The sequence below is a fragment of the Ornithinimicrobium sp. CNJ-824 genome (assembly GCF_001942405.1).
Taxonomy (GTDB): Bacteria; Actinomycetota; Actinomycetes; order Actinomycetales; family Dermatophilaceae; genus Ornithinicoccus; species Ornithinicoccus kibberensis.
The window spans coordinates 1-56,423 of the sequence record NZ_MKKA01000022.1; the positions used below are offsets into that span (position 1 = coordinate 1).

Below are 56,423 nucleotides of genomic sequence, written 5' to 3' on the forward strand. Positions count from 1 at the left end.
CTGAGGAAGGCACGAAGCCAGTCAGAGCATGGGTCACGCCCGTGGCCCACCAGCCACAGCCCATCACCATCAGGCTGCGAAGGGAATCCTCACAGTCAGAGCAGGGACAGCCCGGCCACCCGTCGCTCCAGGTCGAGCAGGGCCTGCTTGCGCTCCACGCCGCCGCCGTAGCCGGTGATGGCCCCCGCGCTGCCGACCACCCGGTGGCAGGGCACGACGACGGAGACGGGGTTGCGCCCGTTGGCCAGCCCGACGGCCCGGGCGGCCCCCGGCTGCCCGATGCGGGCGGCGAGCTCGCCGTAGGACCACGTGCTCCCGTAGGGGATGAGCCGGAGGGCGGCCCACACGCGCTGCTGGAACGGGGTGCCCGGGGCCCGCACGGGCAGGTCGAACTCCGTGCGTCGCCCCGCCAGGTAGTCGGAGACCTGCCGGGCGGCCTCCTGCAGGACGGGGTCCGCCTCCTGCAGGTCGACGGTCGGACCGAGGTCGGCCGGGGCGTGCCGGTGCTGCTCGAAGTAGACGCCGGTGAGGTGCCGCCCGTCGCCGACGAGGCGGAGCCGGCCGAGCGGACCGTCGAGATGGACGTGGGTGGGGGTCGGGGTCGTCGTCGGGCTCATGGTCGCTCCAGCGGGTTCAGGGTGCGGTCGGAGGGAAGGGGGTTCGTGGCGCGCAGCAGCTGGAGGGCGTACCCCCGCCAGGGCCGCCAGGCGCGGGCCCGGTCGGTCAGCGCGGACGGGGTGTCCCCCAGGCCGGCGGCGGCCGCCCGGCGCAGCACGTCGAGGTCGCCGGCGGGGAAGGCGTCCGGGTCGCCGAGCGCGCGCAGCGCGACCGTCTCCACCGTCCAGGGTCCCACGCCGGGGACGGCGGCCAGCGTCGCGCGGGCCTCCTCCCAGGAGGCTCCCGGCCCCAGGTCGATGCTCCCGTCGGCCAGGGCCGCGGCCAGCGCCAGCAGGGTGCGCCGACGGGCCTGCGGCATGCCGGGGAGATCCTCCGGGGACGCCGCGGCGACCTCGGCGGGCCGGGGGAAACGGTGGGTCGGCCCGCCTGGCTCCCGCAGCGGGACGGGCAGCTCCGCGCCCAGCGTGCGGACCAGCTCGGCGGCCATCCCGTTCGCCCGCGCCGTCGAGACCTGCTGCCCGAGGACCACGCGCAGCGCCGTCTCGTCGGGGTCGACCGTCCCGAGCGGACGGACCCCGGGAGCCGCGGCCACCCGGTGGCGCAGGGCCGGGTCGCGGGCCAGGTGCTCGTCGACGGCGTGGGGGTCGGCGTCCAGGTCGAGCAGCCGGCGGAGCCGGCCGGTCGCCGCCGCCAGGTCCCGCACGTCCGTGAGCCGCAGCCGCACCCGGACGTGCCGGGCCCCCGGGGAGGGCACCTCCACCCGGACCAGCGCAGGACCGTGCGGCAGGTCCAGTGCGCGCTCCCAGCCGTCGTCGCGCCACACCTCCAGGCCCGGGACCGCCCGGGTGCGCAGCTGGTCCGCGAGGCTCCCCGGATGCAGCGGGGCCCGGAACGGCAGCCGCACCTCGACCTGGGCGGCGGACCCGGCGGGGCGCTCCGGTGCGGGGCCGGCGGACGCGGGCCGGCCTGCGGCGGCCCGTCGCAGCGCGGTCGGGGTGGTGGCGTAGACCGCCCGGACGGTGTCGTTGAACGCCCGGAGGCTGCCGAACCCGGCCGCGTGGGCCACGTCGGAGACGGACAGGTCCGTGGACTCCAGCAGGGTGCGGGCCGTCTGGGCCCGCCGGGCCCGGGCGAGGGCGAGCGGCCCGGCCCCCAGCTCGGCCGTGACCAGGCGCTCCAGCTGCCGGGTGGAGTAGCCCAGCCGGTCGGCCAGGCCGCGCACCCCCTCGCGGTCGACGACGCCGTCGGCGACCAGCCGCACCGCCCGGGCGACGAGGTCGGCCCGTGGCCGCCAGCGGGGGGGACCCCGGGGTGCTGTCGGGCAGGCACCGGCGGCAGGCCCGGAAGCCGGCCCGCTGCGCCGCCGCGGCCGAGGGGTAGAAGGAGAGGTTGGCCACCTTGGGGGTGATCGCCGGGCAGCTGGGTCGGCAGTAGATCCCGGTGCTGGTGACCGCCGTGACGAACCACCCGTCGAAACGGGGGTCCTTGCTGCGGACGGCGGTCACGCACCGGTCGTGGTCGAGCTGCACCCCTCCATGCTGCGGTCCAGGCCGTGGTCCGGTCCAGCAGGAAAACGACATTGCGCTCGAGCACGGGCCAGGACCGACCCAGGACCCGACCGATCCGACTCAGCCGCCCGCCGCGGCGCGCCGTCGCCGCTCGGAGATCCGCCCCAGCTCGTAGGCGGCGGTCGTGGCCACCGCCAGGACCACGAACGGCAGCACGAAGAGCGTCATCACCGTGGTGAAGCCGGACAGGGCGTCGTGGGAGGTCGCCTGGAGCACCACGTAGCCGACGTAGGCGCCGTAGAGCGCGACGAACAGGCCGCCCTCCCAGCGGGCGACGACGAACCCGGTGAAGGCCACCGGCAGGAGCACCAGGCTGGTCGCCAGCATGACGGGCAGGTCGAGGGCCAGGACGGCGGCCGGGACGTCCAGCCCGCGGGCCAGGAGCGCGGGCAGGCCCAGGACCAGGCCGAGGTTGGCGATGCAGCTGCCCACGACGTTGCCCAGCGCCAGGTCGCGCTCCCCCCGCAGCGCCGCGACGGCGGACGCGGCCAGCTCGGGCAGCGAGGTGCCGACCGCCACCACCGTGAGGCCGACGACGAGACCGCTGACGCCCAGGGCGGTCGCCACGGCCGTGGCCCCCGAGACCAGCTGGCCCGCCCCGACCACCAGCAGGACCACCCCGCCGAGGACCAGCAGCACGGCCGCCCACAGGGGCAGGACGCCGTCGTCCGGCCCCGCCGTCTCGTCCTCGCCCCGCCCCTCCTCGGTGCCCGGGGCGGGGGCCGGCCCGTCGCCGGGGTCGCGCCGGGCGATCCACACGCTGGCCACGAGGTGCGCGACGAAGATCGTCAGCAGCACCACGCCGTCCCCCACGCCGATGCGGCCGTCGAGGGACAGCAGCAGGGCGAGCACGCCCAGCGCCAGCATGACGGGCACGTCGACCCGCACGATCCGTCGCCGGGCCGTCAGCGGCAGGATGAGCGCCGAGACCCCGAGGATGAGCAGCACGTTGGCGATGTTGGAGCCGACGACGTTGCCCAGCGCCAGCTCGGTCTCCCCCCGCAGCGCGGCCCCGGTGGTGACCGCCAGCTCGGGCGCCGACGTGGCGACCGAGACCACCGTGAGACCCACCACGAGCGGGGTCAGCCCGGAGCGGACGGCGAGCGCCGAGGCACCACGCACCAGCAGCTCGCCCCCGCCCACGAGCAGCACCAGGCCCAGCACGATCCGAGCGACGTCGAGGAGGTCCACGTGCGGCACAGTAGTGGGGTGCACCCGACCGGCAGCCCCGCCACGGCGCGCCCGGTCCGCCGAGACCCTGGGCCGAGGCGTGGGCGGAGGCCCTCTACGGCGACGACGGCTTCTACCGCTCGCACGCGCCCGCGGAGCACTTCCACACCTCCGCGCAGGGCATCCCCGGCGCCGGCGCCGTGCTGGCCGAGGCCGTCGTGCGACTGTGCCGGCGGCACGGCCTGCACGAGGTGGTCGACGTCGGTGCCGGTCGCGGCGAGCTGCTGGCCGAGGTGCACCGTCTCGCGCCGGACCTGCGGCTGCACGGGGTCGACGTCGTCGGGCGCCCGTCCGGTCTGCCCGTGGACCGGTGGACCCGTTCCCCGGGGGGCGGCTCCCTGCCCGCCGACCTTCGGGACCTGCGGTCTGCCCTCGTGCTGGCCCACGAGTGGCTCGACGTCGTCCCCTGCCCCGTGCTCGCCCGCGACGACGCCGGGGTATGGCGCGAGCTCGCCGTGCACGAGGACGGCATCGAGGTCCTCGGCCCGGTCGCCTCGCCCCCGGACCTGGCCTGGGCGCGTCGGTGGCTGGGCCGGCAGGTGCACCGGGCCGAGGTGGGCCGCCCCCGCGACCGGGCCGCCGCCGACCTCGTCTCCCGGGTCGACCAGGGGCTGGTCCTGCTCGTCGACTACGGGCACACCCGCGCGGACCGGCCGCCCGGGGGGACCCTGACGGGCTACCGCGACGGGCGGCAGGTCGACCCCGTCCCGGACGGCTGCTGCGACCTGACCGCCCACGTGGCCTGGGACAGCGTCGTGGACCACCTGGGCCCGGCCGCGACGTCGACCTCCCAGCGCGCCGCCCTGCTGGGGCTGCTGGAGGACGACGGCGCGGCGGCCGACGGCGCGGCCGGCACCGGCGGGGCGCTCCTGCCCCCCGTGCCGCACGCGCTCGCCCGGGCCGACCCCGCGGCATACCTGGCCCGGCTGGCCCGCCGCGCCGCCCTGGGCGCGCTCACCGCCCCCGGCGGCCTCGGCGACTTCGGCTGGGTGCTCGTGCCCGTCGGACCGTCCGCCGCGGGCCGCGGCCGCCCCGACGAGGACCCCCCGGCGGGCTAGGGTGGCCCAGGTGAGCACCCGCGACCTGGACGTCTCCCTCGGCGCCGCCGGCGTCGGCGGGGTGAGCACCACCGAGATGGTGCTCAACATCGGCCCGCAGCACCCGGCCACGCACGGCGTCCTGCGGCTGCGGCTGACCGTGGACGGGGAGCGGATCATCGCCGCCGAGCCGGTGATCGGCTACATGCACCGGGGGGCCGAGAAGCTCTTCGAGGTCCGCGACTACCGGCAGATCCTCGTCCTGGCCAACCGGCACGACTGGCTGTCGGCGTTCAACAACGAGGTCGGCGTGGCCCTGACCGTCGAGCACCTGCTGGGGATGGAGGTGCCCGAACGGGCGACCTGGACCCGGACGCTGCTCTCCGAGCTGGGCCGTGTCCTGAACCACCTCATGTTCCTGGGGTCCTACCCGCTGGAGCTGGGCGCGATCACCCCGATGTTCTACTCCTTCCGGGAGCGGGAGGAGCTGCAGGCCGTCATGGAGGAGTACTCCGGCGGCCGGATGCACTACATGGCCAACCGTGTGGGCGGGCTGCTGCACGACCTGCCCGAGGGCTGGCTGGACCGGGTCGACGCCGCCGTCGAGCAGGTCCGGGAGCGGATGCCCGAGCTGGAGTCGATGCTGCTGGGCAACGAGATCGTCCTGGCCCGCACGCGCGGGGTGGGCGTGCTGGAGATGGCCGACGTCCTGGCCTACGGCGTGTCCGGGCCGATCGCCCGCGCCTCCGGCCTGGACGTGGACCTGCGGCGGGACGAGCCCTACCTGGCCTACGCCGAGCTCTTCCGCGAGGGCGGCCCGGGTCGGGTGGTGACCCGGGAGGAGGGGGACTGCTACGCCCGGCTGGAGGTGCTCGCCGAGCAGGTGCACGTCTCGCTGGACCTGGCCCGGGCGTGCACGGAACGGCTGCGCGAGCTGGGTCCGGGCCCCTACGACACCCGGCTGCCAAGGTGCTCAAGGTGCCCGAGGGGGCGCACTACCTGGCGACCGAGAACCCGCTGGGCTTCAACGGCTACCACCTCGTCAGCCGCGGCGACAAGGCCCCCCACCGGCTCAAGCTGCGCTCGGCGTCGTTCAACAACGTCCAGGTGCTGCGCGAGATGCTGCCCGGCACCGTCGTGGCCGACATGGTGGCCATCCTCGGGTCGATGTTCTTCGTCGTGGGCGACGTCGACCGGTAGACGGCCCCCGACGTCAGCCCTGCACGAGCCAGCCGACGAGGCCGGCCTGGCCCAGGTGGTACGTGACCATGACCACCGTCGGGCCCCACCGGTGCTCCGTGAGGAACCGGTTCCAGGCCAGCGTGGCGTCCGAGACGTAGAAGAGCACGGCCCCCGCCACGGCCCACGGGTGCGCCGTCCCGAACGCGGTGACCACCATGGCCGAGATCACGACCAGGTAGGCGACGACCGGGCCCAGGAGCGAGGCGTGCTCGCCCCGGCGGAGGCGGGCGAGCCGGGGGACGGCGGCGACGGCGGCCGCCGCCACGAGCGCGAGGCCGACCAGCATCCATCCGGGGGAGGTCGGTGCCAGCAGCAGGCCCACCACGTACGCCACGTGGGCGGCCAGGAATGACACCAGGCCGGGAACGAACCAGCGCCGGGAGCCCAGGAGGAACACGTCCCCCGCCAGGGACAGCACCAGCCCGACCACCATCCAGGACCGGACCGCCGGGTCGACGGGCTCGAGGGTGACGGTCACGCCGATCAGCGCCACCAGCGCCGACGGCTTGGTCACCGGCCGCCAGGCCCGGCGTCCCGTCCCGACGACGGTCCAGTCGGTCACGGCGAGGACCGCGAAGACGACGGCGAGGCCCCAGGCGACGGGGGTCAACGGGAGCCGGGCCCGGTCCGCCTCAACACGCTCACCGCGAACGTCGCGTCCTCGTCCCAGGGGCGCAGGTCCCAGGTCGCGAACCGGTGCTGGAGGGTGAGCCCGGCCGACGGGAGCGCCGCGTCGAGGTCGGCGGGCGTGAACCCCCGGGAGACCCGGCAGCCCACGAGCACGAAGCCGCCGGGCCGCACGGCGGCCGCGACCCGGCCCAGGGCGGCGGCCCGGTGCTCCACCGGCAGGAAGTCCAGGACGTTGCCGGCGAGCAGCGCGCCGTCGAAGGGCCGCTCCTGCCCCTCGGCGGCCAGGTCCAGGGTGGCCAGGTCGGCGACCAGCCAGGTCGCGTCGGGGTGGTCCTCGCGGGCGGCTGAGACCAGGACGGGGTCGATGTCCACCCCGACGACCTCGTGGCCGAGCCGGGCCAGGTGGCCACCGTGCCGGCCCGGGCCGCAGCCGGCGTCGAGCAGGCGGGCACCCCGGGGGGCCAGGACGTCGACGAGCCGGGACTCGCCCTCCACGTCGTCGCCGCGGGCCCCCATGACGCGGAACCGCTCCACGTACCACCGCGAGTGCTCCGGGTCGGCCAGCCCGGGCCACAGCGAGGTGCGCCCGGTGACGGAGGCCGGTTCGACGGGGGTGTTGCCGTGCTCGCTCACCCGGCCACTGTAGGCCGGTTCAGCCGTAGGCCAGGTCGGCGTCGGGGATCTCGTCGCCGTCGTCGTCGTCCCCCTCGCCCGGCGGGATCCGGCACCAGGCCTGGCCGACGTAGCCCACCACCGAGAGCAGCAGCGCGGCCCCGGCGTGGACCAGCCCCCAGACCAGCTGGGCGCGCTCCCCCGGCACGTCGGCGTTCGGCAGGTGCACGACCGCGTTGGCCAGGTACCACCCCACGAGGGCGGCACCGCCGAGGGCGGCCGCCTGCGCGCCCACGAGGGTCCCCCGCCCCCGCTGCGGGCTCGGCCGGGCGGTCCCCCTGCCGCGGAGGTAGCGCCGGATCTGCCAGCTGAGGACGAGCACCAGGAGGGTCACCGCGACGAGCGGCACCAGCCCCAGCCAGGAGATCACCGGGTACCCGGCGCCGAGGGAGCGCAGCAGCTGCAGCACGAGCCAGCCGGCCATCCCGGTCAGCACCCCCACGAGGACACCGGTGGCGGGGCGGACCCCCTCGGCCGGGTTCATCGCGACGTCCCCTCCTCCAGCGGGTGCAGCTCCTGGTCCACCAGGGAGGGTATGAGGTCGCGCACCGCGCGCACGTCCCGCCCCGTCCGCAGGTGGGCGTCGGGGTCCAGGTCCAGCCAGGGCCGGAGCACGAAGGCCCGCTCGGAGGCCCGCGGGTGCGGCAGGGTCAGGTCGGTGGTCGCGGAGCGGACGTCGGTGCCGGCCAGCGGGTCGCCGTACTGCACCAGGTCCAGGTCCAGGGTCCGGGCGCCCCAGCGGACCTGGCGGATCCGACCGTGCTCCTCCTCGAGCCGGTGGAGCCGGGCCAGGAGGGTGGCCGGGGCCAGGCTGGTGCGGGCGAGGACCACCCCGTTGACGTAGTCCGGCTGCCCGGCGACGGTGGGCCCGCCGAGGGGGGCGCTGGTGTAGAGCGGGGAGAGCCGGACCGCGCGCAGGCCGCGGACGCGGTGCAGGGCGCGTGCCGCGGCCCGGACGGTGCGGGCGGGGTCGTTGCCGTCGTCGGTGGGCAGGTTGGCGCCGACGGCGATGACGACGGGCACGTCCCGACGGCGGCGGACGACGACGGCGACGTCGTCGAAGGGCACGCCGACGGGGGCCTGCGGCTTGTGCACGGTCACCTCGACGGTCTCGACCGCGGGGCGGGCCAGGACCACGGCGGCGATCTCCTCGGCCACGGACTCGATGAGGTCCCGGGCCGGTCCCTCGACCACCGCGACGACGTCGGCGGCGACCTCGCCGTAGTGCACCGTCCGGGACAGGTCGTCGGTGGTGCCGGCCGGCGCCAGGTCCAGGCCGAGCACCACGTCGACGACGAAGTCCTGGCCGTCCCGGCGCTCGTGCTCGAACACGCCGTGGTGGCCGCGCGCCCGCACGCCGGTGAGCCGGACCTGGTCGCCCCGGGCGAGGTCAGCCACGGTGCCGCTCCGTCATCTCGTGCACGGCCAGCGCGTCCCGGGTAGAGGTGACGTCGTGCACCCGCACCGCCCAGCAGCCTGCCCGGGCGGCCAGCAGGCTGGTCGCCGCGGTGGCCACGTCCCGGTCGGCCGGCTCGCTCGCCGGGGCGTCCTCGTCGAGCGGTGCGCCCGGCCGGGCGGGCAGCCGCCCGAGGAAGCGCTTGCGGGAGGCCCCGAGCAGGACGGGGTGTCCCAGGTCGAGCACGCGGTCGAGGTGGGCCAGCAGGGTCCAGTTGTGCGCCGCGTCCTTGGAGAACCCCAGACCCGGGTCGAGCACGATCTGCGCGGGGTCGACCCCCTGGCCCGTCAGGGCGGCGGCCCGGTCGGCGAGCTCGGCGCAGACCTCCGCGACGACGTCGTCGTAGTGCGGCCGGGCGTGCGGGTCGCTGAGCAGCCCCCGCCAGTGCATGACCACGAACGGGGCGCCGCCGGCGGCCACCACGCCGGGCATACGCTCGTCCGCCAGCCCGCCGGAGACGTCGTTGACGACCGCGGCGCCGGCCTCCAGGGCGGCACGGGCCACCGAGGCCCGCATCGTGTCGACCGAGACCACGTGCCCCAGGGAGGCCAGCTCGGCGACGACCGGCAGGACCCGGTCCATCTCCTCCGCCTCGTCGGGACGCGTGCTCCCCGGGCGGGTCGACTCGCCCCCCACGTCCAGCAGGTCGGCACCCTCCGCGGCGAGGCGACGGCCGTGCTCGACCGCCGCGCGGGCGTCGGGCAGGCGGCCGCCGTCGCTGAAGGAGTCGGGGGTGACGTTGACGATGCCCATGATCCGGGTCGGGCCCGGTCGGACCAGGTCGGCGACGGGGGGCACCACGGTCACGTGCTCCGGCCGGTCATCAGACTCATCGCCTCGGCCCGGGTGGCGGGGTCGCGCAGCATGCCGCGCACCGCCGAGGTCGTCGTCCGCGCGCCCGGACGACGCACGCCCCGCATGGACATGCACAGGTGCTCGGCCTCGACCACGACCATCACCCCGCCGGGGTCGAGGTGGTCGACGAGCGCCTCGGCGATCTGGGTGGTCAGCCGCTCCTGCACCTGGGGCCGGCGGGCGTAGACGTCGACCAGCCGGGCGAGCTTGGACAGCCCGACGACGCGCCCGTCCCGGCCCGGGACGTAGCCGATGTGGGCCACCCCGTGGAAGGGGACCAGGTGGTGCTCGCACACGCTGTAGAGGGCGATGTCCCGCACGATGATCATCTCGTCGTGCTCCACGTCGAACCGGGTCCCGAGGACCTCGGAGGCGTCCTGGCGCAGCCCGGAGAAGACCTCGGCGTAGGACCGGGCGACCCGGGCCGGGGTGTCCCGCAGGCCGTCCCGGTCGGGGTCCTCGCCGACGGCGAGGAGGATCTCGCGCACGGCCGCCGCGATCCGGTCGTGGTCGACCTCCTGCACGACCGGCCCGCCGGGGGCGTCGGCCTCGTCCGTCAGGACCGGCCGGGACGCGTCGCCGCCCGGGTCCGTGCCCGGGTCAGTGCCCGGGCCCGCCTGCTGGGCCGGGTCACCGGTTCCCGGGGTCGACATACCCGCCCTCCGGGACCTCGACGACCTTGTGCGGCGGGTGCTCCTGCCCGTCCTCGGCCGCCGGCCCGTGGCCGTTGGCCATGGCGTGCTTCTCCGCCTCGGTGAGCACCGGCCCCTCGGTGTGCACGTGCCGGCTGTCGGAGGAGAGCCACACGGGCCGTTCGGGGCGCCTGCGCACGTCCTTGAAGATCTCGGCGATCGCCGCGGCGTTGAGCGTCTCCTTCTCCAGCAGCTCCAGGACGAGGGCGTCCAGGACGTCCCGGTTGTCGTTGAGCGCGTGCCAGGCCTCGTCGTGCGCGGCCTCGATGAGCCGGCGGACCTCCTGGTCGACGACGCCGGCCAGGTCCTCGGAGTAGTCCCGCTCGTGGCCCATGTCGCGGCCGAGGAAGACCTCGCCGCCGGCGGAGCCGAGCTTGACCGCCCCGACCCGCTCGCTCATCCCGAACTGGGTGACCATCTTGCGGGCCAGGCCGGTGGCCTTCTCGATGTCGTTGGCGGCCCCGGTGGTGGGGTCGTGGAAGACCAGCTCCTCGGCGACCCGGCCGCCCAGGGCGTAGGCGAGCTGGTCGAGCAGCTCGTTGCGGGTCGTGGAGTACTTGTCGTCCGCCGGGAGCACCATCGTGTAGCCCAGGGCGCGGCCGCGCGGCAGGATCGTCACCTTGCTCACCGGGTCGGTGTGGTTCATCGCCGCGGCCACCAGGGCGTGCCCACCCTCGTGGTAGGCGGTGATCTTCTTCTCCTTGGCGCTCATCACCCGGGTCCGCTTCTGCGGGCCGGCCATGACCCGGTCGATCGCCTCGTCGAGGTCGTGGTCGTTGATGACCTTCTCGTTCTTGCGGGCGGCCAGCAGCGCGGCCTCGTTGAGCACGTTGGCCAGGTCGGCGCCGGAGAACCCGGGGGTCCGGCGGGCGATCGCCATGAGGTCCACGTCGGCGAGCGGCTTGCTCTTGCCGTGCACCTGGAGGATGTGCAGCCGGCCGAGCATGTCGGGGGCCTCGACGGCGATCTGCCGGTCGAAGCGGCCCGGGCGCAGCAGCGCGGGGTCGAGGATGTCGGGCCGGTTGGTGGCCGCGATGAGGATGACGTTGGTCTTGACGTCGAAGCCGTCCATCTCCACCAGCAGCTGGTTCAGCGTCTGCTCGCGCTCGTCGTGCCCGCCGCCCATGCCGGCGCCGCGGTGCCGGCCGACGGCGTCGATCTCGTCGACGAAGATGATCGCTGGGGCGTTCTCCTTGGCCTGCTCGAACAGGTCACGCACGCGGGAGGCGCCGACGCCGACGAACATCTCGACGAAGTCCGACCCGCTGATGGAGTAGAACGGCACGCCGGCCTCCCCGGCGACCGCCCGGGCCAGCAGGGTCTTGCCGGTGCCGGGAGGGCCGTAGAGCAGCACGCCCTTGGGGATCTTGGCCCCGACCTCGAGGAACTTGCGGGGCTCGGAGAGGAACTCCTTGATCTCGTGCAGCTCCTCGACCGCCTCGTCCGCGCCGGCCACGTCGGCGAAGGTGACCTTGGGCATGTCCTTGGTGGCCAGCTTGGCCTTGGACTTGCCGAACTGCATGACGCCCCGGCCGCCGCCCTGCATCCGCGTCATCAGCCACAGGAACAGACCCAGGATGAGCAGCAGCGGCAGGAAGTTGACCAGCATCGAGACGAACACGTTCGGCCGGGCCGGGTCGTCGGTCCAGGTCTCGCTCGGCGGGTTCTCGTCCAGCGCGGCGATGATCTGCTCGCCCCGCGCCTCCACGTAGTAGGCCTGCACCTGCCCGGTCTCACGCACGTCGGGGCTGGAGAAGGTCTCCCCCTCCTTGAGCGTCAGGTCCACCCGGTCGGGGGTGACGACGGCCTCGGCGACCTTCTCGTCCCGGATGAGCTCCAGGGCGTCGACGGTGTCGATGCGGGTGAACGCGCTGGGGGACAGCAGGGAGAACCACAGGATGCCCATGCCCAGGAACAGGAAGATCCAGATCCACGGACTGGGCTTGGGTCGGGGTCGCGGCTTGGCGGTGCTCATGTGGTCGCGTCGGGGTCGGCGCGGGTCGGACGCGCTGGCCCCGGTCCTCCTGATCGTTCGATGTCGGCACGGGTCTCCTGCCGACAACGTGCGGCAGGGGGCCAGTGTTCCATCACCCGGGGGGCCGCGCCCCCTGGCACCCCCCGGTCAGCTGTAGACGTGCGGCGCCAGGGTGCCGATGACGCGCAGGTTGCGGTACTTCTCCGCGTAGTCCAGCCCGTAGCCCACGACGAAGGCGTTGGGGATCTCGAAGCCGACGTAGCGCACGTCGATGGAGACCTTGGCCGCCTCGGGCTTGCGCAGCAGCGTGCAGATCTCCACCGACGCGGGGCGGCGCGACTCGAGGTTCGTGCGGATCCAGCTCAGCGTCAGCCCGGAGTCGATGATGTCCTCGACGATGAGCACGTGCCGGCCGCTGATGTCGGTGTCCAGGTCCTTGAGGATGCGCACCACCCCGCTGGACTTGGTCCCCGAGCCGTAGCTGCTGACCGCCATCCAGTCCATCTCCGCCGACCCCGGCAGGGCCCGGGCGAAGTCGGCCATCACCATGACCGCCCCCTTGAGGACGCCGACGAGGAGCACGTCCTTGTCGGCGTAGTCCTGCCACACCTGCGACGCGAGCTCGGCCAGCCGCTGCTGGATCTGCTCCTCGGTGAACATCACGTCCTCCAGGTCGGCACCCATGTGCTCGGCATCCACGGGCCTGCTCCTTCGTGTCGGGGGTCGTCGTCCCGGGTCGAACGTCCCGGGGTCGGGGTGCAGCGTTCGTGGCCATTCAACTACGGACGGCCCAGGTGCAGCAGGCCGCCCTCCCGCCGGGCCCGCACCGAGCCGGGCAGGTGGACCGGCCCCTGCCCGTGCCAGTCCGTGACCAGGGTGTCGACGGCGCGCAGGTGCTCGCCGGTGAGGTCGGTGCCCGGGCTGCCCTCGGCCAGGGCGACGCGGCGCCAGAGCCGGCGACGCACGGCGGGGGGCAGGGCCCGCACGGCGCGCACCTCCCACGGGGGCGGTCCCAGGTCCTCGTACGCCCTGGCGCTCACCTCCTCGAGGGCGTCGGCGTCGTCGCGCAGCAGCTCGGCCGACCGCGCCAGGCCGGCCACGAGCCCCGGGCCGAGCTCGTCCTCGAGCAGGACCATCGCCAGACGGGCACGCACCCGGGCGAAGCGGGGATCGGCGTTGTGCGGGTCGGTCCAGGGCGTCAGCCCCAGGGAGCCGCAGGCCTGCACGGTCTGGGCCCGGCCGACCCCCAGGAACGGTCGGACCAGCCGCACCTCCGGGTCCGCCCCGAGGGCGCGGACGGGGCGCATGCCGGCCAGCGACCGGGCCCCCGAGCCGCGGGCCAGGCCCAGCAGCACCTGCTCGGCCTGGTCGTCCCGGGTGTGCCCGGTGAGGACCGCCACCGCCCCGAGCCGGCGGGCCGCCGCCAGGAGCGCGGCATACCGGGCCCGCCGCGCCGCCCCCTCGGGCCCCGGCCCCGGACCCGACGCCGGGGTGGCGGCCCCGTCGACCCGGACGACCTCCACCGGGCTCAGGCCCAGCGCCCGGCACGCCTCGGCGGCCTCGGCGGCGACCCGCCGGGAGCCGTCCTGGAGCCCGTGGTCGACGACGGCGGCACCGGCCGTGAGCCCCGCCCGGGACGCCTCGAACGCGGTGGCCGCGGCGAGCGCGAGGGAGTCGGCCCCGCCCGAGCAGGCGACGAGCACCGGCCCGGCCGTCGGCAGGGACGCCAGCGTCCGGCGCACGGCCACGCGGGTGGCGGCGACGGCGGGGTGCGGCCCGGGCACGGGAGCGACCGACGGGTCAGCCGTGGACCCGGGCGACCCAGGTGTGCGGCTCGGCGATCTCGGTGGGCCGCGGCAGGGTCTGCGGCGAGGTCCACACGGCGTTGAAGCCGTCCACGCCGACCTGGTCCGTCACGGCCCGGACGAAGACGGCGCCGTCGTGGTACTGACGCATCTTGGCCTCCATCCCCAGCAGCCGCCGCAGCAGCTTGTCGACGCCGCCGGCCCCCTTGCGCCGCTCGGTGAACCGGGACCGGATGGTGGCCACCGTGGGGATCACGCTGGGGCCCACCTCGTCCATGACGACGTCGGCGTGCCCCTCGAGCAGGGACATCACCGCGGTCACCTCGGCGAGCCGTTCACGCTGCTCGGGGCTGGCCAGCACCTGGGTGATGTCGGTGTCGCCGCGCAGCACGCCCGGGACCTGGGACACGATCTCCCCCAGCCGCTGGGCGAGCTGGTCCGGCTCGGGCATCATCCGGGCACCCACGGAGCGGGCCTGCTCGATGAGGTGCTCCCGCAGCCAGGGCACCGCGGTGAACTGCACCCGGTGGGTCTCCTCGTGCATCGCCACCCACAGGCGGAAGTCCCCGGCGTCCACGTCCAGCTCGCGCTCGGCGGCCAGGATGTTGGGGGCCACGAACATCAGCCGGGGCGTGCCCTGCGGCGCGAGGTCGTACTGGCCCAGCACCTTGGTGGAGATCCACGACAGCATCCCGGCGACCTCCGTGCCGGTGACCGCCGAGCCGATCCGCTGGGCGGTGGGGCCGACCTCGGCCAGCTCCTTGCCGCGCGTCCGGGCCCGGGCCCGGTCGGCCACCCGCTTCCTGGACACGACCTCGTCGAGGACGGGGGCCAGCATGGCTCCCATCGACGCGGCGTTGGCGGCGATCCACCCCGGACGGTCGACGACGAGGGCGGGCGGGGTCCCCGGGGGCGTGCGCAGCCGTGCCGTGGTCGCCACCGGCTCGACCGCGCGTGCGCCCGCGGACCGGAGCTCGGCGACGAGCTGCTCGATCTCGGCGCGGCCCGCGCGGGGCCCCGGGGGCACGAGCCGGCGCGCGGCGGCCGCGGCGAGGTCCCAGTCGACCAGGTCGTGGCCGGCGAGGCCCTCGGCGTCGTCGTCCGGGGTGGCCGGCGGCGGGGCGCCCCCGGGCTCGGTGCCGGTCTGGCCGTGGGGGTCGGGGCTGGTGGTCATGGCCCGACGGTATGCGGTGCGGACGGTCCGCGCGAACGCCCGCGCCCTCAGGAGCAGCCGCAGCGGGCCAGCTCGGCCACCATCTCGTCGAGCACGGACCGGGCCTCCAGGACCGCGCCGTCCCGGCCGATCCGGTCGGCGCCCAGGGCGTAGACGAGGAGGCGGCCGTCCGCGGTGACGACCGTCCCGGCCAGCGACGTCACCCCGGGCAGCGACCCGGTCTTGGCCCGGGCGGTGCCGATGGCCGGGCCGTGCACCGGCAGGTGGAAGCGGGTCGCCAACGTCCCGGTGTAGCCGGCGATCGGCAGCCCTCCGGCCGCCAGCACCTCCTGCAGGTCGGGATGGCTCCCGTCGGCCCCCATGACGAGCAGGTCGGCGACGACCCGGGCCGGCAGGCGGGTCCCGTCCGACAACCCGCTCGTGTCGGCGAGCTCCACGCCGGTGAGGTCCACGCCGTAGGTCGACACGAGGGTCTCCTGGACCCACGCCGTGACGTCCTGCTGGTCGCCGGACCGGCCCGCGGCCACCGCGGCCTGCCGGGACAGCTGCTCCACCATGGCGTTGTCGCTGGTCGCCAGGGCGAGGGCGAGCACGTCCCGCACCGGGGCCGACCGCACCACGCCCAGCTCCTCGGCCACGCCCGCACCCTGCGTGGCGGCGCCCGCGTCCCCGGCCGAGGTCGTGCCGCCCGGGTCGGGGTCCGTGCCGTCGGCCGTGGCCTCCCCCGGGGGCACCTCGACCTCGGGCACGTCCGGCAGCTCGGCCAGGTCCTCGGGGTCGCTGATCTCGGCACCGTCCTCGGCGAGGATCGCGACGCCCTCCTGCACGAGGGCGGCGGCGAAGGCCCGGACCGCCTCCTGCGCCGGGTCGTCCGGGGACGGGTAGAACGGCAGGGCGCGGTCCTCCTCCAGGCCCAGCTGGACGATCCGGCCGGTGTAGCCCTCCGAGACCCACAGGTCGGTCCAGGAGCCCAGGACGTCCGGCCCGGCGGCGTGGCCCAGGTCCACCTGCAGCCGCACCGGACCGCCCGGCCCGTCCTCCGCCAGGGCCTCGGCGACCTGGGCCGCCAGGTCGCCGAGCCCGGCGTGCCCGGCCACGGCGTCGGGGTCCCCCTCCCCCCGGGCGAGGAGCATGTCGCCACCGGCGACCAGCACGAGGTCCTGCGGCCCGGCGCCCCGCACCGCCCGCGTCGCGAAGGTGTCCCCGACGTCCAGCCCGGTGACCACCGCGGCGGCGGCCAGGATCTTCGTGGTGGAGGCGGGCGTGAGCAGGCGGTCGGCGTTGCGGTCGAGCAGGTGCTCCCCGGTCAGCGCGTCCCGCACGGCGACCGCGCGCCGGTTGGCCGGGCCCAGCCACCGGCTGTCCAGCTCGTCCTCCAGCGCCTCCTCCACCTGGGCCGGGTCGGGCACCGGGCCGTCGGCGACCTGCCCCAGCGGGGAGGTCGTCGTGGTGATGAGCGGCCGCACCTGGGCCGGGCTGGTGGGAGCGGGCGCCGAGGTGGCCCCCGCCGGGTCCGGCGAGGTCGTCGTGACGGCGTCCTCGGGCGCGGAGGTCGCGCCCCCGTCGTCCGGGGCGCCGAGCGCGGGGGCCCCGGCGAGCAGCGCACCCAGGGTCAGGGCCGAGGCGACGGTGCGGACGTGGGAGCGGTGCACCGTTTCCTGCCCTCCGTGGTCGGCGCTCCCCCGGATAGGGAACACTGTGGGCTAGAGCCTAAGCCGAACCCACCAGAAGAGAGCAGCGCACATGCACTTCGACGTGACGATCGAGATCCCGCAGGGCAGCCGCAACAAGTACGAGGTCGACCACGCGACCGGCCGTATCCGGCTGGACCGGATGCTGTTCACCGCGACCCGCTACCCCGCCGACTACGGCTACATCGAGGAGACGCTGGGGGAGGACGGCGACCCCCTGGACGCCCTCGTCCTGCTCGACGAGCCGACCTGGCCGGGATGCCTGGTCGCGGCACGACCGATCGGCATGTTCCACATGCGCGACGAGGCCGGCGGCGACGACAAGATCATCTGCGTGCCGGCCGACGACCCGCGCAAGAGCAACATCCGCGAGCTGGAGCACATCAGCGAGCACACCCGCCTGGAGATCCAGCACTTCTTCGAGGTCTACAAGGACCTGGAGCCGGGCAAGTCCGTGGAGGGCGCCCACTGGGCAGGCCGCGAGGAGGCCGAGCGCTGCTACGAGGAGGCCGTGCAGCGGGCCAAGGACGCCGGCCTGTCCACGGCGCGCTGGCCGATGCCCTCCCACGACTGACCTCTCCGGCGGCTGCCACCGACGACGCGCGGCAGCACCCCGGACGCAGCAGCACCCCGGGCCGTGGAACGGGCCGGGGTGCTGCTGGGACGAGCCGCCTAAGGGAATCGAACCCTTGACCTATTCATTACGAGGGACTTTCAACCCTGTATGGCGTGGCTCACCGGAAGTGGTATCCGTTGGCTGACCTGCGACGATGCGTCGAGAGAGGTCGATGGGTGTTGGTGGGTCGTGGGGGCAGTTGTGCACTGGATGTGCACAGAGGCTGCTCAGAGGTCGCGCTCCAGCGGTAGCGAGAAGAGACGTCGAAGAGGGCCGGCTCCCGGGACACGAACCGGGGCCGACCCCCTCCAGCTCACAACCTGAGGAGACCGAACTGTCATGAGCCGCACCAACGAGAAGATCATCCCACCGACGTCCGACAGCGCGTGCCCGTCGTGGTGCGAGTCGGAGCGTCACGAGCCGGGGCAGAGGCCACAGAGTCACTGGAGGGTCCTGGTGCGCCAGGTCCTGCCGGCCGGGGACCACGAGGAGGTGTTCAGCGTGTGGCTGGGCTCCTCCGAGACAGAGCCGGAGCCGTCCGTCGCGCTGCGGGTCGGCGGGGGCGTCCCGCGGGCCGTCGAGCTGGAGTCGCTGCTCCAGCTGCGGCAGGAGCTGGACGTCGCAATCGAGGCCGTGACCGCGGCTCGCACTGCGACGTGCACGGACTGCGGGAAGGCCTTCGCACCGTTCGAGGACGAGGAGGGCGAGGGCCGGGACGAGGGCGCGTGCCTGCGGTGCCGCCTGGAGCGCCAGAGAGCACGCCGGCCGCGCCTGGTGCGCTCGGCCGCGAGCGCCCCCGGTAGGACAGTAGCGGGTCAGGCTGCGTCGGGGTCGGCCGTGGCCTTGCGGCGTCGAGGGGAGAGGTCCACCCCGCCCCAGACGTAGTGGTCCTCCCCGCTGGAGAGGGCAGCGGCTGAGCACGCTGTCAGCGCGGGGCAGAACGCGCACACCTCGGCGGCCTCGGCGCGTTCCCGCGGGTCGTCGGAGGTGTGCCGCGGGTCGTCGGTGCAGGGGAGCGTGCCGCCGGCGTCCTCGACCTCGGCGCGGATGATCCAGAACGTCTCCCACTCGACGGTGGGGCTCAGGCCTTCCAGCGCTCGGTGCACGAGTAGAGCGTATCGAGAATGGTTCTCACGTTCGCGAGGCTCGGCCGGGGGAGTTCCTGGGTTGTGTGCCCCGTCCTGGGCGCAGGTGGGCCTTTGGTGCTCGCGTCGGCCCCGGCAGAAAGGGCCCGTGGCCGGCGCTGGGCCTCACCTTCGATTCGTCACCCGGAGGAGAGAGGGGGACGTGACGTTGACGCTCAGGACGGGGCAGGTTCGGGGGGGCGGCTGCTCAGGGGTAGAGCTCGTTGCTGATGCCGGCCGTCATCTCCCAGTGCCGCATCCGGTCGCGGTAGTCGGCGTTGCTGCTGTCGTGGCCGTGCTCCATCTCGGCCTCTGCTGAGCGCATCTCGTCCGCGGGGGTGAATCGCTCGAAGAGAGCCAGGGCGGCGCGGCTGTCTGCCCGGGCCGCTGCGTGCCGGACGTGCCAGGGGAGCTCACGCAGACGGGACGGGTCGATCCCCGACGCGGTGAACACCGGCAGGTCTCCGGTCGCGAAGAGGGTCGGGGCCGGCTGGGCGGCGAGCATGTGCCGTGCAAGCTCGGGCTTGGACTGCTTGATCTCGTCCAGGAGCGGGTTCAGCGCCGTTGTGGAGACGGTGACCGTCTCACCGTTGGATGCGCGGTAGGTGACCTTCTCGCCGGAGGCACGGGCGGAGGTGGCCCTGGGGGGCACCTGGGGCGAGGGCGCGCTCTGCCGCGGGGGTGCTGCGGCGCGGACGTCGTCGGCCGTGACGCGGCCGCCCGCTCCGGATCCGGTGATGGTGGCGAGGTCTACACCGAGACGGGCCGCGAGCGCGTTCACGAGGGGCGTGTGGTGCTGGATGGTCATGGGGAGACTTTCTGTGCGAGGTGGTCACGACGGGCGCGGACGTCGTCGGCGGGGATGAGCCAGGCGCGGCCGCTGTTCCGGGCGTGGGGAGGGACCCACGGGCGATGAGGTCGCAGACGTTGCGGGGCGTGCAGCCCAGCTCGTCCGCGGCCGCCGTGGTGGTCATCCACTCCATGAGGTCAGAGCCTGCCCCGTCCGTGCGGGTCGGAACTTCCGATCTTCCGCGAGGTTCCGTGAGCAGTCGTCGTGCCAGGGCCAGGAGGTTCCGCACGACGCGCGGGGGGCCGTGGGTCACGCGGACGTCCGCCGCGGTGCGGTGCTCGGCGTAGGTCGCGCACCGGGCGATGTAGTCCAGGCCGTGAGGATCGAGCGAGGAGAGGACCGCGAGCGCTCGCAGGTAGGGGTCGCTCGAGCGGGGATCGACGGGCGGCGCGGGAGGGGTCGGGACGTGGAGGCGGTGCCGGGTCAGCGCAGCGGCGGGGATGACCCATCGGCCGGCCTCCTTGCGTGCGGGGAGGGACCCGCGGGCGATGCGGGCGCAGACGTTGCGGGGAGAGCAGCCCAGCCGGGAGGCGGCCTCGCGCGTGCTCAGGTGCTCCTCCTCGGTCGTGATCGGGTCCGGCCGGGGCCCGTCGTCCTCCTGGAGGTCGTGGACGGCCGCGGCGTAGGCCTCCGTCAGGACGTCGCGGGCGAGCTGGACGGCCGGGGCCTGAGCGGTGATCCCGTCCAGGCGGGCGAGCTCGTCCTCCGCGTAGGCGACGAGGTTCGCGAGGTGCACGACAGCCTGCGGGGAGCCGAGAGCGAGGCGGAGCGTGCCGGCGCGGAGGGCGATTTCGTCTCCTGATGTTGCCAGATGTTGCCTTGCTCGGCTCATCGGCTCTGGAGGGTGTCCTCGCAGGCCAGGGGGCACGCCTGGGTGCCGCGTAACTCCGCGCGGGGCCTCCCGGAATGCGGCTGGGACCTCGGGGAGGGAGAGAAGAGGACTGGCGGGCTCTGACGAGGCCACCCCCTCCGATGATTCGAGGGGGTGCCCCTCCCCCGTCGCGCCTGGTGCGGCGCGACGGGGGACAGGGCGGGTCGGGTCGTGCTCACGGTCGTCTCAGCGAGAACCGGGCGAGGGCGGCGTCGAGCTCGGCCACGCGGGCCTGGGCGCGGGCGATGTGCTCGTGTGCCTCCCGGGCCTCCTCGCCGGCCGTGGCGGCCGCCTGCTGGTGCTCACGGGCGTCCTGCTCCAGGTCCTCGGCCTCTACGACGAGGGCGGCGGCGGCCGCGCCCGGCAGGGTGCGTGCGGCCGCGCGCAGACGGTGGGCCTCGTGCACCGTCTCGTGGTAGTCGGACAGGGCCCGTGATCGGCGCACGTCAGCTGCTCGTGCGCTGCGGGAGAGGGCGTGCAGCGAGGCGGTCTCGGCAGCCCGCTCGCGTTCCAGGACGTCAACCGTGCTGCCGCTCATGGGTGCACCGCCAGACGGGGCGTTCGGCAGAGCGCCGGGGGTGGCATCCATCCCGCGGCGACCCGCTCGAAGACCTCGGGGAACGTCTGGGCGGCGACGTGCACGGACACCCCGTAGTGGTCGGCTGCGGCATAGGTCTCTCTGGGCCAGAATCGGGCCGGGTCGGGTGAAAGACCTGTGATGATCGGGCCGACGATGAGGACGCGGGCGGCGCGCCACATGCCCCTGCCCTCGCGGATGAGCTCCAAGCCGGTGCCCTCGAAGTGTGCCTCCAGCTCCTCCTGACGCTCGGCCACGTCATCGACGCGGCGCACGCCACCCGCGCCCCGCACGCGCACGAGGGCCGGCGCGGGCCAGTCCCAGTGCGCGAGGACGTGGTCCGGGACGTTCCACGGCGGGTTGTGCACGCGCCGGGGATTCTCAGCCAGGAGCCTGTCGCGGACAGGGACCTTGCGCGCCGGCTCGCAGATCGCGGGGACGGCCGGGCGCAGGGCGTCGAGGTTGTCCGCGATGCGCCACCCGCAGTAGCAACCGAGCGCGGGCGGGTCGTGCTGCTCACCTGAGGGAGTGCCGTGGATCGGGCTGACGCAGACAGCCTGCTCGTCCTGCTCGACGGGAGACAGGTCCCCGACGAACGGCGCGCACAACCGGCCACGGTGCAAGTAGTAGAGCCTCCACCCGGTCAGCTCGTCGCGGTAGTCCTCGGTCACGGGGCGGTCCTCGGTCGCTCGTGGTCGGGGGCCTGGGACGCGACGAGGGCGGCGAGGGTGTCCAGCTCGTCCGCCTCCGCGATGAGGGTCTCCTCCCCAGCCTGGACGAGGGCGTTCACGGCCGGGATCACGTTCGCTCCGGTCATGATGTGCCGTCGTCCCTCGCCGGCCGTGCGGCGCAGCTCGTCGGCATACCCGCTCAGCGCCTCGATGACGGTCTCGATCGAGTCGGACGGGAAGAGGATCGGGACGTCCGGGACGTCGCTCGTGCTGGGGCGGTTGGGCATGGTCTCGTCCAGGTGTTCAGAACTGAACACCTGGCGGTCGACGTGCTGGTGCTGGCAACGGGTCATCGGCGGGTCTTCTCCTCGGTCGTGGTGGCGGTCTCTGCGGCTGTCCGGGCGCTCGTCAGCTCGTCCGCGATGCGTCGGAAGTCCATCGCGCGGGCGAGGCGCTGGGCCAGGTGCAGGGCGCGGGTCCTGGGGTCACGTGCTCCGCCGCTGGTGTCGCGCCCGGACGTGACGATGTCGGAGGCGTCGAGCATGGCCGTGGAGGCGATCGCGTCGGCCGCCTCGCGCAGCTGTTCGACCACGAGGCCGACGTCGTCGCCGGCGAGGTCGAGACGGACGGTCGCGGGTGTCGTGGCCGTGGCGCTGCTGGTGGTGGTGGTCGGGGAGGTGGTGCTGGTCGTGCTCATCGTGAGTGCCTCCTCAGGCGGGTCGTCGGTGCTGGGCTGGTCGGGGCCGGCTGCGAGCGCCGGTCGTATTCGTGGGGCGGCGTAGATGCCTGCGGCTCGTGCCTGGGCTCGTGCGCGTTGCTCTGCGAGGCGTGCGACAGTCTCGGGCCGGCAGACAGGGCAGGGCGAGGGCTGGGACGCGGGTCCGGTCCATCCGCGGTCACAGTCGTGGCGGTCCTGGACGTCGGCGGGGACGAGGTCTCCGTCGCGGTCGCGGACGAGGTCATCGAGGCGGGGTGTCATGACGCGGCCGCCCGTTGCGCCCGGAACTGTGCCCGGCAGAGCGCGCACCGGGGCTCGTGGGACTTGGGGTGCAGCTCTGCTCCCCCGGGGTCCCCGTGCTCGCACGTGTCGTCGCGCAGCGAGCGCGGACGGGTCGTGCCGGGGTGGGGGGTTTGGGGGGTGGGTTCTGTTGTTGTTCTAGTAGTTGGTTTGGGTGACGGTCTCGTCACCCCTCCGCGGACGGTCTCGTCACCCCTGCTGGTCGTGCTCGTCACCCGTGACGGTCTCGTCAGGGGTGACGGTCTCGTCACCCCATCGGCCGGCATGGCGAGGTCCCAGACGACAGGTCGTTTCCCCTCGGGGACGTGGTGCACGGCGGCCTGGTCTCCCCTGCGGATCACGTCGTGCTCCTGGAGCCACTTCAGCGAGCGTCGGACGGATCGCTTGTCGATGCCCAGGCGGTCGCTGATCGTCTGGGCGGAGGGCCAGGCTCCTCGTCCCTCGGGGTCGGCGTGGCTGGCGAGGATGACGAGCACGAGGCGGTGCGAGGCGTCCATCGTGCCGCTCTGCTCGGCGTGGGTTGCCCAGCTGATCGCCGCGTGGCTCACGGGTTGGCCTCTCTCGCGGTCCTGGTGGTCGGTGACGTGGAGCGAGCCGGGTGGGTGTTGGTGCGGGCTCGCACGTCGCGGCTCAGGCGCTCGCGGCCTGGCGCACCGGGCGGCTGTCGTCGGCGGCGAACTGCGCATCGATCCAGTCCAGAACGTCCCGACGCCTATAGGTGATTCGGCCTGCAATGACGGCTGACCGGGGACCCTCCCCCTTGCTCCGGAGCCAACGCAGCGTCGCGGGCGGCCTCTGCAGCAGCTCTGCGACCTGGGGAAGCGTCATCAGGTCGGTGTCTTCGCTCATCCTCCACACCTCCGTGTGATCTCGTTTCGGGTGGATCGGTCCCGATCTTGTTGTGATCCCAGTACAGTCCTACACCAGTTGCGGGGGGATGGTCAACCGTTCTATTGTCGATGACGTGCCGAGAACCGTTGAGACAACCGGGCTCCGATGGGAGCCGGCGTTCGTGGAGGTCATGCGACGGGAGCGTGATCGCGCGCGGCTGTCGCAGAGCGAGCTCGCGCGGCGACTCGCAGAGCGAGGCCTCGCCTGGCATCAGCAGACGGTGCAGCGCGTTGAGGCCGGGGATCGCCCCGTGCGGCTGAACGAGGCTGTTGAGGTCTCGATCGTGCTGGGCTTCGACCTGCGGAAGGTGCTCCTCAATCCCAGCGACCGTGAGCGTCTGCTCTCCGCGCTGCGGGAGTCGCTGAAGGATCAGCGGGAGCGCTTCGATGACATCGCGAACTGCACCGCGAGCCTCCTCATGCAGCAGTCCGTGGCCGGGACCCACCTGGAGCAGGCGCTGGAGGAGGGCCTGGACGAGTGGCAGGACAGCGAGCGTGCCGTCGTGGAGGAGGTGCTGGACGCCGTCCGGGAGTACGCACCGGAGCGGGCCGTCGTCATGGGCCGGGCGTGGGACCGGGAGAGGCGCGGGCGTCCGGACGAGGAGGTCCAGGAGCTGTGGGACGACTGGGAGGTCGAGCTGGAGACGGTGCAGGCGCTGCGTCAGGCGCGGGCGGTCCTGCAGGGCGAGGAGCACGAGGACGGGGAGCCGTTCACGGGCGGGCGGTGGATGTCGCTGTTCCACGCGGTCGAGGCGCTCTCGCTCGTGCTGGCGAGGGAGTCGGAGCGGGCCGGGGAGGACCTGGCGACGAACGCCTCCCCGGAGGTGGCCGTCGCTCAGGCGCGGCGACTGTGGGCGGACCGGAGCGGGAAGGGGCGGGACAGTGGCGAGCATCGCGACGCGGGGTGAGGGCCGCGAGCGCCGGTACGTGGCGCGGTGGCGGGACGACCGGGGCCGTCAGCGGGCGAAGACGTTCCCGCGGCGTGCGGACGCGCAACGGTTCCTGGACCGGGTCGGGTCGCCGCTCAGCAAGGGGTCTACCTGGACCCGCACGCGGGCAAGCTGCGGTTCGAGGAATGGGCCCCGAAGTGGGAGGCGACGCTGGAGGGCTACCTGAAGCCGTCCACGAGGGCGACGTACGCGAGCCTGCAGCGCAAGCACGTGCTCCCTCGCTGGGGGTCGGTGCCGCTGAACCGGATCGGTCACGAGGACGTCGCGGCGTGGGTCTCCGAACTGTCGGTGTCCGGGCTGTCGCCGGCGACGGTGCGCTACGTGCACCGGGTGCTGTCCCTGCAGTTGGCGCTCGCGGTGAAGGCGGGGAGGATCGCGTCCAACCCTGCGGAGGGCGTGCGGCTGCCCCGGGCGTCCAGGTCGAGCGAGAAGAGGTTCCTCTCCCACGAGGAGGTGCGGGCCCTGGCGGAGGCGTGCGACGACTACGCCGGCGTCATCTACGTGCTGGCCTACTGCGGGCTGCGGTGGGGCGAGCTGGCGGCGCTGAGGGTGGGGCGGGTCGATCCGTTGCGGCGTCGGCTCGTGGTCGCGGAGTCGGTGACCGAGGTCCGCGGCGCGCTCGTGTGGGGCTCCCCGAAGAGTCATCAGCAGCGGTCGGTGCCGTTCCCCGCGTTCGTCGGTGAGCACCTGGTGGCCGCGAGCGCCGGGAAGGGGACCGAGGAGCTGGTGTTCACGGCTCGTCGGGGCGGGGTGCTGCGGAACCTGAACTTCCGGCGTGACGTCTTCGACCTGGCGGCCGTGGAGGCCGGCCTGGCGGGGCTGACGCCTCACGAGCTGCGGCACACCGCGGCGTCGCTGGCGGTCAGCGCCGGGGCGAACGTCAAGGCGGTGCAACGGATGCTCGGGCACGCGTCCGCGGCGATGACGCTCGATGTCTACTCGGGGCTCTTCGATGACGACTTGGACGGGGTGGCCGACCGGCTGGACTCCGCGCGGAGTGTGCACCCGTTGTGCACTGGAGGGGAGGTGGTGCCCCTGAAGCAGATCACCCCAGGCCGTTGACCTGGGGTGATGCTGGAGCCGCCTGGGGGAATCGAACCCCCGACCTATTCATTACGAGTGAATCGCTCTGGCCGACTGAGCTAAGGCGGCACGGCTGCGTGCGCAGCCCGAGCGAGAATACCCGACGACGCCGGACCCGCCCAAACCGTGCTCAGCAGCTGAGGCCGTCCTCCGGCACGGTCCCCTCGAGCAGGTAGGCGTCCACCGCGCCGTCGACGCAGTCGTTGGACCGGCCGTAGGCGGTGTGCCCGTCGCCGTCGTAGGTGACCAGCACCCCGGAGTCGAGGACGTCGGCCAGGTCCACGGCCCACTCGTAGGGGGTGGCCGGGTCGCGCGTGGTGCCCAGCACGAGGATCGGCGCCGCGCCGGTCGCGGAGTAGTCCTCGACGGTCTCCGAGGCCTGTGCGGGCCAGACCCCGCAGGCTCCCTCCCCGGCGAGGTAGCGGCCCCAGGTCGGGGAGACCTCCTCGAACTGCGCCCGCACCGCCTCGCTGTCCAGCTCCTCGGTCTCCTCGCCCGGCCGGTCCAGGCAGTTGACGGCGTAGATGGACTGCATGCCGTTGCCCTCGTAGACGCCGTCGGCGCCGCGGCTGGCGTAGGTGTTGGCCAGGAACATCAGCAGGGTCCCGTCGCCCTGCTGGGCCCGCTGGAGGGCCTGGGTGAGGATCGGCCAGAAGTCCTCGGCGTACATGGCCACGACGATCCCGAGCATGCCCCAGCCCTCGGTCAGCTCGGTCACCTCGTCGCCGCTGACCGGCAGGGGGTTCTCGTCGAGGTCGTCGAGGAAGGCCGGGATGGCCGCCATGGCGGTCTCCACGTCCTGCCCGAGCGGGCAGTCCCCACCGGCGACGCAGTCCTCGACGTAGGCGCGGGTGGCCCGTTCGAACCCGGCCGCCTGGCCCAGCCCCATCTCCACCGCCGAGAGGGTGGGGTCGATGGCACCGTCGAGGACGAACCGCCCGACCCGGTCCGGGAACAGGGTCGCGTAGGTGGCCCCGAGGAAGGTGCCGTAGGAGGCCCCCAGGTAGGTGAGGCGCTCCTCCCCCAGGGCCGCCCGCAGGACGTCCAGGTCGCGGGCCGCCTCCACCGTGGAGACGTGCTCGAGGAGGTCTCCCGCGTTGGCCTCGCACGCGGCGGCGAACTCCTCCTGGAGCGTCTCCAGCTCGGCCTCCTCGGCGGGGTCGTCGGGCGAGGGGTCGGAGCCGAGGAACTCGTCCAGCGCGTCGTCGTCGAGGCAGGTGACCGGGGCCGACCGACCGACCCCCCGGGGGTCGAAGCCGACGACGTCGTAGGCCCGGGCCACCTCGGGGGAGACGACGGCCCCGGCCATCATGGCGTAGTCCACGCCGGACGCGCCGGGCCCGCCGGGGTTGACGACCAGGGAGCCCTGGGCCTGCCCGGTCGCCACCGACCGCAGGAGGGCCAGCTCGATCGTGTCCGCGTCCGGCTCGGCGTAGTCGACCGGCACCGTCAACGTCGCGCACTCGAAGCTGCTCTCGCACGCGGACCAGTCCAGCTCCTGGCCGTAGAACTCGGCCAGCCCGGCGGGAGCACCGCCCGCCGACGACCCGGCCGTGCCGGTCGCGGCGTCGTCGTCCGGCGACCCGCTGCCCCCCTCGACGGGGGCCTGGGCGTCGGTGGTCCCGGACCCGTGGTCCTGCTCCACCGGGGCGGGGTCCTGCCCCGGGTCGGTGCCGGGCGTGCACCCGGCCAGGACCGTCAGCGCGGCCACGACGACGGCGGTCCCCAGCCGCGCGGTCCGTCCGCGGCCGGCCGGGTCGGGGGTGGCGCGGCGGGGGCCGGAGGTGCGAGGTGCTGCCACGGGGAGAGGTCCTTTGCGTGCGTCGGCCCGCTGGAGGGTGCCGGTGGTGGGTGTCGGGGCGGTCGGGAAGGGCCGTGGTCCCGGTCGTCGGACGCGCGGCCGTGGTCCGGCCGGGCTCATGACCGGCGCCCGGCCCGCTCGGGCAGGACGAGGGCGACCATCATCGCCTCCAGCACCAGCAGCGGGGCCCCGTTGGCCACGAGGCGTCCACGGGCCAGGCCGATCGTCTCCAGGGCGGCGAGCAGCTCCTCCGCGGAGAGGGAACGAGCGAGCCGCTCGATCTGCTCCGGCTCGGTGGCGTTGACCAGCTCGACGGGCGACCCGGTCGCCAGCATGAGCGCGTCCCGGTAGACGGAGGCCAGGTCGGTGAGCGCGGAGTCGATGCTGTCGTGCTGCTGGCGTCGGGTCTCGCGCTTCTGCCGGACCTCCAGGTCGCGCAGGTGGCTGCGGACCGCGGGCGGCTGCGCACGGGCGGCCGGGTCGGCGCCCAGCTGGGTCAGCAGGGCGCGACGCTCGGCCTCGGCCCGCTCGGCGGAGATGGTCTCGGCACCCTCGCCCGCCTCCTCGACGAGGTCCTGGGCGGCCCTCAGCGCCGCCCCCACGCCGGTGAGGGAGGTCGGGATCCCGACCACCTCGCGCCGCCGGGCCCGGGCGTGCTCGTCGGTGGCCAGCCGGCGGGCGATGCCGATGTGGCTCTGGGCGGCCCGGGCCGCGTAGTGGGCCATCGCGGGGTCGATGCCGTCGCGCCGCACGAGCAGGTCCGCGACGGCGTCGACCGGAGGCGTGCCGAGCTGCAGGTGCCGGCAGCGGGACCGAACCGTGACGATGAGGTCGTCGGCGGTCGGGGCGCACAGCACCCACACCGTGCGCGGCGGCGGTTCCTCCAGCGACTTCAGCAGGGCGTCGGCGGCCTGCTCGTTGAGCCGGTCGGCGTCCTCCACCACGAGCACCCGCCAGCGGCCGGTGCTGGGGCGGGTGGCCGCGGTGAGCGCCAGCTCCCGGGCACGGTCGACCCGGATGAAGGTCTCGGTGGTCGAGACGAACGAGACGTCGGGGTGGCTGCCGGCCAGCACCGTGCGGCAGGCGTGGCACTCCCCGCAGCCCGGGTCCGCGACCCGTTCGCACTGCAGGGCCGCGGCGAACGCCCGCGCGGCCACGCTGCGACCCGACCCCGGGGGACCGGTCACCAGCCAGGCGTGGGTCATGGCGGCGGGCACGGACGCGGCCCTGCGCAGCACCGCGACCGCGCGCTCCTGGCCGACCACCTGGTCGAAGACGCTCACGGCGCACCCGCCGGCCCGGGGAGCAGTGCCCGGACCCGCCGGCGCACCTGCTCGGCCAGCTCCTCGACGGGGCCGCCGGCGTCGAGCACCAGGTAGCGGTCCGGCTCCCGGGCCGCGAGCGCCAGGAACCCCTGCCGCACCCGGTCGTGGAACGTGTCGTCCTCGCGCTCGAGCCGGTCGTGCACGGTGCCGCGGCGGTCCCGCCCCTGCCCGGGGTCGACGTCGAGGAGCACGGTGAGGTCGGGCACCAGGTCCTCGACGGCCCACAGGGACAGGCCACGCACCTCGTCGTGGCCGAGCTCGCGGGCGGCACCCTGGTAGGCGACCGAGGAGTCGAGGTAGCGATCGGTCACCACCACCGACCCCCGGCCCAGCGCGGGGCGCACGACCGTGGCCACGTGCTGGGCCCGGTCGGCGGCGAAGATCAGCGCCTCGGCCCGGGGCGCGACGGACCCGTCCTCGCCGTGCAGCACCAGCTCCCGCAGGAACGGCCGAGGGGCGTGCCCCCCGGCTCACGGGTGCGCACGACCTCGTGGCCACGGTCGGACAGCCACCGGGCGAGCAGGTCGGCCTGGGTGGACTTGCCCGCGCCGTCACCGCCCTCGAAGGCGACGAACAGTCCGGGAGCGGTCACGGCGGCAGCCTACGTGAGGCGACCGACGCCCCATACCCGGTCGTCCACACCGGACCGCCCGCGGCGCCCGTGCGGTCAGGCGCGGGCGGCGTTGGCCACGACCGCGTCGCGGACGTACTGCGCCAGCCCGGGCGCGATGTCCTCGTAGGTCTTCGTGAACCGCGGGTCGGCGACGTACATCTCGCGATGCCCGCGTGCATCTGCCGAGGACAGTCGTAGAACCAGGTGCAGATCTGCTGGCGCGCGGCCTCGGCGGTGTCCATCGCCTCCGCGGAGGCGGCCGGCACGCCGTCCCGCATGAGCCGGACGTAGCGCGCGTTGATCTCGTCGCCCTCGTCCTTGATCTGCTCCCACTGCTCCTTGGTGTAGGACCTCGCCCGCTGCTGGGACTGCGCCCATGCCGCGGTGTCCCCCCAGCGCTGCTCGGCCTCCCGCGCGTAGCTCTCGTCGAAGTTGTCGCCGAAGAGCTCGCGCTGCTCCTCGCGGGTGATCTTGTACTCACTCATCTCTGCCTCCAGGGCCTTGTCGATGGCGCTGACGAGTCCTGCGAGCTCGTCCAGCCTGTCCGTGACCGCCGCGCGCTGCCGCCGCAGGTGCGCTGCGACGTCGGCCCCGTCGGCGAGCAGCTGCCCGATCTCCTCGAGCGGGAAGCCGAGCCGCCGGTAGACGACGACGTGCTGCAGCCGCCGCAGGTCCTCCTCGGTGTAGAGGCGGTAGCCCGCGGGGCTGCGCCCCGACGGCACCACGAGGCCGACCTCGTCGTAGTGGTGCAGGGTGCGCACCGTCACGCCGAGGCTCTCGGCCACCTGCCCCACGGTCAGCACGTCGTCGGTCATCTGCGGGTATGCGGTCACGTCACCGACTCTGCGGCCTCACGCCGCGTGAGGGTCAAGCCCGTTCTTCCCGCTCCCCCTCCGGACCGCCCTCGTCGTCGGGGCGCGTCATCGTGCCGCGGCCGCGCAGCGACTCGAAGATCAGCGAGGTCTCGGCGTGCAGCACGCCGGGGCGGTTGGTCAGGTGGTCCAGGACGAAGTCGCGCAGGGCGTCGGCCGACTCGGTCGCCACGTGCACGTAGTAGTCGATGGCTCCCGACACGTGGTAGGCACCCAGCACCCCGGGCAGCTGCGGGACCTCCTCGGTGAACTGCTCGAAGTGGCTGCGCCGGTGCCCGCCGAAGCGGACGGCGATCATCGCCTCGACGGGACGGCCGACCGCGACCGGGTCGACGTCGGCGTGGATGCCCCGGACCACGCCCCGCTCGCGCAGGGAGCGCACCCGCACCAGGCAGGTGGACTCGGCGATGCCGACCTCGCGGGCGAGCATCGCGTTGGACATCCGCCCGTCCTGCTCCAGCAGGCGCACCAGCGCCAGGTCGGTCTCGTCCAGTGGCTTGACGCGGTCCGGCGGGTTCTTCGGCACACGGTCAGCGTATGCGGACGCGGTCGCCACGGCATACCCGCACCTGCACCGCTGATCCTTCGTCAGTGTTGACGAGTTTGCTCAGGATCTGCACTCTTGTCCTATGCGCACCGAAGCCCTGGGTCTTGACAGCCGCGCCGTCCACGCCGGACGGGCCGACCTGACCGGTCTGGGGGTGCACGTCCCCCCGATCGACCTCTCCAGCACCTACCCGCTGCCCGACGTCGAGGCCGGGGGCGAGGCCTACGAGCAGATGGCCTCCGGCCAGGCCCGCGGCGAGCGGCAGACACCCGTCTACCAGCGGCTGTGGAGCCCGACGGTGGCCCGCTTCGAGGAGGCGCTGGCCGCGCTGGAGGGAGCCGAGGCCGGGGTGGCCTTCGCGTCCGGGATGGCCGCGCTCAGCGCCACCCTGCTCGCCTGCGTGTCCGCCGGCACCCCCCACGTGGTGGCGGTCCGCCCGCTCTACGGCGGCAGCGACCACCTGCTGGCCACCGGGCTGCTGGGCACCCGGGTGACCTGGGCCGACGCCGACCACGTCGCGGACGCGATCGAGGAGGACACCGGGCTGGTCGTCGTCGAGACGCCGGCGAACCCGACCCTGGACCTCGTGGACCTGCGCGCCCTGTGCGGGCAGGCGGGGGACGTGCCGGTGCTGGTCGACAACACCTTCGCCACGCCGGTGCTGCAGCGGCCGCTCGAGCACGGCGCGAGCCTGGTGCTGCACTCGGTGACCAAGTTCCTCGCCGGGCACGGCGACGTCCTCGGCGGGGTGGTCGCCACCTCCGAGGCGTGGGCCGGCCGCATCCGGCCGGTGCGGGCCGTCACCGGCGCCATCATGCACCCGCTGTCGGGCTACCTGGCCCACCGCGGGCTGCAGACCCTGCCGGTGCGGGTCCGGGCCCAGCAGGAGGGCGCGCAGGTGGTGGCCGGCTGGCTGACCGGGCACACCGACGTCGCCCGCGTCTACTACCCCGGGACCGAAGGGGCCGACCCGACCGGGCTCGTGGGCACGCAGATGACCGGGCCGGGCGCGGTGCTGGCCTTCGACCTGGGCAGCTACGACCGGGCGCGCCGGGTGGCGGAGAGCGTGCGGATGATCACCCACGCGGTCTCGCTGGGCGGGGTGGACAGCCTCGTCCAGCACCCGGCGGCGTTGACCCACCGTCCGGTGGCGGAGGAGGCCCGGCCGGGCGCGGGCATCCTGCGCCTGTCGGTCGGGCTCGAGGCGCCGGAGGACGTCGTCGCCGACCTGGAGCAGGCCCTGCAGGCCTGAGCCGGGCGGCGCCTGCGGCGCTAGGGCTCCTCGCAGGGGGCGGTCCAGGGGACGCCGGGCAGCCGGTCGGCCCACTCCTGCTCCGTGAGCCGCACACCGGTCGTCCGGCAGATCCAGGACCGGGCCCGGTCGACGTCGGTGTCCCAGATGCGCACCTCGCCCAGGTTGCCGCCGGCGTAGAGCACCTCGTCGCCGGCGCCCCAGCCGACGGCGAAGAGGCGGGTCTCGGCCGCCCCCAGGGCCAGCGGGTCGGCCCACCCGTCGTCGGTCCGGTCCCAGACCCACAGCCGGCCGTCCTGGGAGGCCGCGGCGAGGCGAGTCCCGTCGGAGCTGTACTGCACGTTGTAGACCTCCGACCCCGGGCCGGTGAGGGTGTCGACGAGCACGGGCGACGCGGGCTCCCGCACGTCCCAGACGGTCACCTCGCGGCCGGCGCCCACGGCGACCAGGTGCTCGTCGGCGGGGTCGAGGTCGAGGCCGAGGACCGCCCCGGGCGTGGAGAGGTCGCCGAGCGGCTCGCCGGTCCGGGTGCTCCACAGCCTGGTCCTGCCCACCTGACCGACCACGGCCACGTCGTGCACCGACTGCGCGACGGCATACACCAGCCCCTCGGTGTCCGCCCGTCCGGCCAGCGTGACCGTGGCCCGCTCCTCGTCCACGGCGTACCAGGAGACCCAGCCGTTGTCGCCACCGGCGACCAGGGTCGACCCGGCCGAGTCGAAGGCGACCATCTCCACGATCTTGCGGTCGGCCTCCTCCACCCGGCCCCCGGTGAGGTCGTCGTCGAGCACGGTGCGCGGGTCGGCGGGGTCGCGCACGTCGTAGGCCAGCACGCGGTCGGCGATCGTGCCGCCGACCATCACGGTGCCGGCGGGCCCCAGGTCGGCTGCGCCGCTGAAGGCCTCTCCCTCGGGCGCGCGGACCGCCGAGACCTGCTCGGGCCGGCGCGGGTCGCTCGCGGTGTCGTAGAGCACCAACCTGCCGTCGCCCGCCCCGGCCGCCACCAGCAGCAGCTCCCCGTCGGCGGCCGCGCGGGTGGTGAAGACGCCGTCGCCGTGACGCACCGGGACCGGGCCCGTGGTGTCCCACAGGAACCACTCGTCGTTCTCGGGGGCCACGAACCACCGACCGTCGTCGAGGGCCACGACGGCGACGTTGGGGGCCGCGGTCGCGACCGAGGCGGCCGGCACGTCCCAGGTGGCGGCGTCCCAGCCCGACGGACCACGGCGCCACAGGAGCACCTCCCCCGCCGACCCGACGGCCACCACCTGCTCGCCGCCCGGGGAGAACTCGACGTCGTTAACGTAGCTGGCGAAGGCGCGGGCCTCCCCCTCAGGCGCGAACCCCTGGTCCCCCACGGCGAAGAGCCGCAGCGTCTTGTCCCGGCCCACGACGGCCGCCGTCGCCCCGTCCGGCGACAGCTCGACCCGGTGCTGGAGCCGGCCGTCGGGGTCGACGAGGGTGTCGTCGACGCGCTCCCAGCCACCGGGCTCCACCCGCCACAGGACCGCGGTGCCGTCGTCGCCGAGGGTGACCGCACGGCGCGCGTCGGGACCGAGGTCCAGGTCCACGACCGGTCGCCCGTGGTCGGCCACGACCTCGGCGTCCCCCCACCCGTCGGCCGGGGCTCCGGCGGCGGGGCCGGTCCAGGAGAGGACCTGCCCGCCGGCCCCCGCCACCAGCAGCTGCCGACCGTCGGCCGCCCGCATGTCGAGGGCCACCGCGTAGCCCCCGTCCCCGCCGTCCGGCAGCGCCAGCACCCCGCCGTCCCTGGGGCGGGCGGTGTCGGAGACGTCGACGAGCCGTAGTCCGTGGGGTCCGGCGGTGGCCACGACCGTGCCGCCGTCGGGACTGACCACCAGGTCGGCGACCCCCGTGGTGGGGCTGGTCTGCTCGGCCAGGACGTTGACCGGGTCCGACGGGTCGCCCAGCCCCTCGTCGGTCAGCTCCGCGGTGCGCACGCTCCCGTCGGCCGCGCCCAGGGCGATCCAGCTGCCGTCCGGGGCGACGTCGCCCCGGTTGACGCCCGCCCCGTCGAGGTGCCGCGTCAGGTGCGGGCCGGCGGCGGCGTCGAGCACCGCGACCACGGCCTCCCTGGTCGGCTGCAGCGCGTGGGCCGAGACGGCGAACTGGGCCGCGGTGGCCGGATGCTCCTCCCGCAGGGACACCGCGAGGTTGGCCACCTGCCGCGACCGGGCCTCGTCCCGCTGCACCTGCACCTGCTGGCGGGAGGAGACGGCGGCCACGGACAGCCCGGCCGTCGCGACCGCCAGCACGGTGGTCGCCGCCAGAAGGCGCCGCGTGCGCCGGTGGGTGCGCTCCCGGCCGGCGGCGACGTCCCGCTGGCGCCGGGCCGACGCCTCGACGAAGTCGACCTCCTCGGTGGTGGCGTCCTCACGGTGCTCCGCCAGCCAGTCCTCGGCCAGGGCCAGCTGGCTGCCGGTGAGGAGCAGCGCCGGGTCGCGGCCGGCCTCCAGCCAGTCGACGCGCCGGGCCGCCACCCGGTCACGGACCTGCAGCGCACCGCCCCGGTCGCGGATCCACCCGTCGAGGAGGGGCCAGTCGACCAGCAGGACCTCGTGGCTCAGGGAGGCGCTGTCGCCCTCCAGCACCACGAGCCGCCGGTCGGACAGGTGCTCGAGCACGTCCTGCGCGCGTGGTCCCAGGGCGAGCAGCTCGTCCCGGGCGGCCCACCGGCGCGACGGCGCCTGTCCCTGCTGAACACCGACCAGGCGCAGCAGCAACCGCCGGGCGGTGCGGCGGTCCTCGTCCGGCAGGGCCTCGACGACGGCGTCGGCCCACCGCACCAGGGATCCGCGGAACCCGCCGACCTGCTCATAGTGGTCGCGGGTGAGCTCACGCCGGTCGCTCTCGGCCCACATCGCCCGGAGCAGGTGGGAGAGGTGGGGCAGCACCTGCTGGGCGTGCCCGTGGCCGAGCGCCTCCGCGAGGATCAGGTCGACCAGGCCGTCCTGCAGGCCCAGGCCGACGAGCTGCGCGGGCCCGGTGATCACCCCGTGGAGCTCGGCCCGCCCCGGCGGCCCGACCAGTACCTGCCGCTCGCGCAGGGCCCGCAGCAGGAGGGGGTGCTCGGCCGCGGTGCCGTAGTGGTCGGCACGCAGTCCCACGACGACCGCCCGCCGGCCGGGCGCCGCCGTCCCGTCCTCCCCCGGGGCGGGCCCGTCGACGTCACCGAGCCGCAGCCAACGCCCCAGGAGGTCGAGGAAGCGTTGCTGGACCGCCCGGTCGTGCCCGAGGGTGAACAGCTCCTCCAGCTGGTCGACGACCAGGACGTAGGCCCGGTCGCAGCGCGCGGGGGACGGGACGGTGTCCACGAGCAGGTCCACGGGCAGGGCGCCGGGAGTGATCCGTCGCACGTCGACGTCCTCGCCCAGCTCGCCCAGGCCGGCGCCCAGCAACGACGACTTGCCGGCACCGGAGGGGCCCACCACGGCGACCGTCGCCAGGTCGGCGAGCGCGGCGAGCACGGTCTCCCGCAGCTCGGCCCTGTCCTCCTCCCGCCCGAAGAAGAGGTCGGCGTCCTCGGCCCCGTAGCTCTCCAGACCCAACCACGGGGCCCGCCGCGCCGGCGGCGGGGCCGGACGGGTGCGCATCTCCCAGAGCCGCTGCTCCCAGGCGGGCACCTCCCTGTCCGGGACGCCGCAGGCCCGGAGGATCCCGCGGAGCACCTCGGGGCGGTTCCACGGCGGCAGCGTCGGCCGGCGAAGTAGTCGCCCAGGGTGCTGGCCGGGATCCCGCTGCGGGCAGCCACCTGCCGGACGGAGAGCCGGGCCTGGTGGCGCAGCGCGGTGAGGGCAGCGCCGAACTCCTCCGCGGTGAGCGGCGCAGCGGCCATCCCCACCTTCCCCTCGTCGGCGTCATGGTGGACAAGGACCATTCTGACGCACCCGGACCGTCCGGACCGGACCGACCCGGCGTCCGGGGTCGTCCGGACAGCGCAAAGACGGCTGCGGAGGGGCCGGCGTCCCGGCACGATCGGTGCCGGGAGCAGCATCCGTCCACGGGTGGCCCTGCTCCGACCGGCCGGCCCGGGGAGGACGAGAGATGACCCGACCACGTGATGCTGCCGAGCTGCTGTGCTCCGTGCTGGCCCTGCCGCGCTACCGACGTCGCTGGGTGCGGCACGTGCGGCGGATGGCGCCCAGCGCCTCGGTCCACCACGCGGCCGTCGCCGAGGTCATCGTCCGCCACCTCGTGGAGTCCGGCGAGCTCGACGGGAACGCTCCGCGGCCGGCACGGACCTACAAGGACCTCGTCGGGCGGGCCCTGACCGGTCGCACGCTCAGCTGCGCCACGCTCCAGCTGTTCGTGGACGCCTTCGAGATCGAGGACGAGCTCGCGGACCGTCTGTGGAGCACCCTCCTGGGCGACCGGGTGCGTTCGGGCTGACCGTGCGCCCGGCCCCGGCGCGTGGGACGTGCCCGGGGCAGGTAGGTTCGTGCCGTGAGAGCTCGCCCCTCCGGCCCCTACGACGAGGTCGCCCAGGCCAGTGCGGCCGTCGTCATCGAGTGCTACTCGACCTCCTTCGGCTGGGCCACCCGCCTGCTGGCGGAGCCGGTGCGCACGCACGTGCGGTGCATCTACGCCCTCGTCCGGGTCGCCGACGAGCTCGTGGACGACGTCGACCTCGCCTGGGACCGGGGCCGGCGCGCCGCCCTCCTCGACGCCCTGGAGGAGGACACCCGACGCGCCCTGCGGATCGGGGGAAGCCCGAACCTGGTCGTGCACGCCTTCGCCCGCACGGCCGTCGAGCACGGGATCGGCTGGGACCTGGTCGGCCCGTTCTTCGACTCGATGCGCGCCGACCTGGACGTCGCCGCGCACGACCCCGACTCCTTCGCCACCTACGTCTACGGGTCCGCCGAGGTCGTGGGGCTGATGTGCCTGCGGGTGTTCGTCGGCGGCGACCAGGCGCGCTACGAGCAGCTCGCCCCGGGCGCCCGCGCCCTCGGGGCGGCCTTCCAGAAGGTCAACTTCCTGCGGGACATGGCCGACGACCACGGCGAGCGGGGCCGGGACTACTTCCCGGGGGTCGACCCGGGCCGGTTCGATGACGCCCGGCGCGACGTCCTGCTCGACGACATCGACGCCGACCTCGCCGCCGCGGCCGCGGTCATCCCCGAGCTCCCGCCCAGCAGCCGGCGGGCGGTGAGGGCGGCCCACGACCTGTTCGCGGCCCTCTCGGAGCGGCTGCGGCGCACGCCCGCCGCGGAGATCGCCACCCGACGCGTGCGGGTCCCCGACCCGGTCAAGGCCGTCGTGCTGGCCCGCTGCCTGGTGGGTCGCCGATGAGCAGGGTGGTCGTGGTCGGCGGAGGCATCTCCGGGCTGGCCAGCGCGGCGCTCCTGGCGGCCGACGGACACGAGGTCGAGCTGCTCGAGCAGCGCGAGGGCGTCGGCGGGCGGGCCGGGTCGTGGTTATCCGACGGCTACCGGTTCGACACCGGTCCGTCCTGGTACCTCATGCCCGAGGTCTTCGACCACTTCTTCGCCATGATGGGCACCAGCACCGCCGAGCAGCTGGACCTTCGGCAGCTCGACCCGGCCTACCGGGTCTTCTTCGAGGGGTACGACGAGCCCCTCGACGTGGTGGCCTCCACCGAGGACAACGTGGCCACGTTCGAGCGCATCGAGCCCGGCGCCGGGGCGGCGCTGCGGGGGTACCTCGCGTCGGCCAGGGACGCCTACGACATCGCCCTGCGCCGTTTCCTCTACACCAGCTTCACCCGGCCGCTGGCGCTCGCCTCCCCGGACGTTCTGCGCCGCGTCCCCACGCTCGGTCCCCTGCTCACCCGCTCGCTGGAGTCCTTCGTCGCCGCACGCTTCCAGGACCGGCGGCTGCGGCAGGTGCTCGGCTACCCCGCGGTCTTCCTCGGCTCCTCGCCGGACCGCACCCCCAGCCTCTACCACCTGATGAGCGCCCTGGACCTCACCGGCGGCGTCATGTACCCCCAGGGCGGTTTCGCCCACCTCGTCGAGGCGGTGCACCGGCTCGCCCTCGAGGAGGGGGTCCGCGTGCGCACCGGAGCCCGGGCGGTGTCGGTCGAGACGGTCGGGCGGCCCGGCCACCGCGCGCCCACGCTGCCGGGACGCCTGCGCGACCGGCTGCCCGCCCGCCTGCGGGGCAGGACCGCCCGCGTGACCGGTGTGCGCTGGGTCGACGGTGAGGGCGTGGAGCACTCCTCCCCGGCGGAGGTGGTCGTCGCGGCCGCGGACCTGCACCACGTCGAGACGCGCCTCCTGCCCGAGCACCTGCGGACCTACCCCCAGCGCTACTGGGACCGCAGCACGAGCGGCCCGGGGGCGGTCCTGGTGCTGCTCGGCGTCCGGGGGCAGCTGCCGCAGCTGCCCCACCACAGCCTGTTCTTCACCGCCGACTGGCGGGACAACTTCGACCGCATCCGGGAGGGACGGGTGCCCGACCCCGCCTCCGCCTACGTCTGCCGGCCCTCGGCCACCGACCCGGACGTCGCCCCGTCGGGCTGCGAGAACCTCTTCGTCCTGGTGCCCGTGCCGGCCGACCCGGGGCTGGGTCACGGTGGCCTGGACGGCGGGGGATCTCCGGCCGTCGAGCGGGTGGCCGACGCGGCGATCGCCCAGGTCGCCGCCTGGGCGGGGATCCCGGACCTGGCCGACCGCGTCGAGGTGCGGCGCACCATCGGGCCGGGCGACTTCGTCACCGACCTGTCAGCCTGGCGCGGCAGCATGCTGGGGCCGGGGCACACGCTGCGCCAGAGCGCCATGTTCCGCGCGGGGAACGTCTCCCGGCACGTCGAGGGGCTGCTCTACGCCGGTTCCAGCACGATCCCGGGCATCGGCCTGCCGATGTGCCTCATCAGCGCGGAGCTGGTCGCCAAGCGCCTCCGGGGGGACCACTCCACGGCCCCCCTGCCCGAGCCGTCCCCCGGCGGCTGACCGCCCCGGAGACCGGTGCGACCTACCCGGTCGACTTCCTGGTCGTCGTGCTCTTCGCCGGAGCCTTCCTGGCCGTGGTCTTCTTCGCGGTCGTCTTCTTCGCCGTGGTCTTCCTCGCGGTGGTCTTCTTCGCCGCCCGCTTGCGGGTCGTCGGGCCCTTGGCCCGCTTCTCCTCCAGCAGCTCGTAGCCGCGTTCGGGCGTGATCTCCTCCGGCTCGTCGCCCTTGCGCAGCGTGGCGTTGGTCTCCCCGTCGGTGACGTAGGGCCCGAACCGGCCGTCCTTGACCACGACGGGCCGCCCCGAGACCGGGTCGGTGCCCAGCTCCTTCAGCGGCGGCTTCGCCGCGGCCCGGCCGCGCTGCTTGGGCTGGGCGTAGATCGCCAGCGCCTCCTCGAGGGTGATGTCGAAGATCTGCTGCTCGCTGGTCAGCGACCGGCTGTCGGTCCCCTTCTTCAGGTAGGGGCCGTAGCGGCCGTTCTGCGCGGTGATCTCCTCCCCGGACTCCGGGTCGGTGCCGACGACACGCGGCAGCGAGAGCAGCCGCAGGGCCGTCTCCAGGTCGATCGTGGCCAGGTCCATGTCCGCGAACAGCGAACCCGTCCGCGGCTTGATCTTCTTGGCCCCCCGCTTGGGCGCCTCGTCCGGCTCGGGCAGGACCTCGGTGACGTAGGGGCCGTAGCGCCCGGCGCGGGCGACGATCTCGTGGCCGGTCCCGGGGTCGGTGCCCAGCACCCGGCCGTCGTCGGCGGCGGCCGTCAGCAGCTCCTCGGCCTTCGCCGCGGTCATCTCGTCCGGGGCGATGTCGTCCGGGACGGTCGCCCGGCGCGGCTGGCCGTCCTCCCCCGGCACCTCCACGTAGGGGCCGTAGCGGCCCACCCGGACCACGGTGCCGTCGCCGGTCTCCACCGCCGACACCGCCCGGGCGTCGATCTCCCCCAGGTCCTGGACGAGGTCGCGCAACCCCTCGGTGGAGGTGGCCTCGTCGCCGAAGTAGAACCGCTGCAGCCAGGCCACCCGCTGCTCGTCGCCGCGGGCGATGGCGTCCAGCCCCTCCTCCATCGACGCCGTGAAGTCGTAGTCGACCAGCCGGGGGAAGTGCCGCTCGAGCAGCTGGGTCACCGCGAACGCCAGCCAGGTCGGGATCAGCGCCGACCCGCGGGTGCGCACGTAGCCCCGGTCCTGGATGGTCCCGACGGTGGCGGCGTAGGTCGAGGGGCGGCCGATGCCCCGCTCCTCCAGCGCCTTGACCAGCGTGGCCTCGGTGTAGCGGGCGGGCGGGCTCGTCTGGTGACCCTGCGCCTCGGCGCGCAGCGTCTCCAGGGACACGCCCTCCGACAGCTTCGGCAGCCGCCGGCCCATGGCGCCGTCCTCGCCGTAGCGGCTCTCGTCCCGCCCCTCCTCGTAGGCCGCGAGGAACCCGCGGAAGGTGATCACGGTGCCGGAGGCGGCATACCCCGCCCGCGCGTATGTCGTGCGGGCGCCGCCCTCGGCGGCGCTCGCCGTCCCCTCCGGGAGGGTGGCCGCCAGGCGCACGCTGGCGGTGGACCCCTTGGCGTCGGCCATCTGCGAGGCGACGGTGCGCTTCCAGATCAGCTCGTAGAGGGCGTACTCCTGCCCCCGCAGCTCGCCGGCGACCTGCGCCGGGGTGCGGAAGGTGTCGCCGGCCGGGCGGATGGCCTCGTGCGCCTCCTGGGCGTTCTTGGCCTTCTTGCCGTACGTCCTGGGGGCGTCGGGGACGTAGTCGGCGCCGTACATGTCCCGCGCCTGCTGGCGGGCGGCGCTGACGGCCGAGCTCGACAGCGTCGTCGAGTCGGTCCGCATGTAGGTGATGTAGCCGTTCTCGTAGAGCCGCTGCGCGGTGCGCATCGCGGTCTGGCTGTTCATCCGCAGCTTGCGGGAGGCCTCCTGCTGGAGTGTGGAGGTGGTGAACGGGGCGGAGGGCCGCCGGGTGTAGGGCTTCTCGGCGACCTCCGTCACGGCGACGGTCGCCTCCCGGGTGCCGTCGGCGATCGCCTGGGCGGCGGCGGCGCCCAGCTGCACGGCCCCCTTGGTGCGCAGGGTGCCGTCGTCGGCGAAGTCGCGGCCGGTGGCGACCCGGGCACCGTCGACCTCCACGAGCCGGGCGGTGAAGGCCTGCCCGTCGTTGCCGCCCGGGACGAACTCCCCCTCGACGTCCCAGTAGGAGGCCGACCGGAACGCCATCCGCTCACGCTCGCGCTCGACGACGATGCGGGTCGCCACCGACTGCACGCGGCCTGCCGAGAGGCCCTGCTTGACCTTGCGCCACAGGACGGGTGAGACCTCGTAGCCGTAGAGGCGGTCGAGGACGCGGCGCGTCTCCTGCGCGTCGACGAGGTCGGTGTCCAGGTCCCGCGTGTCGTGGACCGCCCGCTGGATGGCCTCCTTGGTGATCTCGTGGAAGACCATCCGCCGGACCGGGACCTTGGGCTTGAGCACCTCGAGCAGGTGCCAGGCGATGGCCTCGCCCTCCCGGTCCTCGTCCGTGGCCAGGTAGAGCTCGTCGGCGTCCTTGAGGGCGCGGCGCAGCTCGGTGACCTTCTTCTTCTTGTCGGCGTCAACGACGTAGTAGGGCTCGAAGCCGCCGTCGACGTCGATGGCGAACCGGCCGAACGGGCCCTTCTTCATCTCCGGGGGCAGCTCGGAGGGGTTGGGCAGGTCGCGGATGTGGCCGACGCTCGCGTCGACGGTGAACTCCTTGCCGAGGAACTCGCCGATCTTCTTCGCCTTGGCCGGCGACTCGACGATCACCAGCTTGTGCCCTGCTGCCACGGTTGCTCCTCCGAACGGTCCGTGTGCCGCGGATTCGTCGCGGCTCCGACACGGGACCTCGGGCGTCACCGTAGCCGATGGGGCGACGGCCGCTACGCTGCTGCCTCATGACGGTGCACGGACGAGCAGGTATGCGGCCTCCCGGCCGGTCCCGACGCTGGACGGCCGCCGGGGTCGCCGCACTGGTGCTCCTGGCCGGGTGCAGCGTGGGGGACGGGGACGACGGCGAGGACCCGGCCGGCGGCACCGCCGGCGTCGAGGACGGGGACGACGCCGGGGACGGCGCCGCCGGGACCGCAGGTGCCGGCGAGGGGTCGGGCGAGGGCTCCGGGGGCAGCGCCGGCCCGCCGACCGAGCCGGCCGACATCGCGCCGGTGGTGGCCGGCCGGTCGGTCTCCGGCGGCGGAGGGACGGTGACCGTCGAGGGCGACCACGCCGGGTTCGTGCTCCCCTCGGGCAACATCGCCTGCTCGGTTACGGCCGCCTCGGCCGTGTGCCAGGTGGCCGAGAAGGGGTTCACCCCCCAGGCCGACCACCTGGCCTCGACCCTCGTCGCGGGTGCACCGCCGAGGAGGCGGACGCGCTCATGCTCTCCGCCGAGCGCGGGGCCTGGACCTGCCTGCCGGAGCCGCTGCTCGGGCAGGCTGCGGTCGACGCGGGCGGCTGGTGGGCGCAGGAGGCCGGTGAGACCGCCGACGTCGACGGGACCACCGTGGCGGTCCTGCCCTACGGCTCCTCCCTCACGCTGGGTCCGGTGACCTGCACCAGCGCCCAGGACGGGGTGCGCTGCGACAGCGACGAGATCGGCAAGAGCTTCCTGCTGTCGAACACCACCTACCAGTACGACTGACCGGCCCACGCCCGTCCCGGCGGGGCTCAGCGCAGCAGCCCGTCCTTGACGAGGTCGCGCAGCACGGGGAGCACCTCGGCGACGACGGTCGCAGTGTCCGTCTCCGTGAGCACCGCCAGCCCCGCGCACAGCTGACGGGCGGTCAGGTCGCCGTCGCACGCGCCGACGAGGCCCGCACCGAGGGTGCCCAGGCGCACCGTCCGGCGCAGCCGCCGCCCTGGCGCAGCTGGATGACCTGCGGGTCGGGTGCCCCCGGTCGGCCGATCCGCTCCTCGGTCACGTCGTCGGCCACCTGCCAGGCCACGTTCAGCAGCTCCTCGTCGTCGTGCTCGGCCAGCCAGGTCCGGGCCCGCAGGCCGGCCAGGACGTGCGGGCCCATCGGGGCGGCGACGGGGTGGCGCACGTCGACCAGGTCCCGCCACGGGGCGCGGCCGGCACGAGGACGCTGCAGCGTCACGACCCCGAACCCGACCCGTTCCACGCCGCGCCCGGCGAAGTCGTCCAGCCAGGCCGCGTAGAGCTCCTCGAACTCCTCCGTGCCCGGCCGGTGACCGCCGTCGCGGATCCACGTCTCGGCATACTCGGCGACGTCCTGCTCCTCGCGCTGCACGACCCACGCGTCCAGGCCGGTGCCCTCGAGCCAGCCGGTCACGTGCCCGGCCCAGTCCTCCCCGGCAGCCAGCTCCCAGTTGGCGAGCAGCTGGGCAACGCCTCCGGGTCGCAGGTGATCCCCGACCCGTCCGACCAGCTCGGCGACCAGCCCGTCGCCGGCGCGGCCCCCGTCGCGGTACTCGTACAGCGGCACCCCCTCCCGGCGGGGCGTGATGACGAAGGGCGGGTTGGACACGACCAGGTCGAAGGTCTCCCCCGCCACGGGTTCCAGCATCGAGCCGTGACGCAGGTCCAGGCCCACGTCGTTGAGCGCGGCCGTGAGACGGGCCATCCGCAGGGCCCGGTCCGAGACGTCGGTGGCCACGACCTCCCCGGCGTGGAGGGACAGGTGCAGGGCCTGGACGCCGCACCCGGTGCCCAGGTCCAGCGCCCGCCCGACCTGCGGCCGGGGGGTCCAGGAGGCCAGCGTGGTGGACGCCCCGCCGACCCCGAGGACGTGCCGGGTGGGCAGCGGACCGCCCACCACCGTCTCCGGCAGGTCCGAGAGCACCCACCAGGTATGCCGTTCGTCCCCGTAGGGACGCAGGTCGAGGGCCGCCCGGAACAGGGGGCCGCGGTCGTCCGCGGGGTCCTGCCCCACCACCAGGCCGAGGTCCCGCAGACCGTCGAGGCCGGTCCGGCGCAGGACGACGTCCAGCAGGGCCCCGGGCACGCCCTCCCCGAGCACGAAGACCCGGGCCAGCACGGCGGCCGGCTCGTCGCGGCCCGCCAGCGCCCGGCGCGCCGGCAGCGGCTGGTCGCGGTGCAGCGCCGCACCGGCGGCGGGGCCGAGGAGGTCGGCCAGCGTCTCCACGGCGTACCCGGCCTCCGCGAGGTCCGCACGTAGGTCCTGGATCCGTCCGTCGTCGGTGGGGAGCACGTCGGTCACTGTGCCACGCACGGCGCCGGGGCGGCGCCCCGTGGGGTGCCGCCCCGCCGCCGGGGGACCGGGCTCAGTCCCCGGAGACGACTCCGGCCGACTCGACCTCGGGGGAGTCCCCGATGGCGATGTCGCGGCGCTTGGAGACCGTCACCGCGGCGACGATGACGACCACCGCCACCAGGGCGACGCCCCAGCGGAGCAGGTCGTTGCTGCCGTCCCCGTAGGTGAGGCCGACGATGGCCGGGGCGATGAGCAGGGCGACGAGGTTCATCACCTTGATCAGCGGGTTGATGGCCGGGCCCGCGGTGTCCTTGAAGGGGTCGCCGACGGTGTCCCCGATGACCGTGGCGGAGTGCGCCTCGGTGCCCTTGCCGCCGTAGTGGCCGTCCTCGACGATCTTCTTGGCGTTGTCCCACGCGCCGCCGGAGTTGGCCAGGAAGACGGCCATGAGCACGCCCGTCCCGATCGCACCGGCAAGGTAGCCCGCGAGGGACCCACGCCGAGGCCGAAGCCGACGGCGATGGGGGCGAAGACGGCGAGCAGGCCGGGGGTGGCCAGCTCGCGCAGCGAGTCCTTGGTGCAGATGTCGACGACGCGGGCGTAGTCGGGCTTCTCCGAGTAGTCCATGATCCCGGGCCTGTCCCGGAACTGGCGGCGCACCTCGAAGACGATGGCGCCGGCCGCGCGGGTGACCGCGTTGATGGCCAGGCCGGAGAAGAGGAAGACCACCGCTCCGCCGATGAGCACGCCGGCCAGCGCGCGCGGGTCGAAGATGAGGAAGGACTGGAAGACGTCCGCCTCGGCCTCCTCGCCGACGTCGCCCAGGGAGTTGGTGATGGCGTTCCAGTAGGCGCCGAAGAGCGCGGTGGCCGCCAGGACGGCCGTGGTGATCGCGATGCCCTTGGTGATGGCCTTGGTGGTGTTGCCGACGGCGTCCAGCTCGGTGAGGATCTGGGCGCGGCCTCGTCCACGTCGCCCGACATCTCGGCGATGCCCTGCGCGTTGTCCGAGACCGGGCCGAAGGTGTCCATCGCGACGATGACGCCCACCGTGGTCAGCAGGCCGCAGCCGGCCAGCGCGACGTAGAAGAGGGCGACGATCATCGAGCCGTTGGCGAGCAGGAAGAGGCCGAAGATGGCGCCGGCGATGGTGACGGCGGTGTAGACGGCGGACTCCAGGCCGATGCCGATGCCGGAGAGGATCACGGTGGCGGGGCCGGTGAGCGAGGTGCGGGCGACGTCGTTGGTCGGCTTGGACTCGGTGCCGGTGAAGTAGCCGGTGAGCCACAGGATGAAGGCGGCGAGCACGATGCCGATGACGACCGCCGCGGCAGAGCCGAGCGCCGGGTTGAAGTCGAGGTCGGCGGTGTCGCCCAGCAGCGCGAGCATGCCACCGGTGACGGTCCCGGAGGTGTCGCCGCCGCCGAGCTCGGCGGAGTCGGTCGGCAGGAAGACGAAGGCCGCGACGACGGAGGCGACCGCCGCGACGGCTGCGGAGACGTAGAAGCTGCGGTTGATGGCCTGGAGGGCGTTCTGGCCCGGCTTGGCCTTGGTGATGTAGACGCCCATGATCGCCGTGAGGACGCCGATGGCGGGGATGACCAGCGGGAAGGTGAGGCCGCCCTCGGCCCCCAGGGCCGCGGTGCCGAGGATGAGCGCGGCGACCAGCGTGACGGCGTAGGACTCGAAGAGGTCGGCCGCCATGCCGGCGCAGTCGCCGACGTTGTCACCCACGTTGTCCGCGATGGTGGCGGCGTTGCGCGGGTCGTCCTCGGGGATGCCGGCCTCGATCTTGCCGACCAGGTCGGCGCCGACGTCGGCGGCCTTGGTGAAGATGCCGCCGCCGACCCGCATGAACATGGCCAGCAGCGCGGCGCCGAAGCCGAAGCCCTCGAGCACGGTGGGGGCGTCGCCCTGGAAGGCGAGGACGACGAGCGCGGCACCGAGCAGACCGAGGCCGACGGTCGCCATGCCGACGGTGCCGCCGGTCCGGAAGGCGATGCGCATCCCTTGGTCGCGGTCCCCGTGGCGGGCGGCCTCGGCGACCCGCATGTTGGCGGCGGTGGCGAGGTTCATGCCCAGCCAGCCGATGGCGGCGGAGAAGCCGGCGCCGAAGAAGAAGGCCACCGAGCGGCCGATGCGCACGCCCAGGTCGTCGGCCGGCAGCACCAGCAGCAGCAGGAAGGCGACGACGGCGAAGATCCCGAGCGTCTTGAACTGCCGGGTCAGGTAGGCGGAGGCGCCTTCCTGGACCGCCGCGCCGATCGCCCGCATGCTGTCGGTCCCCGTCGGGGTGTCCAGCACCTGCTTGCGGAACATGAAGCCGAAGACCAGCGCGACCAGCGCGATGGCGAGCACGACGATCACGACGGCCGTATCGAATCCCGTGAGCGACAGATCGCTCACGGCGGTTCGGACTGGGACCATGGAACAGCCTCCTGGAGCTGGCCCGCGACGCTGCGGGTCGACGGGGCGGGGGACTCTCCCCCACGATGTGGTGGTCACTGTAGTGACCCGCTCCCGGTGCGCCCGTCCGGGGGCGGGGGTGTGTCAGGCGGTCGTCGTACCGTGGGCGGCCTCATGGACCAGCAGTTCGACCCCCACGCCGTCCTGGCCCACCTGGCCCGTGGGCCGCGGGCCGGCCGGCTCGTGCACGCCCGCACGCTCCCGGCCCGGGAGGGGCGCACCGTGGCGTGGCCGTCGTGGGTGGCGCCGCCGGTCACCGCGGCCGTCCAGGGGACCGGCATCGGCGACCTGTGGGAGCACCAGGCGACGGTCGCCGAGCTCGCCCGGGCCGGGCAGCACGTCGTGGTCGCCACCGGGACCGCGTCCGGCAAGTCGCTGGGCTACCTGCTGCCCGTGCTCACGGCCCTGGTCGAGGGGGCGGAGGCGGCGAGCGGGCGGGGGGCCACCGCGCTCTACCTGGCACCGACCAAGGCCCTCGGCGCCGACCAGGCCGCCCGGCTCCACGGCCTCGCCGTGCCGGGGGTCCGGGTGGCCACCCTCGACGGGGACACCCCGCCGGAGGAGCGGCGGTGGGTCCGGGAGCACGCGCACTACGTCCTGACCAACCCCGACCTGATCCACCACACGCTGCTGCCGGGGCACGAGCGGTGGCGGGCCTTCCTGCGGTCGCTGCGCTACGTCGTCGTCGACGAGTGCCACGTCTACCGCGGGGTGTTCGGCGCCCACGTGTCCGCGGTGCTGCGCCGCCTGCTGCGCGTGGCCGCCCGCTACGGCGCGTCGCCGACGCTGGTGATGGCCTCGGCCACGGTCGCCGAGCCGCAGGACCTGGCCCGGGCGCTCACCGGCCAGGAGGTCCGGGCCGTCACCGACGACGCCTCTCCGCGCGAGGAGACGGTGCTGGCCCTGTGGCAGCCCCCCGAGGAGGAGGACGGCCGGCGGCGCAGCACCCTGGCCGAGACCGCCGGGCTGCTGGCCGACCTGGTCGACGTGGGCGTGCAGACCGTCGCCTTCGCCCGTTCCCGGCGGGGGGTCGAGACCGTGGCCGCCCGGGCACGGGAGGAGCTGCAGGACCGGGGCGGGGGCGGACCGGGCCTGGTCGCGGCCTACCGGGGCGGCTACCTGCCCGAGGAGCGCCGCGCGCTGGAGGCGGACCTGCGGGCGCGCCGGGTCCTCGGCCTGGCCGCCACCAGCGCGCTGGAGCTGGGGATCGACGTGGCCGGCCTGGACGCGGTCGTCATGGCGGGCTGGCCGGGGACGCGGGCCTCGTTCTGGCAGCAGGCCGGGCGCGCCGGTCGCCGGGGGTCGCCGTCGCTCGCCGTGATGGTGGCGGCCGACGACCCGCTGGACGCCTACCTGCTGGGCCACCCCGAGCTCGTGGTCGACACGCCCGTCGAGGCGTGCGTCCTCGACCCGCAGAACCCCTACGTCCTGGCGCCGCACCTGGCCGCCGCGGCGGCCGAGCTGCCGCTCACCCGCGAGGACACGCGGTGGTTCGGCCCCACCGTCGCGGAGCTGGCCGAGCAGCTCGTGGCTGCCGGGGTGCTGCGACGGCGACCGACGGGGTGGTACTGGGCACGGCCGGACCGACCGGGCGACCACCTGCAGCTGCGCGACGCGGGCCAGCCGGTCCAGATCGTCGACAGGGCGACGGGGCGGGTGCTGGGCACCGTGGACGAGGACCGTGCCCTGACGACCGTGCACGCGGGGGCGGTCTACGTGCACCAGGGTGGTGCCCACGTGGTGACCGACCTGGACCTGGAGTCCGGGGTGGCTCTCGTCGTGGCCGGCGACCCCGGCTGGACGACCCGTGCCAGGACGGAGGGCGACTTCCGGCTCCGCGGGGTCCACGAGGAGCAGGTCTGGGGAGCTGCGACGGTCTGCACGGGCACCGTGGAGGTGAGCCACCGGGTCGTCTCCTTCCAGCGGGTGCTGCCCGACGGCACGGTGCTGGGCACGCATCCGCTCGACCTGCCCGAACGGTCGATGGTCACCCAGGCCGTCTGGTGGACCCTGCCCGAGGACGAGCTCGCCCTGGCCGGACTGGCGCAGGACCAGGTCCCCGGGGCGCTGCACGCCGCCGAGCACGCCAGCATCGGGATGCTGCCGCTCGTCGCGACCTGCGACCGCCGGGACGTCGGCGGGCTGTCCACCGCCCACCACCCGGACACGGGGCGACCCACCGTGATGGTCTACGACGGCCGGCCGGGCGGCGCCGGGTTCGCCCGCCGCGGGTACGCCGAGATGGCCACCTGGATCACCGCCACCCACGACCTCGTCGCGGGCTGTCGGTGCACGAGCGGGTGTCCCGCCTGCGTCCAGTCGCCGCAGTGCGGCAGCGGCAACGACCCCCTCGACCGGGCGGGCGCCGCCGCGGCCCTGTCCCACCTGCTGTCGGAGCGGACCGTCGCCGTCCCCGCCGGCTGACGGTCCCCTGGTCGCCCCGGGGACCGTCCGGGCGGACCGCGCAGGCCCCTTGCGCGGTCGCCCTGACCGCGGGCTCCGGCGGGCGCGGTCGCCGGGCGCGAGCCGGTCCGATAGCCTCGACAGGCACCCGACGACCGGCGCCCAGGGCCGGCGCCGACCCGTCCCGGAAAGGCCATTCGATGATCATCATCGGTCTGCTGCTCATCCTGCTCGCCGCCGCGGTCGTCGCCTACATGCTCCTGGCGACCGCCGGGACCGCCGCGGTGAGCATCGACTACGGCATCCTCAACCTCGAGATGCCACCGCTCTGGCTCTACCTGGCCGGGCTGGCGACCCTGGCGGTCGCCGCGCTCGGCTTCTGGATGGTCGGGGCCGGTGCACGTGCCAAGACCCGGCGCGCGCGGGAGGTCCGCGAGCTGCGCAAGCAGGCCAAGGAGGCCGACCGGCGGGCCGTGCGCACCGGTGACGCGTCCACGCTGGACCGCCCGACGGCCTCCGGCTCGACCGGCGCCCCGGCCCGCGGCACCCACTCCGGCCCGGGCAGCACCTCAGGGTCCACCGGGTCCCAGGACCGCAGCCGGCTCGACCTGGACCGCTGACGGTCCGGGGACCGCACCAGCGGCCGCGCGCCGGGTGACGGTCCAGCGACCCCCGGCCGTGGTCCGCACGACCACCTCGGCCCGCGGCCGGCCGGCGTCGCCCAGGGTCGTCCGGCACCGCACCAGGTCGGCCCCGTTGCGCAGCGCCACGTCCCGGGCGACCTCGCAGGCCGGCTCCTGCGAGGCTCCGGTCGACGACTCCGCCACCGCGGCCAGCGCGGCCAGGTCGGCCGCCGTGCGTGCCCGTTGCCCGGCGACCGCGACGGCGGCGACCATGGCTCCCGCCAGCAGCAGGGTGGCCAGCACCGAGACGAGCCCGACGGCCAGGACCGTGCCGGACCCCCGGTCCCGGTGGACCAGCGGCAGGTCCTTCCCGTACCTGCGGCTCACGACCCGGCCCCCGGCTCCCACCGGGCCACGGCCCGGCCACGTGCTGGTGGCAGCAGCCCCAGCCAGGACCCTCGGGCCGGCGCCTCCACGACGGCCTGCACCTCGTCCCCCTGGTCGGTGAGGACCAGGACCGACCCGGCCGGCGTCAGCTGCGCCACGACCTGCTCGACCGTGCCGGTCGCCTCACCGCTGGATGCAGCGCGCGCCGCCGCGCGCGCTGCATCCACGACCCTGACCTGGTCCACGGCCAGGGTCATCGCGGTCAGGCACAGCGCGAGCACCAGCACGACCGCGGGCAGGGCCACGGCCATCTCGGCCGTGGTCATCCCCCTGTCGTGGCCCCGGCGCCCGCGCCGGGTCACAACGACACCGACAGTGCGGTCGTGATGACCGTGGTGACCAGCCCCTCCACGGCGCCCGACTTGACGACGGCCAGCAGGAGCGCGGCGAAGGCGCAGGCGGCGATGGTCCCGACTGCGTACTCCGCCGTCGACATGCCCGACTCCCTCCCGCGTCGCAGCTCCTGCGCCGCCGCGGCCAGGGTGATGGTGCTCTTCCTCATGGTTCCCCTCCTTGGTGGGTGCGTCCCCGGGTGGGACGCACGTGTGGGTGGTGGTGCGCACGGACGTGCGCCTACCAGGTCAGGTCGCGGGTCAGGGCCAGCACGACGGGGACGACGGTGATGAGGACGAAGGCCGGCAGGTAGGCCAGGCCGAGGGGCAGGACCAGCCGGACACCGAGCCGGGCGGCCCGGACCTCCACGTCGGCCACCGCCTCCCTGCGGAGGTCCGCGGCGGCATCGACCAGGGCCTGCCCCGGAGGCACCCCGGCTGCCTGGGCCAGCCGGAGGGCCCGCGCGCCGACCCGCCAGCAGCCGTGCGCCGCGGACCAGGCCCGGTCGGGGTCCTCTCCCCCGTGGAGCGCTGCCGCGACCACGCCCAGGTCCTCCCCCAGAGGGCCGGGAAGCACCCCGGCGACGGTCCGGACGGCCACCGTCACCGAACCGCCTCCCCGGAGGGCGAGCGCCATCAGCTCCAGGGCCTCGGCGACCAGGACCGGGCTGCGCGCGCCGGGGCGTCCCGGTCCGGTCGCGCCCGGCGCCCCTCGTCCTCGGACCGGCCGGAGGCCGGTGGCGCGGCCGGGCAACCAGGGGGACCGGGCGGGCCAGCACAGCACCGCCACCGCCGCCAGGAACGCCGGCGCCCACGCCCACGCGCCGCTCACAGGACCCTCCGCACCACCGTGGCCACCAGCTGGCCCACGAGCAGGCGGCCGACGACCAGCAGCAGGACACCGGCCCCGGCCGCGGCTGCGGACAGGGGGTGCCGGTAGAGCTCGACCGGCCCGATCCCCAGCAGCCAGGCCAGTCCCACGCCAGCCACGGGCAGGAACGTCAGCACCCGTGCGGTGGCCTGTGCACCGGCGGTGGCCACGTCCACCGACCGGTGGAGCCGCCGACGCTCACGCGCGGCCCGGGCGCTCGTCCGTACCGCCGCCGCCAGGGGTGCCCCGGTGGTTGCGGCGACGGCCCAGGCGCGGGAGGTGGCGTGCAGCGTGGGGCTGCCCGTGCGTCGGGCCGCCCGGGCCCAGACCTGCGGCAGAGGTTGACCGTCCCCCGCCGACCTGCGCAGCTCGTCCCACGAACGTCCCCGTCCCGGCCCGGTCAGGTCCGCCAGGACCAGCGCGAGGGCGTGCTCGGTGGGCAGACCTGCCTCCAGCGCCGCCGCGAGCCCGTCCAGCACGAGCACCTCCTCGTCGGCAGACCCGTCGCCGTGGCGGCCGGCCAGCGCGGCAGCACGCTCTCGCAGGGCGGCGCGGCGTCCCCGGGCGGCGGTGCCGCAACCTGTCGGGCCCACCGCCGGCGCGTCCCCGTCCGCCGGTGGCGGGGACCCGGTGGCGGTCCGGCGGTCCGGCGTCGCCAGGAGCACCGCCGCGGCCACGAGCAGCATGGCGGCCAGGACGGCCGGGCCGGGCCCTGGGGCCGGGACGTCGACGGCAGGGAGCACGGGGGTCACCCCTGACCGTCCAGGAGGTCCGTCAGCGTCGCCCACCCCGGTCCCTGCTGCCAGCCGTCGGCGGACCGCAGGAGCGCGGGGCGGCTCATGAGCGGCTCCCCCGGCCGTGGCCGCTGGAGCACCCCGACCTGGTCGAGCAGGCGGCGCCCGTCCGCCCGCCGGGCGACGTGGAGGACCACCTCGATGGCGCTGCTCAGCTGGGCGTGGACGGCCTCACGGCTCATCCCGGCCAGTGCGCCGAGGGCCTCCATCCGGACGACGAGGTCCTCGGCGGTGTTGGCGTGCACCGTCCCGCCGCCCCCGTCGTGGCCGGTGTTCAGCGCCCCCAGCAGCTCACGGACCTCGGCGCCCCTGACCTCTCCGACGATGAGCCGGTCGGGTCGCATGCGCAGGCTCTGGCGGACCAGGTCGGTCAGCGTGACCGCGCCACGACCCTCCACGTTGTCGGTCCGTCCCTGCAGGTGGACCACGTGGGGGTGGTCGACCTGCAGCTCCCGGACGTCCTCCACGACGACGATCCGCTCCTCGGCCGGCACGTCCGCCAGCATCGCCGCCAGCATCGTCGTCTTGCCTGAGCCGGTGCCCCCGGTCACCACGAACGACCGCCGGGCCCGGACCACCGCGCGCACCACGGCCAGGCCCCGGTCGTCGAGCGCGCCCCAGGCGTGGAGCTGGTCGAGGTCGGGCGACCGGCGTCGGGCGACCCGCAGGCTCAGGTGGGCCGCCCCGTCGACGAGGGGTGGCAGGAGAGCGTGGAGGCGGATCCCGCCGGGCAGCAACCCGTCCACCCAGGGGCTCGAGTCGTCGAGCCGGCGGCCGGCGAGGCCCGCCAGCCGCACGGCCAGGCGCCGGACGCTGCGGTCGTCCTGGAGCAGGACCGTCGTCCGCTCCAGCCCGTCCCCCCGGTCGACCCAGACCCCGGTGTCGCCGTTGACCAGGACGTCGGTGACGTCGGGGGCGGCCACGAGCGCGGCCAGCGGCCCCAGCGCGGCGGCCACCACGGCGGAGGCGGGGCCGGCCCGGTGCTCGGGAGTCGCTGCATCCATGCGCCCACCCTGGGCCCGTGCCAGGACACGGGACCAGACGCAGGACGGGCCGTGTGGACGACGTCCGCGGCCCGCAGCCGGGTGTGGACCTCGGGACCGCGAAAGGGGGCACGGGAAAGGGGACGGCCCCGGCGGGGGGATGCCGGGGCCGTCGACGCCCAAGGTCAGGGGGGGATGACCTTGAGCGCCCGCGCTGCGACTCTTGCGAGGAGCGCTGTTCCTTCAGTATGCACCTCGGGTCGACCGAGATGCAACTACGCGCCGGGGTGTCTCAGCCCAGGCGTCCGGCCAGGACGCGTCCGCGATCCGCGTGCCCTCGGCAGCGGCCCGGACGACCGCGTCGGCACTGTGCAGGAGCCACAAGCGCAGACCGTCGGGGCCTCCGGAGACGTAGGCGCCCAGGGCTCCGCGGTAGTCGGTCCCGGCCCGGTCCGCGTGGCCGACCTCGGGGACGGCGACACCGGTGGGATCGAGCCCGCCGACCCTGAGCACCACGCGTTCGAGGGCACGCGCCACGACGCCGTTGCCCGTGACGAAGGGGCGCACCGCCACGATCTCCGCGTGCGCGACGGCGGCCACGAGCAGGGTCGGGGCACCTCCGTCGACGACCGCGGCGAGCAGGTCGTGGACGGCGGCGAGCCGCTCGCGCAGCTCGTCCGGGCCCGGTGCCGGGCCGAGCTCGGTCCACTCCAGGCACGTCTCCCCGGCGGCCCGGGGACGGCCCACCTGCGCCATGGGGAGCAGTCCGCCGGTGGCCGCGGCGTGCAGCGAGGCGAGGACCTGGGCGGGTGACCTCAGGTGGCTGGCCCCCAGGTGCTCGGTCGCCGCGGTCGCGCGGACGACCCCGGCCACGACCCGGAGGACGGGGTCGTCGGCCCGTTCCTGGCCCTCGAGCCCCCCGCGGACCAGGTCCCGGACCACGGCGGTGCTGAGCGTGGAGCCGGCCGGCTCGGCCCCATCGAGCATCGCGCTCGCGGTCGCTCCCCGGACGCGCGACTCGGCGGCGGCCTCGGGGATCCGGCGACGCAACGCCTGGTGCCAGCGCAGCCGCGTGCAGGCCTCCCGGGCCTCGTCCACCCCGTCCTGGACCCCCGGCAGCTCGGCCAGCTGGTGCAGGGCGGGAAGCAGGTCGGTCACGGGCCCCACTGTAGGTGGGGGTGCACCGCCCGCGAACCGGGCACCCGTCCCCTGGCCACGGTGCGCGGCCCCGTCCTGCCCACCCGGCGTCCCCTCCCTCTCCCCTTGCCAAATCGTGACCTGGGAACGCTGGTGGCCGGCCATCCCCTGTGACATCGTGCTCGTATCGACGAGGCGCCAGCCACGGGCTGGCCCACCGGCTGTCACGGGACCGGGGTCGACACGGTGCCTGCCCGGCACGTACAGGGGGTGCTGGGCGGGCACCGTCCTTGCGTCCGCCCCTCTTCCTGCCCCGTCCGCACGTCCACCTGACCTGCATACCCCTCCCGCAGGGGTTAGCATCCAAGCCATGGCCACTCCTGTTGACCCCGCCCAGCAGCCCTACACCGGCACGACCGGGGAGCGCACCATCGGACAGCTCGTCAGCGACGTGTCCACCGACCTCTCGCAGATCATGCGAGGCGAGATCGAGCTGGCGAAGGCCGAGATCAAGCAGGACGTCACCCTCGCCGGCAAGGGCGCGGGGATGTTCGCCGGCGCTGGCGTGCTCGCGCTCTACGGCCTGGGCCTGCTCTTCCTCGGCCTCGCCGGGGTGATCGCGATCTGGCTGGGATGGTGGGCCGGCCTGCTCATCATGGCCGGCGTCCTCTTCCTCGTCGCGGGCATCCTGGCGCTCGTCGGCAAGAAGCAGGTTACCCAGGTCAAGGGCAAGCCGCAGAAGGCGATCGACCAGGCCCAGCGCACGGTCGAGACGCTCAAGACGGCCCCCGCCCAGCTGAAGGGCCCGCCCACGACGGGCGGCGCACCCGTGCCCGCCAGCACGCGGACGACCTCCACGGTCTGACCCCCGGACGTCCTCGGCCGCGTCCCGGCCGTCCCGCGCCCCCGCCGTCGTCGCCCGTCCCGTCCCGACGGCTCAGGCGGGCAGGTCCCGCACCCGCCCGGTGTCCCACGGCACGGACATCCCGGCCAGGTCGAGGACGCGGTCGAGGATCCCGGCGGTGAACCCCCAGACCAGCAGCCCCTCCACGTCCCACGCCGGCCCGACGAACCCGCTGGGGTGACGGACCCGGAACCGGCGCGCGGGGTCCACGAGCTCGCCCACGGTCGGCTGGACCACCCGGGCCACCTCCCGCGGGTCCTTGGCCCACAGCGAGGCCGGGTCCGGCGAGCGCCACCAGCCCACCACCGGGGTGACGTCGTAGCCGCTGACGGGGATGTGCAGGGTCGGCAACTCGGCGAGCACCTCGACCCCGCCCCGGTCGAGGTCGATCTCCTCCCAGGCCTCCCGCAGGGCGGTGTCGGCGGCGTGCAGGTCCCCCTCCTCGGTCGCCCCGCCGGGGAAGGCCGGCTGCCCGGCGTGGCTGCGCATGCTGTGGGCCCGCTCGGTGATGACCACCCGGCTCCCGTCGGCGGCGTCCCCGACCGTGTCGGGGGCGAAGAGGACCAGCACGGCGGAGTGCCGCCGTCCCCCCTCGGGCGGCGGCAGGAACCTGCTGAACCGGTCCCCGCCCAGGTCGGGCACGGACTCCGCGAACGCCCGCAGCCACCCGGGCACCGGGTAGACGCTCACGCGCGGGCCTCGGTCCGCACGAGTGCGGCGGCGGCGTCGGGGTCGGTCTCCCCGGCCCCGTAGGACGGGCAGAGGGTGGCCACGGGGCAGGCTCCGCAGGCCGGCCGGCGGGCGTGGCAGGTGCGCCTGCCGTGGAAGATCAGCACGTGCGACAGGTGGGTCCAGTCCCGCCGCGGGAAGAGGGCGCCGATCGCGTGCTCGACCGCGACGGGGTCCTGCTCGCCGGTCCACCCCAGACGCCGGGCCAGCCTGCCCACGTGGGTGTCGACCGTGATGCCGGGCACGCCGAAGGCGTCGCCCAGGACCACGTTGGCGGTCTTGCGCCCCACGCCGGGAAGGGTGACCAGGTCCTGCAGCCGACGGGGCACGCGGCCGTCGAACCTCTCGACCAGCGCCGAGGCCATCTTCAGCAGGCTGTCGGTCTTGGCCCGGAAGAAGCCCGTGGGCTGGATGATCGTCTCCACCTCGGCGCGGTCCGCCGAGGCGAGGGCCCGGGCGTCGGGGTAGCGGGCGAACAGCGCCGGAGTCACCCCGTTGACCCGACGGTCCGTGGTCTGCGCGGACAGGATTGTGGCCACGAGGAGCTGGAAGGGGTCGCCGAAGGTGAGCTCGCACCGGGCGTCCGGGTAGCGCCCGGCGAGCACGCGGTAGGTGCGGCGCGCCTCCGGGTCAGTGCCAGCGGCGTCTCGCCCGTGGGCGTGGCGGATGGGGTCGTCCCCGCCCCGGCTGCGGGGGTCTCGGCGCTGCTCACGCTCCCAGCGTAGACGTGACGCGCGACACACCCGGTCCCCCGTCCCGACGGCCGGTAGTGGCACTATGTGCACGTGGACCGGCAGATCGTGATGAAGGCGCCCCTGTTCTCGGCCCTCGACGACGAGACCGCGGGACGGCTGGCGAGCTCGATGACCCCGCACCAGCTCGCCCGCGGCGAGGTGGTCTTCCGCGAGGGCGATCCGGGG

52 protein-coding genes, 1 tRNA gene and 6 pseudogenes (1 of these 59 running past the window's edge) are annotated in these 56,423 nt (G+C 74.8%); 15 read left to right on the plus strand and 44 right to left on the minus strand.

Annotation, left to right across the window (positions count from 1 at the left end):
- Positions 1-95: 95 nt before the first annotated feature.
- The 4 genes and pseudogenes from BJF81_RS08900 to BJF81_RS08910 all read right to left on the minus strand — a co-directional run bounded on the left by BJF81_RS08900 (position 96) and on the right by BJF81_RS08910 (position 3,377).
- Complete coding sequence (locus BJF81_RS08900) at positions 96-617, minus strand: methylated-DNA--[protein]-cysteine S-methyltransferase (protein WP_075958049.1); 522 nt, start codon at positions 615-617, stop codon at positions 96-98.
- A complete protein-coding gene (locus tag BJF81_RS08905; protein ID WP_237770145.1) occupies positions 614-1,879 on the minus strand; it encodes a DNA-3-methyladenine glycosylase 2 in 1,266 nt (421 codons plus the stop codon). The genes BJF81_RS08900 and BJF81_RS08905 overlap by 4 nt, the downstream gene beginning before the upstream one ends.
- A 115-nt stretch (positions 1,880-1,994) precedes the next feature.
- Positions 1,995-2,198: pseudogene (locus BJF81_RS19530) on the minus strand (Ada metal-binding domain-containing protein); the annotation flags it as partial.
- A gap of 48 nt (positions 2,199-2,246) precedes the next feature.
- Positions 2,247-3,377, minus strand: coding sequence for a calcium/sodium antiporter (locus tag BJF81_RS08910; protein ID WP_075958181.1), 1,131 nt, complete (start codon positions 3,375-3,377; stop codon positions 2,247-2,249).
- A 179-nt stretch (positions 3,378-3,556) separates the two neighbouring features.
- Here BJF81_RS08910 and BJF81_RS08915 point away from each other — a divergent pair, with 179 nt between their 5' ends.
- Positions 3,557-4,474 (plus strand): SAM-dependent methyltransferase, encoded by a 918-nt coding sequence (locus BJF81_RS08915; protein ID WP_237770146.1) that lies wholly within the window; start codon positions 3,557-3,559, stop codon positions 4,472-4,474.
- 76 nt (positions 4,475-4,550) lie between these two features.
- Positions 4,551-5,653 (plus strand): annotated as a pseudogene (locus BJF81_RS08920) (NADH-quinone oxidoreductase subunit D).
- A gap of 13 nt (positions 5,654-5,666) precedes the next feature.
- Here the strand turns inward: BJF81_RS08920 and BJF81_RS08925 are convergent.
- The 11 genes from BJF81_RS08925 to BJF81_RS08975 form a co-directional block, all read right to left on the minus strand.
- A complete protein-coding gene (locus BJF81_RS08925; RefSeq protein ID WP_158068649.1) occupies positions 5,667-6,257 on the minus strand; it encodes a lysoplasmalogenase in 591 nt (196 codons plus the stop codon).
- A gap of 44 nt (positions 6,258-6,301) precedes the next feature.
- Positions 6,302-6,958 (minus strand): class I SAM-dependent methyltransferase, encoded by a 657-nt coding sequence (locus tag BJF81_RS08930; protein ID WP_237770147.1) that lies wholly within the window; start codon positions 6,956-6,958, stop codon positions 6,302-6,304.
- A gap of 19 nt (positions 6,959-6,977) precedes the next feature.
- Positions 6,978-7,481: a DUF3180 family protein gene (locus BJF81_RS08935; protein WP_075958051.1), complete on the minus strand. Its 504-nt coding sequence runs from the start codon at positions 7,479-7,481 to the stop codon at positions 6,978-6,980.
- Positions 7,478-8,395, minus strand: coding sequence for a dihydroneopterin aldolase (gene folB, locus BJF81_RS08940; protein WP_075958052.1), 918 nt, complete (start codon positions 8,393-8,395; stop codon positions 7,478-7,480). Before folB ends, BJF81_RS08935 begins: the two co-directional genes overlap by 4 nt.
- A complete protein-coding gene (gene folP, locus BJF81_RS08945) occupies positions 8,388-9,206 on the minus strand; it encodes a dihydropteroate synthase (RefSeq protein WP_075958183.1) in 819 nt (272 codons plus the stop codon). Before folP ends, folB begins: the two co-directional genes overlap by 8 nt.
- A gap of 50 nt (positions 9,207-9,256) precedes the next feature.
- Entirely contained in the window at positions 9,257-9,961 is a 705-nt protein-coding gene (gene folE / locus BJF81_RS08950) for a GTP cyclohydrolase I FolE (RefSeq protein ID WP_083664109.1), read from the minus strand.
- The gene (gene ftsH / locus BJF81_RS08955) at positions 9,939-11,975 is read right to left on the minus strand and encodes an ATP-dependent zinc metalloprotease FtsH (protein WP_075958053.1); all 2,037 of its coding nucleotides are present in this window, start codon (positions 11,973-11,975) and stop codon (positions 9,939-9,941) included. The genes folE and ftsH overlap by 23 nt, the downstream gene beginning before the upstream one ends.
- A 147-nt stretch (positions 11,976-12,122) precedes the next feature.
- Positions 12,123-12,674, minus strand: coding sequence for a hypoxanthine phosphoribosyltransferase (gene hpt, locus BJF81_RS08960; protein WP_075958054.1), 552 nt, complete (start codon positions 12,672-12,674; stop codon positions 12,123-12,125).
- 80 nt (positions 12,675-12,754) lie between these two features.
- A complete protein-coding gene (tilS, locus tag BJF81_RS08965; protein ID WP_075958055.1) occupies positions 12,755-13,759 on the minus strand; it encodes a tRNA lysidine(34) synthetase TilS in 1,005 nt (334 codons plus the stop codon).
- A 16-nt stretch (positions 13,760-13,775) separates the two neighbouring features.
- Positions 13,776-14,954 (minus strand): zinc-dependent metalloprotease, encoded by a 1,179-nt coding sequence (locus tag BJF81_RS08970; RefSeq protein ID WP_083664110.1) that lies wholly within the window; start codon positions 14,952-14,954, stop codon positions 13,776-13,778.
- Between the two features lie 47 nt (positions 14,955-15,001).
- Positions 15,002-16,606: a D-alanyl-D-alanine carboxypeptidase/D-alanyl-D-alanine-endopeptidase gene (locus BJF81_RS08975; RefSeq protein WP_075958056.1), complete on the minus strand. Its 1,605-nt coding sequence runs from the start codon at positions 16,604-16,606 to the stop codon at positions 15,002-15,004.
- Between the two features lie 91 nt (positions 16,607-16,697).
- On the opposite strand from BJF81_RS08975, the gene BJF81_RS08980 reads away from it, so the two are divergent.
- A complete protein-coding gene (locus BJF81_RS08980) occupies positions 16,698-17,219 on the plus strand; it encodes an inorganic diphosphatase (RefSeq protein ID WP_075958057.1) in 522 nt (173 codons plus the stop codon).
- Between the two features lie 857 nt (positions 17,220-18,076).
- Here the strand turns inward: BJF81_RS08980 and BJF81_RS08990 are convergent.
- Both BJF81_RS08990 and BJF81_RS18620 read right to left on the minus strand, forming a co-directional pair.
- Positions 18,077-18,367 (minus strand): WhiB family transcriptional regulator, encoded by a 291-nt coding sequence (locus BJF81_RS08990; protein WP_075958059.1) that lies wholly within the window; start codon positions 18,365-18,367, stop codon positions 18,077-18,079.
- Between the two features lie 226 nt (positions 18,368-18,593).
- The gene (locus BJF81_RS18620; protein WP_075958060.1) at positions 18,594-19,193 is read right to left on the minus strand and encodes an E3 binding domain-containing protein; all 600 of its coding nucleotides are present in this window, start codon (positions 19,191-19,193) and stop codon (positions 18,594-18,596) included.
- A gap of 649 nt (positions 19,194-19,842) precedes the next feature.
- Between BJF81_RS18620 and BJF81_RS17465 the strand changes: the two genes are divergently transcribed.
- Entirely contained in the window at positions 19,843-20,037 is a 195-nt protein-coding gene (locus BJF81_RS17465; protein ID WP_143780758.1) for a hypothetical protein, read from the plus strand.
- A gap of 244 nt (positions 20,038-20,281) precedes the next feature.
- On the opposite strand, the gene BJF81_RS09005 is transcribed toward BJF81_RS17465, so the two are convergent.
- The 6 genes from BJF81_RS09005 to BJF81_RS09030 form a co-directional block, all read right to left on the minus strand.
- Positions 20,282-20,644 carry a hypothetical protein gene (locus BJF81_RS09005; RefSeq protein ID WP_143780759.1) on the minus strand — a complete coding sequence of 121 codons (363 nt, stop codon included), beginning with the start codon at positions 20,642-20,644 and terminating at the stop codon, positions 20,282-20,284.
- A complete protein-coding gene (locus BJF81_RS09010) occupies positions 20,641-21,354 on the minus strand; it encodes a hypothetical protein (RefSeq protein WP_075958063.1) in 714 nt (237 codons plus the stop codon). Before BJF81_RS09010 ends, BJF81_RS09005 begins: the two co-directional genes overlap by 4 nt.
- On the minus strand, positions 21,351-21,707 hold the full coding sequence (locus BJF81_RS09015; protein ID WP_075958064.1) for a hypothetical protein: 357 nt from the start codon (positions 21,705-21,707) through the stop codon (positions 21,351-21,353). Before BJF81_RS09015 ends, BJF81_RS09010 begins: the two co-directional genes overlap by 4 nt.
- On the minus strand, positions 21,704-22,051 hold the full coding sequence (locus tag BJF81_RS09020) for a hypothetical protein (RefSeq protein WP_075958065.1): 348 nt from the start codon (positions 22,049-22,051) through the stop codon (positions 21,704-21,706). The genes BJF81_RS09015 and BJF81_RS09020 overlap by 4 nt, the downstream gene beginning before the upstream one ends.
- 278 nt (positions 22,052-22,329) lie before the next feature.
- A complete protein-coding gene (locus BJF81_RS09025) occupies positions 22,330-22,920 on the minus strand; it encodes a helix-turn-helix domain-containing protein (protein ID WP_075958066.1) in 591 nt (196 codons plus the stop codon).
- An 82-nt stretch (positions 22,921-23,002) separates the two neighbouring features.
- Positions 23,003-23,221, minus strand: a complete 219-nt coding sequence (locus tag BJF81_RS09030) for a helix-turn-helix domain-containing protein (protein ID WP_075958067.1) — start codon at positions 23,219-23,221, stop codon at positions 23,003-23,005.
- 292 nt (positions 23,222-23,513) lie between these two features.
- Here BJF81_RS09030 and BJF81_RS09035 point away from each other — a divergent pair, with 292 nt between their 5' ends.
- Entirely contained in the window at positions 23,514-24,170 is a 657-nt protein-coding gene (locus BJF81_RS09035; protein WP_143780760.1) for a hypothetical protein, read from the plus strand.
- A gap of 27 nt (positions 24,171-24,197) precedes the next feature.
- Positions 24,198-25,274, plus strand: coding sequence for a tyrosine-type recombinase/integrase (locus tag BJF81_RS09040; RefSeq protein WP_075958069.1), 1,077 nt, complete (start codon positions 24,198-24,200; stop codon positions 25,272-25,274).
- Between the two features lie 13 nt (positions 25,275-25,287).
- Here the strand turns inward: BJF81_RS09040 and BJF81_RS09045 are convergent.
- The 6 genes and pseudogenes from BJF81_RS09045 to BJF81_RS09070 all read right to left on the minus strand — a co-directional run bounded on the left by BJF81_RS09045 (position 25,288) and on the right by BJF81_RS09070 (position 30,432).
- Positions 25,288-25,364 (minus strand) — tRNA-Thr (locus BJF81_RS09045).
- 61 nt (positions 25,365-25,425) lie between these two features.
- Positions 25,426-27,096, minus strand: a complete 1,671-nt coding sequence (locus tag BJF81_RS09050; protein WP_237770148.1) for an alpha/beta hydrolase — start codon at positions 27,094-27,096, stop codon at positions 25,426-25,428.
- Positions 27,097-27,212: 116 nt separating this feature from the next.
- Positions 27,213-28,379 carry a DNA polymerase III subunit delta' gene (locus tag BJF81_RS09055; protein WP_075958070.1) on the minus strand — a complete coding sequence of 389 codons (1,167 nt, stop codon included), beginning with the start codon at positions 28,377-28,379 and terminating at the stop codon, positions 27,213-27,215.
- Positions 28,376-29,013: pseudogene (gene tmk / locus BJF81_RS09060) on the minus strand (dTMP kinase). The gene BJF81_RS09055 and the pseudogene tmk overlap by 4 nt, the downstream one beginning before the upstream one ends.
- A complete protein-coding gene (locus BJF81_RS09065) occupies positions 29,010-29,867 on the minus strand; it encodes a MerR family transcriptional regulator (RefSeq protein ID WP_342447114.1) in 858 nt (285 codons plus the stop codon). The pseudogene tmk and the gene BJF81_RS09065 overlap by 4 nt, the downstream one beginning before the upstream one ends.
- 34 nt (positions 29,868-29,901) lie before the next feature.
- Entirely contained in the window at positions 29,902-30,432 is a 531-nt protein-coding gene (locus BJF81_RS09070) for an Lrp/AsnC family transcriptional regulator (protein WP_075958187.1), read from the minus strand.
- 103 nt (positions 30,433-30,535) lie between these two features.
- On the opposite strand from BJF81_RS09070, the gene BJF81_RS09075 reads away from it, so the two are divergent.
- Complete coding sequence (locus tag BJF81_RS09075; protein WP_075958071.1) at positions 30,536-31,705, plus strand: trans-sulfuration enzyme family protein; 1,170 nt, start codon at positions 30,536-30,538, stop codon at positions 31,703-31,705.
- 20 nt (positions 31,706-31,725) lie between these two features.
- On the opposite strand, the gene BJF81_RS09080 is transcribed toward BJF81_RS09075, so the two are convergent.
- Positions 31,726-35,394 (minus strand): WD40 repeat domain-containing protein, encoded by a 3,669-nt coding sequence (locus BJF81_RS09080; protein ID WP_075958072.1) that lies wholly within the window; start codon positions 35,392-35,394, stop codon positions 31,726-31,728.
- A gap of 29 nt (positions 35,395-35,423) precedes the next feature.
- Positions 35,424-35,720 (minus strand): annotated as a pseudogene (locus BJF81_RS21495) (helix-turn-helix domain-containing protein); the annotation flags it as partial.
- 50 nt (positions 35,721-35,770) lie between these two features.
- Here BJF81_RS21495 and BJF81_RS09090 point away from each other — a divergent pair.
- The 3 genes from BJF81_RS09090 to crtI are packed head-to-tail and all read left to right on the plus strand — an operon-like array spanning position 35,771 to position 38,640.
- A complete protein-coding gene (locus BJF81_RS09090) occupies positions 35,771-36,115 on the plus strand; it encodes a hypothetical protein (RefSeq protein ID WP_075958073.1) in 345 nt (114 codons plus the stop codon).
- Positions 36,116-36,169: 54 nt separating this feature from the next.
- Positions 36,170-37,018: a phytoene/squalene synthase family protein gene (locus tag BJF81_RS17990; protein ID WP_075958074.1), complete on the plus strand. Its 849-nt coding sequence runs from the start codon at positions 36,170-36,172 to the stop codon at positions 37,016-37,018.
- Positions 37,015-38,640 carry a phytoene desaturase family protein gene (crtI, locus tag BJF81_RS09100; RefSeq protein WP_075958075.1) on the plus strand — a complete coding sequence of 542 codons (1,626 nt, stop codon included), beginning with the start codon at positions 37,015-37,017 and terminating at the stop codon, positions 38,638-38,640. Before BJF81_RS17990 ends, crtI begins: the two co-directional genes overlap by 4 nt.
- 22 nt (positions 38,641-38,662) lie before the next feature.
- Here crtI and topA read toward each other — a convergent pair whose 3' ends face one another.
- Entirely contained in the window at positions 38,663-41,431 is a 2,769-nt protein-coding gene (topA, locus tag BJF81_RS09105; protein ID WP_075958076.1) for a type I DNA topoisomerase, read from the minus strand.
- Positions 41,432-42,017: 586 nt separating this feature from the next.
- Here topA and BJF81_RS17995 point away from each other — a divergent pair.
- Complete coding sequence (locus tag BJF81_RS17995; protein ID WP_075958078.1) at positions 42,018-42,281, plus strand: hypothetical protein; 264 nt, start codon at positions 42,018-42,020, stop codon at positions 42,279-42,281.
- A gap of 26 nt (positions 42,282-42,307) precedes the next feature.
- Here the strand turns inward: BJF81_RS17995 and BJF81_RS20960 are convergent, their stop codons facing one another.
- The 3 genes and pseudogenes from BJF81_RS20960 to BJF81_RS09125 all read right to left on the minus strand — a co-directional run bounded on the left by BJF81_RS20960 (position 42,308) and on the right by BJF81_RS09125 (position 46,241).
- Positions 42,308-42,478: a hypothetical protein gene (locus tag BJF81_RS20960; protein WP_342447115.1), complete on the minus strand. Its 171-nt coding sequence runs from the start codon at positions 42,476-42,478 to the stop codon at positions 42,308-42,310.
- Positions 42,424-43,812 (minus strand): DUF7059 domain-containing protein, encoded by a 1,389-nt coding sequence (locus tag BJF81_RS09120; protein ID WP_342447116.1) that lies wholly within the window; start codon positions 43,810-43,812, stop codon positions 42,424-42,426. The genes BJF81_RS20960 and BJF81_RS09120 overlap by 55 nt, the downstream gene beginning before the upstream one ends.
- Positions 43,813-43,885: 73 nt before the next feature.
- Positions 43,886-46,241 (minus strand): annotated as a pseudogene (locus BJF81_RS09125) (sodium-translocating pyrophosphatase).
- A gap of 153 nt (positions 46,242-46,394) precedes the next feature.
- Here BJF81_RS09125 and BJF81_RS09130 point away from each other — a divergent pair.
- Positions 46,395-48,704: a DEAD/DEAH box helicase gene (locus BJF81_RS09130; RefSeq protein WP_075958188.1), complete on the plus strand. Its 2,310-nt coding sequence runs from the start codon at positions 46,395-46,397 to the stop codon at positions 48,702-48,704.
- A 179-nt stretch (positions 48,705-48,883) separates the two neighbouring features.
- Positions 48,884-49,303 carry a LapA family protein gene (locus BJF81_RS19535; protein WP_075958079.1) on the plus strand — a complete coding sequence of 140 codons (420 nt, stop codon included), beginning with the start codon at positions 48,884-48,886 and terminating at the stop codon, positions 49,301-49,303.
- On the opposite strand, the gene BJF81_RS19540 is transcribed toward BJF81_RS19535, so the two are convergent.
- From BJF81_RS19540 to BJF81_RS09170, 7 genes are all read right to left on the minus strand, one after another.
- Positions 49,253-49,693: an Rv3654c family TadE-like protein gene (locus BJF81_RS19540; RefSeq protein WP_075958189.1), complete on the minus strand. Its 441-nt coding sequence runs from the start codon at positions 49,691-49,693 to the stop codon at positions 49,253-49,255. The genes BJF81_RS19535 and BJF81_RS19540 overlap by 51 nt on opposite strands.
- On the minus strand, positions 49,690-50,019 hold the full coding sequence (locus tag BJF81_RS09145) for a TadE family type IV pilus minor pilin (protein ID WP_075958080.1): 330 nt from the start codon (positions 50,017-50,019) through the stop codon (positions 49,690-49,692). Before BJF81_RS09145 ends, BJF81_RS19540 begins: the two co-directional genes overlap by 4 nt.
- Before the next feature lie 32 nt (positions 50,020-50,051).
- On the minus strand, positions 50,052-50,255 hold the full coding sequence (locus BJF81_RS09150; RefSeq protein ID WP_075958081.1) for a DUF4244 domain-containing protein: 204 nt from the start codon (positions 50,253-50,255) through the stop codon (positions 50,052-50,054).
- Positions 50,256-50,326: 71 nt separating this feature from the next.
- Entirely contained in the window at positions 50,327-50,917 is a 591-nt protein-coding gene (locus tag BJF81_RS09155) for a type II secretion system F family protein (RefSeq protein WP_075958082.1), read from the minus strand.
- Complete coding sequence (locus BJF81_RS09160) at positions 50,914-51,699, minus strand: type II secretion system F family protein (RefSeq protein WP_143780761.1); 786 nt, start codon at positions 51,697-51,699, stop codon at positions 50,914-50,916. The genes BJF81_RS09155 and BJF81_RS09160 overlap by 4 nt, the downstream gene beginning before the upstream one ends.
- Before the next feature lie 5 nt (positions 51,700-51,704).
- Positions 51,705-52,754 (minus strand): TadA family conjugal transfer-associated ATPase, encoded by a 1,050-nt coding sequence (locus BJF81_RS09165; protein ID WP_075958084.1) that lies wholly within the window; start codon positions 52,752-52,754, stop codon positions 51,705-51,707.
- Between the two features lie 222 nt (positions 52,755-52,976).
- The gene (locus tag BJF81_RS09170) at positions 52,977-53,891 is read right to left on the minus strand and encodes a Fic family protein (protein WP_237770149.1); all 915 of its coding nucleotides are present in this window, start codon (positions 53,889-53,891) and stop codon (positions 52,977-52,979) included.
- A gap of 349 nt (positions 53,892-54,240) precedes the next feature.
- Here BJF81_RS09170 and BJF81_RS09175 point away from each other — a divergent pair, with 349 nt between their 5' ends.
- The gene (locus BJF81_RS09175) at positions 54,241-54,735 is read left to right on the plus strand and encodes a phage holin family protein (protein WP_075958085.1); all 495 of its coding nucleotides are present in this window, start codon (positions 54,241-54,243) and stop codon (positions 54,733-54,735) included.
- Between the two features lie 72 nt (positions 54,736-54,807).
- Here the strand turns inward: BJF81_RS09175 and BJF81_RS09180 are convergent, their stop codons facing one another.
- Both BJF81_RS09180 and nth read right to left on the minus strand, forming a co-directional pair.
- Positions 54,808-55,464: an NUDIX hydrolase gene (locus BJF81_RS09180; RefSeq protein WP_075958086.1), complete on the minus strand. Its 657-nt coding sequence runs from the start codon at positions 55,462-55,464 to the stop codon at positions 54,808-54,810.
- Positions 55,461-56,143: pseudogene (gene nth, locus BJF81_RS09185) on the minus strand (endonuclease III). The gene BJF81_RS09180 and the pseudogene nth overlap by 4 nt, the downstream one beginning before the upstream one ends.
- Before the next feature lie 145 nt (positions 56,144-56,288).
- Between nth and BJF81_RS09190 the strand changes: the two are divergent.
- A protein-coding gene (locus tag BJF81_RS09190; RefSeq protein WP_075958087.1) for a Crp/Fnr family transcriptional regulator crosses the window boundary here: on the plus strand, positions 56,289-56,423 show its 5' end (the start). It continues 543 nt past the right edge of the window; 135 of the gene's 678 nt are visible here — the first part of the coding sequence; its start codon is at positions 56,289-56,291; its stop codon lies off the right edge, out of view.

Excerpts from the sequence above, each read along its gene's own strand:
- BJF81_RS09150 (WP_075958081.1), bottom strand. The coding sequence starts at position 50,255 with ATGAGGAAGAGCACCATCACCCTGGCCGCGGCGGCGCAGGAGCTGCGA.
- BJF81_RS09175 (WP_075958085.1), top strand. The coding sequence starts at position 54,241 with ATGGCCACTCCTGTTGACCCCGCCCAGCAGCCCTACACCGGCACGACC.
- BJF81_RS09165 (WP_075958084.1), bottom strand. The coding sequence starts at position 52,754 with ATGGATGCAGCGACTCCCGAGCACCGGGCCGGCCCCGCCTCCGCCGTG.
- BJF81_RS08970 (WP_083664110.1), bottom strand. The coding sequence starts at position 14,954 with ATGACCACCAGCCCCGACCCCCACGGCCAGACCGGCACCGAGCCCGGG.
- BJF81_RS08935 (WP_075958051.1), bottom strand. The coding sequence starts at position 7,481 with ATGAACCCGGCCGAGGGGGTCCGCCCCGCCACCGGTGTCCTCGTGGGG.
- BJF81_RS09130 (WP_075958188.1), top strand. The coding sequence starts at position 46,395 with ATGGACCAGCAGTTCGACCCCCACGCCGTCCTGGCCCACCTGGCCCGT.
- folE (WP_083664109.1), bottom strand. The coding sequence starts at position 9,961 with ATGTCGACCCCGGGAACCGGTGACCCGGCCCAGCAGGCGGGCCCGGGC.
- BJF81_RS17995 (WP_075958078.1), top strand. The coding sequence starts at position 42,018 with ATGCTCTCCGCCGAGCGCGGGGCCTGGACCTGCCTGCCGGAGCCGCTG.
- BJF81_RS09090 (WP_075958073.1), top strand. The coding sequence starts at position 35,771 with ATGACCCGACCACGTGATGCTGCCGAGCTGCTGTGCTCCGTGCTGGCC.
- crtI (WP_075958075.1), top strand. The coding sequence starts at position 37,015 with ATGAGCAGGGTGGTCGTGGTCGGCGGAGGCATCTCCGGGCTGGCCAGC.
- folP (WP_075958183.1), bottom strand. The coding sequence starts at position 9,206 with ATGGGCATCGTCAACGTCACCCCCGACTCCTTCAGCGACGGCGGCCGC.
- BJF81_RS09030 (WP_075958067.1), bottom strand. The coding sequence starts at position 23,221 with ATGAGCGAAGACACCGACCTGATGACGCTTCCCCAGGTCGCAGAGCTG.
- BJF81_RS09015 (WP_075958064.1), bottom strand. The coding sequence starts at position 21,707 with ATGACCCGTTGCCAGCACCAGCACGTCGACCGCCAGGTGTTCAGTTCT.
- BJF81_RS18620 (WP_075958060.1), bottom strand. The coding sequence starts at position 19,193 with ATGACCATCCAGCACCACACGCCCCTCGTGAACGCGCTCGCGGCCCGT.
- BJF81_RS09075 (WP_075958071.1), top strand. The coding sequence starts at position 30,536 with ATGCGCACCGAAGCCCTGGGTCTTGACAGCCGCGCCGTCCACGCCGGA.
- BJF81_RS09145 (WP_075958080.1), bottom strand. The coding sequence starts at position 50,019 with ATGACCACGGCCGAGATGGCCGTGGCCCTGCCCGCGGTCGTGCTGGTG.
- BJF81_RS19535 (WP_075958079.1), top strand. The coding sequence starts at position 48,884 with ATGATCATCATCGGTCTGCTGCTCATCCTGCTCGCCGCCGCGGTCGTC.
- BJF81_RS08980 (WP_075958057.1), top strand. The coding sequence starts at position 16,698 with ATGCACTTCGACGTGACGATCGAGATCCCGCAGGGCAGCCGCAACAAG.
- BJF81_RS09005 (WP_143780759.1), bottom strand. The coding sequence starts at position 20,644 with ATGAGCGGCAGCACGGTTGACGTCCTGGAACGCGAGCGGGCTGCCGAG.
- BJF81_RS08900 (WP_075958049.1), bottom strand. The coding sequence starts at position 617 with ATGAGCCCGACGACGACCCCGACCCCCACCCACGTCCATCTCGACGGT.
- ftsH (WP_075958053.1), bottom strand. The coding sequence starts at position 11,975 with ATGAGCACCGCCAAGCCGCGACCCCGACCCAAGCCCAGTCCGTGGATC.
- BJF81_RS09020 (WP_075958065.1), bottom strand. The coding sequence starts at position 22,051 with ATGAGCACGACCAGCACCACCTCCCCGACCACCACCACCAGCAGCGCC.